The following is a 55,767-nucleotide window of genomic DNA, read 5'->3' on the forward strand; positions in this document are numbered from 1 at the left end:
ACTTGACCAACGACCCACCTGTCAGTGATGTGTCCGAACAGGTGTCAGCCATGTCTCCGGACTAAACACGTGACCGGGGCATCCAGTACGCTGCGGCCTCTCGGTTCAGCCACCCCCGCCTCTGGAATACTGGATTGCCCCTTCGCGGGCAATGACACCGCGATTTTTGTCGCGCGCTTACCGTTCTCGCGAAGTGGCTAGACCCCCGCCACCGAGGCCCACATGTCCGAAAGCTTCTTCCGCACCGCCTGCGCGCGCGTCAGCGGCGGGGGCGTCTCGTCTTCTTCCGGCAGACGCAGGCCGACGAGGTTGACGCGGCCCCCGGAGATGCTGCGCGCGACCAGCACGATCTCGTCCAGCGCGAGTTCGGCGCCCTCCTTCGGCGCGCGGTCGAGATGGACGTCGAAATAGTCGGCGAGCGTCAGCTTGCCCTCATCCTCGCTCACCTTGACGCCGTAGATCCCGGCGAGCTCGGCCAGCGTGTGCTCGCCGGAGACCATGAAATCGCCGAGCAGATGCGGATCCGGCGCGGTGCTCGGCTGCATGTCGACGAAGAAGCGGTCGAGCGACTCGGCCTTTTCCGGCGGCGCCAGCAGGTAGATGTAGTCGCCGGGCGCGATCGGGTCGGCCTCCAGCGGTGTCAGGATGTTCTCGTTGCGGATCACCAGCGTCGGCTTGGACCAGGACGGGATCAGGCCGCGGCGGAAATACAGGCTCTTGGGCCGCACGGGATAACCGACCAGCTGCTGCTCGAGCTGGCCCGGCAGGTCCAGCTCGACACGGCGCGGGCCGCGCTCCGCGCGCGGCAGCGCGACGTGCAGCTTGCGCGCCGCCGGCGCCAGCGTCCAGCCCTGCAGCAGCAGCGAGATGATGACGACGACGAAGGCGACGTCGAAATAGAGATAGGCCTTGGACAGGCCGACCAGCATCGGGATCGAGGCCAGGAAGATCGCGACCGCACCGCGCAGGCCGGTCCAGGCGATGAAGGTCTTCTCGCGCCAGTTGAAGCGGAACGGCGCCAGGCAGGCGAACACCGCGATCGGCCGCGCGACCAGCATCAGCACGAGCGCGACGGCGACCGCCGGCACGATGCTGGCCCCCAGCCGGCTCGGCGACACCAGCAGGCCGAGCAGCACGAACATCACGATCTGTGCCAGCCAGGTCGCGGCATCGAGGAAGGCCACCACCGAATTATGCGCGCGCGTCGGCCGGTTGCCGATGATGATGCCGGCGAGATAGACCGCGAGGAAGCCGGAGGCATGCATCATCTGCGAGCCGCCGAAGATCACCAGGGCGCCCGTGGTCACGAACGGCGCGTGCAACCCCTGCGGCAGCGCCACCTTGTTGAGCGCGATGACGACGAGGCGTCCCCCAAGGAAGCCGACGACGGCGCCCAGCACCGCCTCCTGGATGAACTCCATCGCCACATGGCCCGCCGAGCTCGATCCCAGCGAGATGTACTCGACCAGCATGAGCGTGAGGAAGATCGCAAAGGGATCGTTGGTGCCGGATTCGGCCTCCAGCGTCGCGCCGACGCGCGGGCGCAGGCGCAGGCCCTGGGTGTGCACCAGCAGGAACACCGCGGCGGCGTCGGTCGAGGCCACCACGGCGCCGACCAGCAGCGATTCCGTCCAGTTGAGATCGAGCGCGAATTTGGCGAACGGCGCCGTGATCAGCGCGGTCAGCAGCACGCCGGCGGTGGCGAGGACCACGGACGGCGCCAGCACGGTGCGGATGCTGGCAAAACGCGTCTTCAGGCCGCCGTCGAACAGGATCAGCGCGAGCGCCACCGAGCCGACCAGATAGGTGGTGCGGACGTCGTCGAACTGGATCTGGCCCGGACCGGAATCGCCCGCGAGCATGCCGACCGCGAGGAAGACGAGCAGCAGGGGTGCGCCGAAGCGCAGCGCAAGCAGGCTCGACAGGATGCCGGCCATGACGAGGACGGCGCCGAGCAATATGGCGAGGCTGACGGAGTCGAGAGAGGCCATCCACCTTCCAGGTCAAAACGGCAGGAATGGCATCTGTATCGTCGCCGCCTGTGCACGCCAACCCATTTTCGCGTCTCGCGGCAATCTGCCCGTATTTTACGGCCTTAACGTACATCACATGCCGGTGTATCGATGGCCTGCCTGCGCCCTTTATGGGATTCTGCGGCTCCCTCGAATCAATTCCTTCCCTGCTTGCCGACGAGACCGATGGACATGGACCTCAAGGACTTCATGGAGTTCGTGCAGACCACCGCGCGCAGCGTCGGGGCTGAAATCTCCTCACCCTGGTTCTACCTGCAATTCGGCCTCATTCTCGCCGCGGCCGGCGTCGCCTATGCGGCGGAGACCGGCGTGCGCAACCGGATCGACATGACCGCGCTGACGATGCGCTGGCCGCTGCCGCTCCGGCACTTTGCCCGGGTGATGGTCTCCAGCGCCTCGACGGCCGTGTTCACGCTGCTCGTGATCATCTCGCGCCTCGTGATGTACCACGCGACCTGGCCGAGCCGCTCCTATCTCCTGATGGTCGCCGCCAAGCTCGGCCTGGCCTGGCTCGTGATCCGGCTCGTCACCTCGGTGCTGCGCAATGCCTTCATCGTCCGCCTGGTGTCGATCACGGCGTGGTTCATCGCCGCGCTGTCCATCCTCGGGCAGCTCGATACCACCGTCGACCTCTTGGATTCCTTCGCGATCGTGCTCGGCGGCCTCAGGCTGACCCCGCTCTTGGTGCTCAAGGCCGGCGCGCTGCTCCTCATCGCGCTCTGGGCCACCAACATCGCGAGCAATTTCGCCGAGAGCCGGATCAACGCGACCAGCGATCTGACGCCGTCGGTGCAGGTGCTGCTGGTCAAGATCATCCGCATCGGGCTGCTGGCCGTCGCCATCGTCATCGCGCTCGGTGCTGTCGGCATCGACCTTTCGGCGCTCGCGGTGTTCTCCGGCGCGGTCGGCGTCGGTATCGGTATCGGCCTGCAGAAGATCGTCGCCAACTTCATCTCCGGCATCATCCTGCTCGCCGACAAGTCGGTGAAGCCCGGCGACCTCGTCACCATCGGCGACAATACCGGCCGCATCAGCGCGATGAAGACGCGCTATATTTCCGTCGCCGCCGGCGACGGCCGCGAGTTCCTGGTGCCGAACGAGGATCTGGTGACGCAGAAGGTCGTCAACTGGACCTATACCGACAAGAACACGCTGGTGAAGATCGCCCTCGGCACCAATTACGACGCCGACCCGAAGCTGGTCTGCAAGCTCGCCGCCGAGACCGCGGAAGCCCATCCGCGCGCGCAAAAGGGCAAGCCGCCGACCTGTATCCTGACCGAGTTCGCCGAAGCCGGCATGAAGTTCTCGCTGACCTTCTGGATCGCCGATCCCGACGGCATGGACAAGGTCAAGAGCGACGTGATGCTGGCGCTGTGGGACGCCTTCAAGCGCGAGGGCATCCGGGTTCCCTATCCGGTCCGCGAAATCCGCATCCGCGGCGGCGCGCTGCCGGTGGAAACCACCGTAGAAGTCCCGAATTAGGCCCGCTTTCGGGCCCAAGGACCACGGTCGGCTTGCATGAAAGCCCGCAATCATTAAATTAGGGCCTGAAATCAAGCCTTTTCGCCGATATCGAGATCAGCCCGGAAGACCGCACAAGCATGAGCTACGTCGAAGCCACCGATACCTCGCTGCGCAAGACCGGACAGATCAAGCTGCATGGACCGACCGCCTTTGCCGGCATGCGCAAGGCGGGCGCGCTGGTGGCCAAGTGCCTCGACGAGCTCACCGACATCGTGGGCCCCGGCGTGCCGACCGAGCGCATCGACCAGTTCGTCCGCGACTTCGCCTTCAGCCACGGCGCCTTTCCGGCGACGCTGATGTATCGCGGCTATCGCTACTCGACCTGCACCTCGCTCAACCACGTGGTCTGCCACGGCATGCCCGGCGACCGTCCGCTGAAGGAAGGCGACATCGTCAACATCGACGTCACCTTCATCGTCGACGGCTGGTACGGCGATTCCAGCCGCATGTATGCGGTCGGCCCGATCGCCCGCAAGGCCGAGCGGCTGATCGAGGTGACCTATGAAGCGATGATGCGCGGCATCGCCGCGGTGAAGCCCGGCGCCACCACCGGCGACATCGGCCACGCCATCCAGAGCTTCGTCGAGCCGCAGGGCATGAGCGTGGTCCGCGATTTCTGCGGCCATGGCCTCGGGCGCATGTTCCACGACGAGCCGAACATCATCCATATCGGCCGGCCCGGCGAAGGCGTGCAGCTCAAGCCCGGCATGTTCTTCACCATCGAGCCGATGATCAATCTCGGCAAGCCGCATGTGAAGATCCTCTCCGACGGCTGGACCGCCGTGACGCGCGACCGCTCGCTGTCGGCGCAGTTCGAGCACTCCGTGGGCGTGACGGCGACGGGCGTCGAGATCTTCACGCTGTCGGAACGGCACGGCGAGAAGCAGATCGGGTGAGCCCGGCACAACGGCTACCGCCGGCGGCGGAATGACGATGGCGCCCTCTTGTAAGTCGCCGCAAAAGCGTCGTTGAAGCGACGAACGCTGCCGAAACCGGCAGCAAACGCGATCTCCGCCAAATTCATCTCGGTCTGGTCGATCAGGCGCTTGGCTTCCTGCACGCGGCGGGTCGCAGCGATCTCGCTCGGGCTCGCGCCGGCGTGCCGTATGAACAGGCGGAGCAGATGACGCGGCCCGACGCCGAGGGCTTCAGCCAGTTCCGTCGTTGATGACCGATCCAGGAAACCGTCGTTGATCATGCGCATGCCACGCGCAACGGTGGTGGCGGTCCCCATCCAGGCCGGCGACCCCGGCGCGGTTTCCGGCCGGCAGCGCAGGCACGGGCGAAAGCCGGCGCGCTCCGCAGCCGCCGCGGTTGCGTAGAAGGTGACGTTCTCCGAGCGTGCGGGGCGAACCGGACAGACCGGCCGGCAATAGATCCGCGTCGAGCGCACCCCCGAGAAGAACAGGCCGTCGAACGCGCGCGCACGCGAAAGGCGCGCCCGGTCGCAGGTGTCCCAGTCGAGATGCGGTGGCAGCGTTTGCCGCTGCGCCTGGCCTGTCGTCATCGCAGCAGAATAGACGCGGCATAGCGCACAGAGTAGCTGAAATCGGACTCGACCCGGCGATGAGGTCCGAATTCGGCCAGCCTGCCCCGCCGCCCCGGCTCATGGTGCCGAGCGCCGCAGGAGCAGATCGCATGAGCAAGCAAGCCGAACCGACGACGTCACGACCAACCACGCTCGCGATCGAGATCGGACTCTTGCTGCTGCTCTCGCTGATCTGGGGCAGCTCGTTCACGTTGATCAAGATCGCGATCCCGACAATTCCGCCCTTCACGATGGTCGCCGCGCGGGTGACGATCGCGGCCCTGCTCCTGATCCTGGTCGCCGCTGCGCAGGGACATGCCCTGCCCCGCCGCGGATCGGTATGGGCCGCCTTCTTCGTACAGGGGCTGCTGCAGAGCGCGATCCCCTTCACCCTGATCAGCTGGGGCGAGATGCATATCGCGAGCAGTCTCGCCGGCGTGCTCAATGCGACCCCGCCGATGTTCGTGTTGGCGATCGCCGTCATGACCGGACGCGGGCGGCAGGCAATCAGCGGCCGGAAGGTCGTCGGCGTTGCTCTCGGCCTTGCGGGCGTGGCCCTGACCATGGGCATCGATGCGCTGTCCGGAGTCGGCACAACTGCGCCCCTGGCGCAGATGGCCGTGCTCGGCGCCAGCCTCTGCTACGCGCTCGCGCCGATCTGGGGGCAGCGCTTCGCTGGGCTCCCTGCCATCGTCACGGCGGCCGGAGCGATGAGCTGCGCCGCGGTGCTGATGCTCCCGACCGCCGCCGTTCTCGAACAGCCGTGGGAGCTGGCACCGCCGCCCGCGCGGGCGATCGCCGCCGTGATCGCCCTGGCGATGGTTTGTACGGCCTTTGCGATGGTGATCTATTTCCGGCTGATCCACACGCTCGGTCCGCTCGGCACGACCAGCGGCAGCTATCTGCGCGCGGGCTTCGCCGTAGCGCTCGGCACCGCCATTCTCGGTGAGCATTTGACTTGGTCCAGCCTTGCCGGAATGGCACTCATTCTCGCGGGCGTGGTTGCAGTCACCGTACCCGCACTGGCATCGAACGTCTGGAAGCCCACCGGCGCGCCGGCCCGCAATTGACGGTTGCAAAAACAGAGGCCCCCGGCGATGCTGGCGGCCGATGCCTGCCAAGCCGGACCACGACAAGAGCAAGCCGGAGGACGCGCCGCATTATCACGGCCATCGCGAACGGCTGCGCGAGCGCTTTTACAATGCGGGCGCGGATGCGCTGAGCGATTACGAGCTGCTGGAGATGGCGCTGTTTCCGGCGCTGCCGCGGCGCGACACCAAGCCGCTGGCGAAAGCGCTCATCAAGACCTTCGGCTCGTTCGCCGAGGTCGTGCATGCGCCGGTGGCGCGCCTGCGCGAGGTCGACGGCGTCGGCGAGGCTGCGATCAACCAGCTCAAGTTGATTGCAGCAGCCGCGAGCCGCGTGACCAAGGGCGAGGTCAACAGCCGCAACGCGCTGTCGTCCTGGAACGAGGTGATCGACTATTGCCGTTCCAGCATGGCGTTTGCCGACAAGGAGCAGTTTCGGCTGCTGTTCCTCGACAAGCGCAACCAGCTGATCGCCGACGAGGTGCAGCAGACCGGCACGGTGGACCACACCCCGGTCTATCCGCGCGAAGTAATCAAGCGCGCGCTGGAGCTATCGGCGACCGCCTTGATCCTCGTGCACAACCACCCCTCGGGCGATCCGACGCCGTCGCAAGCCGATATCCAGATGACAAAAGCCATCATCGACATCGCCGCCCCGCTCGGCATTTCGGTGCACGATCACATCATCGTCGGCAAGAACGGGCATGCGAGTTTGAAGAGGCTGAAGCTGATTTGACGCCTGGGCAAGCCGCCCCTGTTGCAGACTCCACTTGATGTCTGTGTTTGGGGTAGGAGCGGAATCATTTGCCCGGCAGGCCATTTCTCGCTTTGACCCAACGCGGGCATAGGGGGAAGACTTCATTCTACATGATCTATCAGATCAAGCTTTATGCAACCGCGCGAAAGCCTGCTTAATCAGAAATCAAAATTTCGATCCTTAAGCCGTAGTCCAAGCTCGTCTGACATGAACCTGAATGCTCGGTCCTCCAGATAGGGGATCGGAAACGTACAGCGCCCCTTCAAGAGTACGCTCAGGATGGCGGCGTATAGCGCCGCTTTGTCCCAAACAGCGGGGTCAAGGCATGGTTGGCCTGGCGTGAACGCCGTGTGATTAATGTCGCCAAACTTGAAATCGACGCGCAGCCCCGGCAGGTGTCCCAACAATATTGCGTGCGAATAAAACCTGCCCACGAAATAGATTTCTGGGATCGTTTGGATTTGCTTTGTCAACCGCAAATGCGCATCGCTGAGGCCGACGAAAATGTCGGCAAAGTGCGCAGGCGCCGCCTCATCGATCGCCTGCCATCCCTGAGCGAACTTGCCGGTTCGCATCTGCACTCGCTTTTCATTGGCTGTTAGCGTGACGGCCGACAGCGGCAGTTTCCATAACGTGCAGAATTCATCGAGCAACAACTGCATCTGCTCGACATTGTTGGCACGGTCAGCGCGCCGACTGACGAAATCGGCGGCTGCGTGAAAGAAGGCAACTGGCGAGAGTCCGGGCTCGCTGCTGTCGCCCCGGCCGCCTTGCAACGATGTCCACAGCAGAAAAGCCATCATTCGGCCGATCTGTTCGCGGGCCTTGCTACGCTGTTGGATCAGTTCAACAAAGTCGTTGATCAGCCACATGTACTTGCGTGCGCTAGCCCCCCTGCGTACTAGCTGATCGAAAAGCACAATGCCCTCGTCGCCGAAAAGGTCGTGCGCGATATCGAGTTGCACCGTGCCGGCACTAGCCTCCAGCAGATGAATGTTGCTCATCCAGCCATAGATGCCGCGATCCGGCGCGCCCGCACGCTCCAGCCGTGAAGCAAGTGTAGTATAGCCTTCGATAAGGCGAGCTGCTCGAGGGGTCCACGATTGGATCGCGGGATGATCAACCGCAACAGGCATCGGAACGGACAGGCTAGTACTGACCTGCCACTTGCGAAGGTGCCCGACTAAGGGCAGTGCATTCTGATAGTAATTGAATTCAGCCGCTAGTATGTCCAGGCCGAATCCCGTCGACAGCAAGTCGTGTACATGCCGAGCCTCGTGAAAGAACGTGGACACGTATGCGACGAAGATCAATGCGGCACGACCACTCGGGTCATTTCGTTGGAATCGATCGAGGTCGGCATGCGCGATTGCATAGATGTCGTCGACCGTTTCCTTTTCGGGGGCCAACGCAATGTCCGGACCTCTGAGCCCCAGAAGTCGGCACACGGCTGCGCCCACTTCCGGCGGGGTCGGGCCAAGCGCGCTCTGATCTAGATCGAGATAGATGATCAGGGTGTCAGTCAGTGCCCGACCAAAGGCCTCCGAACCGGCGAGATGGCTCACCGCAGCGCCCTTTCGGCGATCATCTGCTGCAGCCGCGCCATGCTCTGAGGATCATCCACCACGAGGTTGTAGACTGCGCCATCCGGAAATCGCAACCGCACCGTCTTGCGCGCAAGCGCCTTGCGTTCCTGGAGCCTTTTGTGCACGAGTTCTCCGATGATCGCTCCGGTCAGCGCGATGGCAGCTTCGCCCGTGACCTTCAGCAGGAACCAGCCGATTGTTAAACCTGATACTGGATCGAACGTTAGGTCAGCCGAGGTGTCCCCTGAGACTTTTGGTTGTTTGAGATCGATGCTGGCGTCCTTGCCAAGATCCGCGACTACTCCTTCGACAAGCGCAGACGCACCGGTCGGAAGTTCTATCCCAATAGAAACCTGTTCAGTCATATGCGTGCGGCTCCTCGTTCCAACTAGCAAACAGTGTGTCAGCCTTATCGTCGGCCCCCAATGCGTGCAGCCGGGCGACAATCAACAACCTCTCCTCTAGCGATAGGCGCTGCGTCGTCAATTCTTTCTCCAGCTTTTCGGCGAGATCTGCATTTAAGCGCGCGAGGACAACGAGTGCACCACCCGCGTCCCTGCAGTGCAGGTAGCAGTGCGCCGCATTAACGAACAACCCCTCCCGTCCCTCTTCGTCGACGATCAGGTGCACGCTGGTTAAGCACTTGTCGAAATAGTACGCTGCATCGCGAAGATTTTCCCGCGACAGATTGACGTTCGCCATACCCGTATAGGCACCGAATCTTTCGCTGGTGCCGGTTGACAGCGGGGACACCAAGATTTCTTCATACAGGGTCTCTGCAAGGTCGCGTTCACCGACGCGAAAACACGTATTGGCCGCAGTCAGCATGTTCGCAAGCACCCTAGCTTGGTCTTTGCTCCTCGATGCCGCCCAGAGTGCCAGTCTAGCGGCCACCAGAGCATGCTCGGTGTTGACCGCGATGTGCTCCGTGTAAATGCCCATCTGCCATGCGACCCAGGGCGTGACAGGGATGTTTAGTGCGTCCAAAAAGGCGTTATCCAGCGGCGCATGTTGTTCGGCTAGCGTGACCAGCGTCGTGAGTGCAGCACGGTCGGTCTCGAGGTCGTTGGAAGCCGGCCCGGGCGAGCCTGAAATACTGTACGCCCGCGATGTCCATTCTTCCGCCATTCCGAAGCTCTTTGCTGCAAAATCAAACTCGATTTGCGAACCCCCACGATTGACGGGTAATCATGGCACACATTATGGCGTCCTTGAACAGCCTAGGTGTTTGCGTCGAACATCCCCGTATCTGCCTAGTCCGTTCATGGCATATCTGCGATATCATACACGGGTTCGGCGATGTCCGTTATGCTCGCCCAAGCAGACTCGAAAATGCAGTGAGCCGGTGTGCTCCAAAAGGATCGACCGTGACGTAACGCGTGTTGGCGGGATGATCACGAGCCGTCACCGATTACAGCCCCTATTTCCGTCGCCGTTCGCAGACGCGGTTCGTGTAAATTTCTCAATGCGATAGGTGGCTTCCAGCGTGTCCTGAACAACCACCCCTCGGGCGATCCCTCGCCCTCGCAGGCCGACATCCAGATGACCAAAGCGATCATCGACATCGCCAAGCCGCTTGGGATTGCCGTGCACGACCACATCATCGTCGGCAAAAGCGGGCATGCCAGCCTGCGCGGGATGCGGTTGATTTAGGGCGAGGCGACGCCTAATCTAACGAAGATTGTAGTAATTGCGTCACACGATTTAGGATAGCGTCATAGCCGACACCGCCGCGCCGGCGCGCGGGCTCGTTTTCATGTCCCATTATTTCGGAGACCGCCCATGGCCGCTCGGATTGTTGTCCTTGCCGCGATCGCCTTCATCAGTTTCAGCGAGCGCGCCTTCGCCTGGGCTTATCAGGGCCATGAGGTAACCGGCGCCATCGCCGATCAGTTGCTCAAGGCCAACGCCAAGGAGCAGGTCGCCGCCATTCTCGGCGTCGAGCTTCGCGTCGCTGGGCCCTGGGCCGATTGCGTGCGGAGCGTGGCACGCCTGCCCGACGGCAGCTTCAAATACGCGCCGACGAAGCCCGAATACCGCATCCCCTGCGCGGCCTTCGAGACCCCGGCAGAGATTGCGCGGATGGAGGACTATGTGTCCCGCAACTGGCTGGATTGCGACTACGCGAAAGGTCACGGTTGCAACGAGACCTATCATTTCGCCGATGTCGCCATCCAGCACGACGATTACAAGCGCGGCTATGTCGGCACCAGCAACCACGACATCGTCGGTGCCATCAACGCCGCGATCGCGGTGCTCCGCGGCCAGCCGGCGCCGCTGCCGTTCTCCATCCGAGACAAGAAAGAAGCCTTGCTTCTGCTCGCGCATTTCGTCGGCGACCTGCACCAGCCGCTGCATGTCGGCGCCGTCTACCTCGACCGATCCGGCCAGCTCGTCGATCCTGACCAGGCAGGACTTGATTCCGCGACGGAGACGCTGGGCGGCAATTTGCTCGGCCCTGCCGAGAACAATCTGCACGCCCAGTGGGACGCGATTCCGGCGGATCTCGCCGAAACCGCAAGTCCCGACCTGATCAAGAAGGCGAAGGCGCTGAGCACGACGGCGGGCCCCATCGACGCCATGGCCGCGACGTGGGCAAGCGATACAGTCATGGCCTCGCATGCCGCCTTTGCCGGCCTCACCTTCTCCGGCGCGGATCGCGGCCGCTGGGACGTGCATGTCGCGGACCCGCCGGCCTATGCGGCCCGAGAGGACAATCTGAAACGCGACCAGCTTGCCAAGGGTGGCGCGCGTCTTGCGCAAATCCTCAACACCATCTGGCCGACGCCCACCGACAAGACCACCGCGTGCACCCTGACCAACATCTGCTATTGCGTCACGACGACCCACCGCGACGCCATCACCGCCAATGTCGCCAGAGTCCGGCAGCTGCTCGCCGACCAGCGCGCGACCGGAAAGATGACGGGCTATCTGAGTATCCCGCTCTCGACCCTGGGCGGCAGCTATTTCGGCGTGAACCGGGAGGTGGCGCAACGAACCAAGGAGCGGATCGAGCAACGATTTGGCGCGACCTCGACCTGGGTTCTCAATCCGGGCGCGGAGGGCAATCTGCCCGAGACGGCCACGGGCGCGGACTACATGTACATGTGGACGCAGATCCTCGAAGGCCGCGGAGGGTATGGCGAGGACTTCGACTTCTTCTACTTCACGGGCCCCGCCGACTTCGCGCAGTTCTTCGGCCTCACCGGGATCAACGATGCGGACAGGATCGAAGCCTATTTCGATCAGCGGCTCGGAACAGACCCCGACCTGATGAAAGCCGTCACCGCCGGCAAGCTCAGCAAGCGAGGCTTCCGCAACCACTACGCGCTGCGCGCCGCGGTGACGTTCAGCTACGGCTCGCACGACGAATGGAACATCGTCGAGTTGCTCAATCAACGCCGGCGCGGGTCCGATCAGTTCGGCATCGGCAACCAGATCGGAGTGCTGTTTGACGGGCGCGCGGTCACGCCGGGTGATTTCGAGGCCGGCGCGGCCGCTGGCACCGTCGGACGCTGCAACTGACGCGGCTCGCCCGGGAGCAAGACATCGGAGCGATTCGGAACGGCGGCGTTGCCTTTGAGATCGATCGCGGCGTCGTTGCCGGCACCGGCCACGGCGCCGCGGACCGTGGCGCGGGGCCGCCTACTGACGCAGCATGATCAGGGGATCGGCGGTGTCGGGGACGCGCCGCCATTGCGCATTGTCGTCGGCCTCGAACTGCCAGGTCCCGCCTGATTTCGACATCAGGATGATCTGGCCGCGCTCAAGCCGCCATTGCGTCGGGTTGAACTGCGCGATGGCCGCGTCGCATTTCGGCTTGAGGAAGACCTGGAAATTATCCGGCGTCGCCTCGGTGTTGGTCAGCGTCAAGCCGCACACCGGCTGGCCGTTGCCGCGCACCATCGCCCAGTCGCCGATCATCTGGTCCATCGACTTGGCCATCGAGCGAGCTGCAGCGAGATCCTGCAGGATGTAGACGCCTTCGCCCTGGCGCAGGCCTTCGAAGATGCCGGCCTCGACCTCGGTGAAGTCGATCACGGCTTCACCGCTCGCGTCCTGCAGGCGGACGATGTCGAGGCCCCTGACACTCCAGGCAACGATGTCCTTCGTGAAGGGCAGCGCGGTCTTGCAGGCCGGCTCGAGCTCCAGCTTGAAGCCCTGGCCTGCGGCGTCGCCCTTCATCGTGACGACGCAGGTCTTGCTGCGCTCGGTGGTCGAGAGCTCCCACTGGCCGGGCATCGATTTCTTCAGGGTCGTCGTATCCTGCGCATGCGCGATACCGATCGCGGCCAGGTGAGCCGCGACGGCGCCGATCGCGGCCAGGCGGGCCGCGACGGCGAATGCAACGACCCGAAGAGCTGTCATCAGCGCCCCTTGAACGGCGTTTCGGCGACCGGCGTCAACGGTGCCTTGCCGGCGAACCAGGATTTGAGATTGTCGACCACGAGCTGGTCCATCGCGTTGCGCGTCACCACGGAGGCCGAACCGATATGCGGCAGCAGCACGACGTTCTGCATGGTCTTGAGCTCGTCCGGCACGGTCGGCTCGGCCGCGAACACATCGAGGCCGGCAGCGAGGATGGTGCCGGACTTCAGCGCCTGCACCAGCGCCGGCTCGTCCACCACCGAACCGCGCGCCACGTTGATCAGCACGCCGCGCGGGCCGAGCGCCTTCAGCACCTCGGCATTGATCATCTTGTTGGTGGAGGCGCCGCCGGGCACGATCACCATCAGGGTGTCCACCGCCTTCGCCATCTCGATCAGATCCGGGTAGTGCTTGTAGGAGACGTCCTTGGACGGGTTGCGCGAGTGATAGACCACCGGCACCAGCGAGGCATCGAGCCGGCGCGCGATGGCCTGGCCGATCCGGCCCATGCCGACGATGCCGACCTTGCGGTCGCGCAACGAGCCGACGCTGAGCGGATAGTTCTGCGTCTGCCACAGCCCGGAGCGCACGTAGCGGTCGGCCTTGATGAACTCGCGCAGGGTCGAGATCAAAAGGCCCATCGCGACGTCGGCGACCTCCTCGGTCAGCACGTCGGGCGTGTTGGTGACGATGATGTTGTGCTCGGCCGCGTATTTGGCGTCGATATGGTCGTAGCCGACGCCGAAGCTCGCCACCATCTCGATCTTGGGCAGCTGCGACAGCGAATCCTTGTCGGCGCGGACCGTGTGATAGGTCACGGCGACGCCGCGGATCTTGTCGCGGATCGCAGGCGTCAGGCGCTCGAGGTCGCCGCGCGTCTCGGCCTTGTGCACGACAAAATGATCGGAAAACCCGTTCTCGAGGATCGGCCGCACCGGCCCATAGATCAGAAGGTCGATCTTTTCGGACGAAATCGAACCGGCAGCCATCAGTTTTCCTTTCCAAGAGCGCTCTCATGCCAGCGCCGCAAAACGAGGTGGGAAACTAGCGCCAGCACCCCATAGATGACAATCCCGGCCAGCGACAACAAAAGCAGCGCTGCGAACATGCGGGGTATGTTCAATCGATAGCCGGATTCGGCGATCCTGTAGGCGAGCCCGGAGCCGGCGCCCGCCGTTCCCGCCGCAATCTCGGCGACGACCGCGCCGATCAGCGACAGGCCGCCGGCGATACGCAGGCCGCCCAGAATGTAGGGCAGCGCCGCGGGCAGCTTGAGGAAGCGCAGCGTCTGCGGCTTTGAGGCGCCATAGAGCTGGAACAGGCCGGCGAGGTTGCGATCGACCGAATTGAGCCCGAGCGTGGTGTTGGACAGCACCGGGAAAAAGGCGACGATGAAGGCACAGACCACGACCGCTGTCTGCTGTTCCAGATAGATCAGGAGCAGCGGCGCGATCGCGATCACCGGGGTGACCTGGAGCACGATCGCATAGGGGAACAGCGAATATTCCACCCATTTCGACTGGTTGAACAGCAGCGCCAGCGCGATGCCGCCGACGCTCGCCGCGACAAACCCTTCGAGCGTGGTCAAGAGCGTGGTGGCGAGCGATTGCGACAGCACCGCCCAGTCCTTGATCAGGGTCAGCACGATCACGGACGGCGCCGGCAGCACGTAAGGGGGGATGCCCTTGATGCGGACCACCAGCTCCCAGGCGATGAGACCGGCCGCGAACACGATGACGGGAAGCACCAGGCGCATCGCGCGTTGCACGCCTTGCGGCTTCGTGGTTGCGGTCGCCTGCGCACTCATAGCGTCGATTGCCCTGAATAGGACGGCGCCAGCGCCGCCGACACTTTCCGGCAATAGTCGGAATAGGCGGCGGAGGTGCGAAACGCCTCGCCGCGCGGCTCGACCGTCTCGATGCGGATGTCGGCCTGGATGCGGCCCGGCCGCGCCGTCATCACCACCACGCGCTGCGACAGATAGACGGATTCGAACACCGAATGGGTGACGAAGATGACGGTCTTGCCGAGCTTGCGCCACAACGCGAGCAGATCGTTGTTGAGACGGAAGCGCGTGATCTCGTCGAGCGCGGCGAACGGCTCATCCATCAAGAGGATACCCGGATCGGTGACGAGCGCCCGCGCCAGCGACACCCGCATCTTCATGCCGCCGGAGAGCTCGCGTGGAAAGGCATCGGCAAAATCGGCAAGCCCGACGCTCGCCAGCGCCGCATCGGCCCGCGCGCGCGCATCCGCCTTGGGTACGCCGGCAAGCTTCAGCGGCAGCCGCACGTTCTCGCGCACGCTGGTCCAGGGCATCAAGGTCGGCTCCTGAAACACGAAACCGATGCCGTGACCTGGCAGAACTTGCCCTGGCAACGCCTCGCCCTCGTGGCGCGCCACCCGCACGATCCCGGAGGACGGCGCGCTGAGCTCCGCGATCAGCCGCAGCACCGTCGACTTGCCGCAGCCGGAGGGGCCCAGCAGCGAGATGAACTCGCCCTTGCGCACCGCGAGGTCGAACGGCCCGAGCGCCATGACGCCGTTGTCGTAGGTTTTCGTCACGGCACGCAGGCTGACGGCGAGATGCGTCAGGCCGGTCTCGACGGCGGACGAGGTTTTGCCTGGCGACATCGACCTTGCGCTACGGCTTGTTCGGGCGCAGCTCGACGCCGACGCCCTTGTTGACGAAGCGCAGCGTGTAGGACTTGCGGAAGTCGAGATCGGGCTTCACGACGCCGGCCTTGACCATCTTGTTGAAGAAGGAGGTGTAACGCTCGTCGCTCATGGCGCCGATCCCGTTCTTCAGGCTGTCGCCGGAATCGACGATGCCGTGCTCCTTCATCTTGGCGACGGAATAGGCGAGCAGATCGTCGGTCATCTCCGGGTTGAGCTTCTTGATCATGGCGTTGCCGGCGGAATTGTCGCGGTAGATGTAATTGTACCAGCCGATCATGGAGGCATCGACGAAGCGCTGCACCATGTCGGGCCTCTTCTCGACGACGTCGCGGCGGGTCTCGATCAGGGTCGAATAGGTGTTGAAGCCGTAATCGGCGAGCAACAGCACGTTCGGCTTGAAGCCGGCGGCTTTCTCCACCGCGAAGGGCTCGGAAGTGACGTAGCCCTGCATGGCGCTCTTGGGATTGGCGATGAACGGCTGCGGGTTGAAATTATAGGGGCGGACGTTCTTTTCGCTGAAACCATATTCGGACTTCAGCCACTGGAAGTAGCTGCCCATGCCCTCCTTCGAGACGAACAGCGTCAGCGGCTTGAGGTCCTCGATCTTGCCGACCTTGGCATCCGGCTGCGTCAGCATCACCTGCGGATCCTTCTGGAAGATCGCGGCGATGGTCACGACGGGAACGTTGTTGGCGACCGCATCGAACGACATCAGCGTGTTCGCGGCCATGAAGAAATCGATCTTGCCCGCGATCAGCAGCATCCGGTTGTTCTCGTTGGGCCCGCCTGGAACGATGGTGACGTCGAGCCCGTATTTCTTGTAGGTGCCGTCGGCGACCGCCTGGAAGAAGCCGCCATGCTCGGCCTCGGCGACCCAGTTGGTGCCAAACGTGACCTTGTCGAGCGTCTCGGCATGGGCCGGGGCGACCGATACCAAGGCGGCCAACAGGCTCGCAGTTAGCGCTCTGCGCAGATGAGAGGGGGTCATAATGGCACTCCGTCGATCGCTTCCGGCCCAATCGCGTCTAGCTCGGGGCAAACCAACGCGATAAAACCTGATGACATCAGGGGACACGAGCCGGTATGGCCCGCGTCCCCTGATAGCGCAAACTTACGTGACAAATTCGGGCAAAGAAACCTTGATGACGCCCTCCCGCGACTGGACCAGGATCCGCTGGGCCGAGACGTCCCCAGCGGAATCGTCGCGCTGGATCGCAGTGCTGCCGCTGGCGGCGACCGAGCAGCACGGCCCGCATTTGCCTGTGACCACCGACGTACTGATCGCGGACGCGTATCTTGCGCGCGTGCGCGAGCTTTTGCCTGACGACGTACCGGCCAGTTTTCTTCACGTTGAACCCGTCGGGATTTCCACCGAGCATATCGACTATCCGGGCACACAGACGCTGCCGACGGAGACTGCGCTGCGGCGATGGACCGGTATCGGCGAGGACATCGCGCGACGCGGCGTGAGGAAGCTCGTCATCGTCACCAGCCATGGCGGCAACAGCGCGGCAATGATGCTGGTGGCGCAGGATCTTCGCGCGCACCAGAAGCTGTTCGTGGTGACGACGTCGTGGTCGCGGCTGTCGAGCGCCGACAGCTTGTTCCCCGCGGAAGAGGTACGCCACGGCATTCACGGTGGCGCCGTCGAGACCTCGATCATGCTGGCGCACCATCCCGATCAGGTGCGCAAGGACGCGATCGCGAATTTTCCCGCGAGCAGCATCGCCATGGAGAAGCAATATCGCTGGCTGTCGACGCAGCGCCCGGCACCGTTCGCCTGGCAGGCGCAGGATCTTCATGTCAGCGGCGCGATCGGCAATGCCACATTGGCCGTGGCCGAAAAGGGCAAGCAGTTGATCGATCGCGGCGCGACGGCTTTTTGCGAGTTGCTCGGCGAGGTCGATAACTTCGACGTGAACAGGCTCGCCAAGGGCCCGCTCGGATAGCCTGCATCCCGTTACAATCATTAGCGAAAACCCTTCAGCCCGGGAGCCGAATCGTCGCATTCGAACCGGACGCGAAGAGCCTCCGTCCAATTGGGCACGCGGGCCACAACGGACCGCCTCAACCCCGGATGGAGTTTCACATGTCGATCAAGACCAAGATTGCCGCCGTCGCTCTCGCTGCCCTCGCCGTGACCGGCAGCATCGCGTCCACCACCACCTCGGCCGAAGCCAAGCAGCCCGGCTGGGTCTGGGGTGTGGGCGCCGGCATCGCCACCGCCGCCGTCGTCGGCTCCGCGATCGCCGCCAGCAACGACCCCTATTACTACGGCTATCACCGCTGCGGCTGGGTCGCCCAGTACAACGCTTTCGGCCAGTACGTCGGCCGCGTTCGTACCTGCTACTGATCCGAGTACCTGAGGCCGATCTCCTACGTGGATCCTGCGTCCGACACGGGCGCCTCATCCACCCCGTGTCGTGCCCCGACCCGCCCGGTTGTCCCCCCGGGCGGGTCATTCGTTTTTGGGCTCGGCTGGAATTGTTGCAAGCCCGTCACACCGAAGTGCGAACCGTTCTGTGCGGCAAACCGCGCCAGTTGCTATTGCGAATTAATCGCAATAATATCTGCAACAGGATCTGGAGCCTGGGAAGAAATCGCGTCGGATCGAGATCGACTCGACCACGCGGAACGAGTCAGGGACCAGATGACAAGATCGTCGCGAATCGGCAGGGATGTCGGCTGCGGCGAGTGGGATACATTTGCGTTTGGGGGCGGGCGTCGTGACGTTGAGGGGTTATCGTTTCAGATACTTGCGGACGGCCGCGGCAATCGCCTCGGGCGTGCTGGCATTTCCCGCGACGGGTCGCGCGGCCGATTTGCCCCTCAAGGCAACCGCGCTGAAAGCGGTCTATGACTGGACCGGCCTCTATATCGGCATGCATGTCGGCGTCACCCGCGGCAACTCCGCGGCGACATTGACCGATCCCACGCTGGCGACCGACAACAACGTCTTCACCGGCGCGACTGGCGGCGTCCAGGCCGGCTACAACTGGCGCCTCAATTCGGGCCTGCTGCTCGGCGTCGAAGGCGACATCTCCTTTCCGAACTACATGCCCTCGAACCACGTCGTATCGTCCGCGGCGACGGCGCTCTCGGGCGCCGAGGAGCGCTGGGACTATGTCGCGAGCCTGCGCGCGCGGCTCGGCTACACCAGCGGCAATTGGCTGTTCTATGCCACCGGCGGCGCGGCGTTCACCGGCGAGCGTTTCCTCTCGACGCCGACGGGCGGCGTTGAAGAGAAGGTGCTGCACACGCGGTTCGGCTGGACCGCCGGCGGCGGCGCCGAATACGCCTTCGCGCCGCATTGGACCGCGCGGCTCGAATATCTCTACAGCAAGTTCGAGAACGCCAACGTCACCTTCCCCTCCGGCGCACAATATGCGTCGTCGATGGATTTTCACAGCCTGCGGCTCGGCCTCAACCGCAAGATCGACTGGCCGGGCGTGCCGACCTACAATCCGAAGTCGGACATCATCGACACCGAGTCGAACCGCTGGGAGATTCACGGCCAGTCGACCGCGCTGGGCCAGGGCTACCCCGCGTTCCGCGCGCCCTACACCGGACCGAACAGCCTGCTCCCGTCGCCGGATTTCCAGCAGACCTGGAGCAATTCGCTCTATCTCAACGCGCGGCTCTGGGACGGCGGCGAGGTCTATTTCAATCCCGAGCTGCTGCAGGGCTTCGGCTTCAACAACACCACCGGCGCCGCGGGCTTCCCCAACGGCGAAGCGCAGAAGTCCGGCTTCCCCTATCCGCATTTCAACGCCTCGCGGCTGTTCGTGCGCCAAACCTTCGGCTTCGGCGGCGAGCAGGAAGAGCTGGCCTCCGGCCAGCTCCAGCTCGCCAGCAAGGTCGATGTCTCGCGTCTGACCTTGCAGGTCGGCAAATTCTCGGTGGTCGACGTGTTCGACGGCAATTCCTATGCGCACGATCCGCGCAAGGATTTCATGAACTGGTCGATCTGGGCGTCCGGCGCCTTCGACTATGCCGCCGACAAGCTCGGCCTCGGCTATGGCGCCACCGCCGAATTGAACCAGAAACAATGGGCCCTGCGCGCCGGCTACTTCCTGATCGGTGCGGAATCGAACTCCAGCAATTTCGACATGAACGTCGGTCGACGCGGCGAATATGTGATGGAGCTTGAGACGCGCTATTCTCTGTTCGGCCGGCCCGGCAAGCTGCGCACGCTCGGCTTCTTCAACAGCGCCTATTCCGGCAGCTACCGTGAGACGCTGGACAATCCCGCGTTCGGCGTCGACATCAGCCAGACCCGCCGCGGCCGCATCAAATACGGCTACGCGTTCAACCTCGAACAGGCCATCACCGACGACATCGGCGTGTTCGGCCGCTGGAGCTGGAACGACGGCCGCAACGAGATCATGGCTTTCACCGACATCGACCGCAGCCTGTCCGGCGGCGTCTCGGTGAAGGGAACGACATGGGGCCGGCCCGACGACGTCGTCGCCATCGCCGGCGCCATCAACGGCCTCTCGCAGGACCATCGCGACTTCATCGCCGCCGGCGGCCTCGGTCCGCTGATCGGCGACGGCCAGCTCAACTACCGACGCGAACGCGTGTTGGAAACCTACTACGCCTACGCGCTGAACAAGGCGCTGACCTTTACCGCCGACTATCAGCTCATCGTCAACCCCGCCTACAACGCGGATCGTGGCCCGGTGTCGGTATTCTCAGGGCGACTGCACGGCGAGTTCTGAGGGGCAGCTCAGGCGCGGCCCGCGCGCGCCTCGTCGTTCGAGACGCCCGCTCTCGCGGGCTCCTCAGGATGAGGCTAAGCAACTACTTGCGCGCGTCTCGAAGGATGGGCCGCGGACATGCGCCTCAATGCGATTTCCTTTCCCGGTGAGGAGAGGAGCTAAAACCTCTACGCCGCGCGGATCGCATCCAGGAACTTGCCGACCTCGATCTTGAGGCGGGTGCTCTCGCCGGACAGTGACTTGGCCGACGCCAGCACGTTGGAGGACGCCGATCCGGTCTGGCTCGCGCCGCGCTGCACGTCGACGATGCTGGCGGAGACCTGCTGGGTACCGCGCGCGGCCTGCTGCACGTTGCGGGAAATCTCCCGCGTCGCGGCGCCCTGCTCTTCGACCGCCGAGGCGATCGCGGATGCGATCTCGGACATCCGGGTGATGGTGTCGCCGATCGCCTTGATGGCGCCGACGGACTCCTCGGTCGCGGTCTGGATACCCGTGATCTGCTGGCTGATCTCGCCGGTGGCCTTGGCGGTCTGCTCGGCCAGCGCCTTGACCTCGGAGGCGACGACGGCGAAGCCGCGCCCGGCCTCGCCAGCCCGCGCCGCCTCGATGGTGGCGTTGAGGGCGAGAAGATTGGTCTGGCCCGCGATCTGGCTGATGAGCTCGACGACGTCGCCGATTCGTCCCGCGGCCCTTGCGAGCTCGCCGACATGGTCGTTGGTCCGCCCTGCCTGCTGCACCGCCTCGCCGGCGATGCGTGCGGAGTCCTGCACCTGGCGGCTGATCTCGTCGACCGACGAGGCCATCTCCTCGGCTGCCGCGGCGACGGTCTGCACGTTGGTGGAGGCCTGTTCGGAGGCGGCCGCGACCGTCGCGGTGACCTTTTCAGATTGATCGGCCGCGCTCGTCAGCGTTCCCGCAGATGCTTCCAGCTCAGACGAGGCCGACGACACCGTGTTGATCACATCGCCGATCATGGCTTCGAAGTCGCGCGCGACCTGATCCATGCGCTGGCTGCGCCGGAGCTTCGCATCGGCCTCGACCGCGGCCGCCTCGTCGGCGGCCTTCTTGGCGAGCAGTGAATCCTTGAAGTGCTGCAGCGAACCCGCCACCTGGCCGATCTCGTCATCGCGTCCCGTCGCGGGGATCTCGACCTCGTGCTGTCCGGCGGCGAGCGTTCCGATCACGTCCGCGATCCGGCCGAGCGGCGTCACCACGCGCCTGCGCAGCATCATGGTCACGCCACCGAGCGTTCCGAGCAAGGCAAGCACGGCCACGCCCGCCAGCGCCAGCATCGCCAGGGCGCCGTTGCGCGCAGCCGTGGCGCGCTCGGCCGCTTCGGCCAGCGCGGCGTCGCGCACGCCGTAGAACATCTGGATGGCAGGGACGATGACGGTCGCCAGTTCGTCGGCTGTGCCGCTGTACTTGCCGTCAGCCCTCGCCGCGGGCATCTCCTTCTCCACGACCGGCGCGGCCTTTCCAAAATAGGACTCCGTCGCCGCCTTCAGCGCGGTGGCGATCCGGGGCGGATTGCCGAGCTGCTGCATGGCGGCTTCGATGCGCTCGCGGTCGGCTTCCACACGTCCCTGCATGCGGTCCATCAGCGAGAATTCGGCGGCCACGAGCGGACGGCGCGCGGACAGCGCCGGCGACAGCGTAGCGGCGCGGCTGCCCGCGGAGACGCGCAGATCCTGCGCCGTCCGCGCCAGGCTCAGAAACGCCGCAAGCGAGGAATCGGCGTTGACGACCTGTCCTTCGAGCCGGTTCATGATGGGCTCGATGTTGCTGATGACCTCCGCAACGGCGGGCAGGAAGCCCTTGACCACAGCACTGTCGCGCGCCGCCAGGGGCACGCTCATCGCGCGATCCGCCGCCGTGGTGACGTCCTTGAGCCGGCGGGCGGCACGATCCAGGGTTTCGATCATCGCTGCGCCGTCATCGAGCACCATGATGGCGCGCCGTGCGGCCTCGAAGCCGGCATCGGCTGCTTTTGCAGCCTTTCCGGCGGCTTCGTTCTGGGCCTGCGTCGCAACGCCTTCCTGGAAGATGGGGGAGATGTAGGGCGCGCGAAGTCCGGCGACGTGCTGGCTGACCGTCAGCATCGCACCGAAGGCATCGACGGTCTTGATCGCGTCGGAGCGGTTCGTGAAGATGCGCGCCTGGGGTATCAGCACCTCGGCGCCGAGGATGACTGCGAAAACCGTCACCGTCAGCATCGACAGCGCGAAAAGTTTCCCGATACGCATCTTGGGTCCCCCGAGCAGATTTCTGCAATGGCGAAAACCTAGCGAGCGGCCACTAAGGGGTCGTTAAGCAAAGATCCGTAGTTCCGCGGAGCGTCAGGTCGTCGCGGAGCGCCCTTGAGGCGCATGGGACACGGGTTCCCGGCAGCACGAATGCGCAGAATTGCCGGCACTTCCTCGCAGAATACCTATATCAATGGCTTGTGCCGCCGTCCGGCCACACTTGCTTACCTCCGGAACATCATGCTCTCGCTGGAACTCGTCATCGTCGTCGTCCTGATCGTCATCAACGGCCTGCTCTCCATGTCCGAGCTGGCCGTGGTTTCGTCCCGCCCGGCGCGGCTGTCGCTGCTTGCTGCCAAGGGCGCGCGCGGCGCCGAGCGGGCGCTGACGCTGGCGGCCGATCCCGGCAAGTTCCTCTCGACGGTGCAGATCGGCATCACCCTGGTCGGCGTGCTCTCCGGCGCGTTCTCCGGCGCGACGCTCGGACAGCGGTTGGCGCAATGGCTGGTCGAGCTCGGCCTGTCCTCCGGCGTCGCCGACATCGTCGGCGTCGGCATCGTCGTCACGCTCATCACCTACGCCACCCTGATCGTCGGCGAGCTGGTGCCGAAACAGGTGGCGCTGCGCGACCCCGAAAGCATCGCGGTGAGAGTTGCGCCGGCCATGCACGTGCTCGCGAAGGTCTCGCTGCCGCTGGTCTTCCTGCTCGACCTCTCCGGCAAGCTGATCCTCACCTTGCTCGGCCGCGGCGGCAAGGCCGAGGAGAAGGTCTCGGAGGACGAGATCCATCACCTCGTCAGCGAAGCCGAGAGCGCAGGCGTGCTCGAGCCCGGCGAGAAGGAGATGATCGCCGGCGTGATGCGGCTCGGCGACCGGCCGGTCGGCGCCGTCATGACGCCGCGCACGGAGGTCGACGAGATCGACCTCAACGACGATCCCGCCGCCATTCAAGAGATCATCGCCAAGAGCCCGCATTCGCGCTTTCCCGTCTCCGACGGCGACCGCGACAAGCCGATCGGCGTGCTCCAGGCCAAGGACCTGCTGGTCGCCTACATGAACGAACGCACGCCGGACCTGCGCGCGCTGGTGCGCGAGGCGCCGGGCATCCCGGCATCGGCAGACGCGCGCGACGTGGTGACCATCCTGAAAGCCGCGCCGGTTCACGTCGGCTTCGTCTACGACGAATATGGCGGATTCGAAGGCATGGTGACGGCCGCCGATATTCTCGAATCGATCGTCGGCGCCTTCCATTCCGAGCAGGGACCGCCGGAGCCCGCCTTTGTCAGGCGCGCCGACTCGTCGCTCCTGATTGCCGGCTGGATGCCGGTGGACGAGTTCGGCGAGCTGCTCGGCATCGAATTGCCGCCGCACCGCTACAACACCGTGGCGGGTCTGGTGCTGCAACAGTTCAGCGTGCTGCCTAACGTCGGCGACGCCTTCGACTTCGGCGGCTGGCACATCGAGGTGGTCGACCTCGACGGACGAAGAATCGACAAGATCCTGGCGAGCCGGTTGACCGAGGTCGAGACGGGGTGAGTTGAGCGAGCGTGCGAGCGCCGGCTCACGCTCACCCGAACCGCACGCCAATCCGCCGCTCCTTGCGCCAGACCACGGTGCACGACAGATGCTTGGCGTCGGCGGTTACGAAAAGCGTGAAATGTTCGGGAATGCCGACGGGGCTGGTGACGTCGAGCGCCGCGCCGGTGTCGGAGAGGTTGCGCACGGTGCAGTCGATCGCGCCGCCGCCGAACTCGATCGTTCCGGCCTTCAGCACGCGATGTCTGGCTTTGTCGCGTCGTTCTTCCATGGGCACATTCTACACCCAGAGTTGAACCAAATATTAACGCCCCTTCGCGCGCGGCGTCTCGCGCGCGGACCGGTATTGTCGTAGGGCGAAGCCGTGCTGCTACTGCGCCGGCTCGAACGTCTCCGCCCGCGCCATCCGCCAGGCGTCGCGGAAACGCGGGTCTTCGGTGCCTTCGAGCAGCTCGCCCGGACGCAGCGACGGATAGAGCTGCGCGAAGGATTGCACCTGGGTCGTGGACGTCCGCTGGCTGAAATGAATCGGGCGCAGCTGCTGCGGATGCTCGAGCCCGGCCGCGGCGATCAGCTCGGTCAGCGAGTGCAGCGTCGCGTGGTGATAATTGTGCACGCGGTCGATCTTGAGCGGCACGTAGAGCGCACGCGCACGGGTCGGATCCTGCGTCGCCACCCCGGTCGGACAGCGGTCGGTATGGCAGCTCAGCGACTGGATGCAGCCGAGCGAGAACATGAAGCCGCGCGCCGAATTGCAATAGTCCGCGCCGATCGCCATCGCGCGCGCCATGTCGAAGGCGGTGGCGATCTTGCCGGAGGCGCCGATCCTGATGCGGTCGCGCGCGTTGATGCCGATCAGCGCGTTGTGGACGAAATTGACGCCCTCGCGCATCGGCATGCCCAGATGATCCATGAACTCCAGCGGTGCCGCGCCGGTGCCGCCTTCGTTGCCGTCGACCACGATGAAATCCGGATAGATGCCGGTTTCCAGCATCGCCTTGCAGATCGCCAGGAATTCCCAGGGGTGGCCGATGCAGAGCTTGAAGCCGGTTGGCTTGCCGCCGGACAGGCGGCGCATCTCGGCGATGAATTGCATCATGCCTGTTGGCGTCGAGAACGCGCGATGCGAGGCCGGTGAGATGCAATCCTCGCCCATCGCGACGCCGCGGATCTTGGAGATCTCCTCGGAGACCTTCGCCGCCGGCAGCACACCGCCATGGCCGGGCTTGGCACCCTGGCTGACCTTGAGCTCGACCATCTTGATCTGGTCGTCGGTCGCGACGCGCGCGAAGGCCTCGGGATCGAAGGTGCCGTCGAGATGACGGCAACCGAAATAGCCGGAGCCGATCTCCCAGATGATGTCGCCGCCCATCTCGCGGTGATAGGGGCTGACGCCGCCCTCTCCGGTGTCATGCGCGAAGCCGCCCTTCTTGGCGCCGGCATTGAGCGCACGCACCGCGTTGGGGCTGAGCGCGCCAAAGCTCATCGCGGAGATGTTGAACACCGAGGCTGAATAGGGCTGCTTGCAATCGGGGCCGCCGATGCTGATGCGGAATTTCTCCTCCGCATGCGCCTTCGGCGAGACCGAGTGGTGCATCCACTCATAGCCCTCGCGGTAGACGTCCTCCTGGGTGCCGAACGGGCGCTTGTCGAGCTCCATCTTGGCGCGCTGATAGACCACGGCGCGGGTATCGCGGGAGAACGGCATGCCGTCCTTCTCGCTCTCGAAGAAATACTGCCGCATCTCCGGGCGTATCTCTTCGAGCAGGAAGCGGATATGCGCCGCGATCGGATAGTTGCGCAGCACCGCGTGGCTCTTCTGCAGCAGATCGCGAATTCCGAGCAGCGTCAGCGCGCCGAAGATCAGGATCGGGACCAGCAGGATGTCGAAGATCTTGCGATCGACGATACCGATGCCGATCAGCAGCGCGGTGACGACCGCGCAGATCGTCAGCACGATGAAGCGCGGCGAGAATGGCAGCAGCAGGGTTTCCATGATCCCCTCTTCCGCCAGCGGCAGGCGTTTGGGGGACGGGGATTGGGAGGATACCTGCGTCTTGATGTCGTCGGCCACGATCCGATCCTCTCGCCAGCATGAGGCGGTACGATACGCCCTCGCCTGTCATACGGATATGACGCGGCCCTTGTTTCAGGCTAGCGAATTCGGCCGAGACAAATCAATCAGCCGAGAGGATAGGCTTTTGCAGTGCAGCAGAGGGGATGGGGGCGGAGAGGATCGCCGTGCGGCGGGCCCTGAATGGGCTGCGGTGGCCCACGCTGGAATCCACAAGCTCAGCTGTCGTCCCGGGCAAGCGCAAGCGCAGACCCGGGATCCATAACCACAGGAAGGGATGGCTAAAAGAAAGCTGTCACTCCGAGTCTTCGCACAGCCGCTCCCTGTGTCTGTGGCGACGAGCGCAGGCGCTCGCGCTGGGGTCCCGGATCGGCGCTTCGCTTGTCCGGGACGACGAGTGAGCGTGAGGAGAAGCCGTCCCGCGCGAGCGGGACAACAGGCCTCAGCGCTCGACGAACGCCTTCTCGATCACGAAATGGCCGGGCTTGTTGCCGCTGCCCTCGATGAAGTCGCGGCCCTCGAACATCACCTTCAGCTCTTCAAGCATCGCGGGGCTGCCGCACATCATGACCCGGTCGGTCTCGATGTTCAGCGGGCCCTGCCCGATATCGTTGAAGATCTGCTCGGAGTTGATGAGGTCGGTGATGCGGCCGCGGTTCTTGAACGGCTCGCGGGTCACGGTCGGGTAGTAGATCAGCTTGTCGGCGAGCAGCTCGCCGAACAGCTCGTCCTCGCGAAGGTTCGCGACGAGCTTCTCGCCATAGGCAAGCTCGGAGACCTGGCGGCAGCCATGGACCAGGACGATGGACTCGAACTGCTCGTAGACATCGGGGTCCTTGATCAGGCTGGCGAAGGGCGCGAGGCCCGTGCCGGTCGACAGCAGCATCAGCCGCTTGCCGGGAATGAGGTTGTCGGTGATCAGCGTGCCGGTCGCCTTGCGGCCGACCAGGATGGTGTCGCCTTCCTTGATCTTCTGGAGGCGCGAGGTCAGCGGGCCGTCCTGAACCTTGATCGAGAAGAACTCGAGTTCTTCCTCGTGGTTGGCGCTTGCCATGCTGTAGGCGCGCAGCAGCGGACGGCCGTCGACCTCGAGGCCGATCATCGCGAACTGCCCGTTCTGGAAGCGGAAGCCGGTGTCGCGCGTGGCGCGGAAGCTGAACAGCGTATCGGTCCAGTGCTGAACGGAAAGAACCTTCTCTCGGTAAAACGCGCTCATGATTTTCGATATTCCGAATAATTGCGGTTTTAGGGCAAAAGCGCTGCCCGGCCCCTGAAAGCGAGGCGGACACCATTGCCATGGCGGAGGATTTCGCGTGTGTGATCTACGCCATTGAGACCAATAATCAACCTCGATTCGGATGCAATTGATGCCGATCAAACCGGCATTTGCAGCAGAAATGGCCGCATCATTAATGAATCTGCTGCCTGGCGTGCAGCGACGGCAATTTCTTTTCCCCGCAGGGCTCGACGACAGCACTTAATTTCCGTCGTGCTCGCGAGAATTTCATTAAGAATAGCTCTGATTTCCACTCCGGCCCGGCGCCGATTTCCGCATTTTTGCGGCTTTTGGCGCCTGGAACGACCGAAACGAGCGACCGAGGCGATGACAAGCAGCGAGCGAATCTTCGTTCAGGCGATCCGGCGCTACTGCGCGGACCACGGCATCGCCGTCGATGTCCGCGCCGGCGGCTGGCTGATCGCGATGCATCTCGGCAAGGTGCGGCAGTTCGCCTTCGGCTACGACATCGGCCTCAACAGCGCGATCGCGCATCGCATCGCCAACGACAAATCCGCCACCGCCGAGGTGCTGGCGCTTACGGGCGTGCCCTGCATTCCTCATCATCTCTTCCTCAATCCGAAGCTGGGCAGGAATGTCGTTGGCGGCGGCTGGCGTGAGGCGATGCTGGACCTGCTGCGCGACAATCCGCAAGGCGTGGTGGTGAAGCCGAACGAGGGAACGTCGGGGCGCTCGGTGTTCAAGGTCACGACGGCGACGGAGCTCGACGACGCGGTTGGCGAAGTCTTCGCCATGAGCACCGGGCTCGTGATCTCGCCCTATGTCGCGATCGAGGAAGAGGTCCGCGTGATCCTGCTCGATGACGTGCCGCTCGTCGTCTATGGCAAGCAGCGCGGCGCCGACTGGCGGCACAATCTCGATGCCGGCGCGAAGCCGGTGCTGCTGGAGAGCGGCGAGATGCGCGCGGCCTGCGCCAAGCTTGCGAGCGACGCTGCGCGCGCCATCGGTATCATCTTTGCATCGATCGACGTGGTTCGTGTCGACGGCTCCTGGCGCGTGCTCGAGATCAATTCCGGTGTGATGATGGAAGCGCTGGCCAAGCTGCATCCCGACCTGGTGCAGGCGACGTATGACGCAGCGCTGGATCGGGTGTTTGCGGGACAGGCGCACTAGCCTCGCCGGAGGCTCCCACCCTCCCCTGGAGGGGGAGGGTCGGCTCGCAGCGCGTCAGCGATGCGAGACGGGGTGGGGTGACAGTCTCTCCACTTCGAATGCTGCCCGTGTTGAGAGATCACCCCATCCCGCTCGCGCTGTGCGCGATCGACCCTCCCCCTCCAGGGGAGGGTAAGAAGGACTGCCCTAATTATTCGCGCTGGCGGAGTCGTCCATCGCCTTGAACGCTTCCTCCAGCTGCAGCGAGATCGGCACGTTCAGGCGTTCGCCGGTCGGAAGCCGCGCGGTGAACCATTTGTTGTAGAGCGGGACGAGGTCGCGGTTGGAGCCGAGCTTGCGGAAGGTGCGCTCGACCACGGCGGAGAGCTGCGGCTCGCCCTTGCGGAACATGATGCCGTAGGGATCGTAGGACAGATAATCCCCGGTGACGCGGTACTTGTCCTGCGCCTTGTGGCGCGCGATCAGGCCGAACAGCAGGATGTCGTCGGTCGCGAACGCATCGGCCTTGCCGTCGGCGAGCATCTGGTAGGATTGCTCGTGATCGGCCCCGACCGCGATGGTCAGCCCCAACGAGAATTTCTTGTCCGCCGCCTGGATCGCCTGCTCGTTGGTGGTGCCCTTCGTCACCACGATGGTCTTGCTCTTGAGATCGGCGAGCTGCTGGACGCCGGATGCCTTGGGCACCATAAGCTTGGTGCCGGCGACGAACATCAGCGGCGAGAAGGCGACGCGCTTGCCGCGCTCGGCATTGGCCGTGGTGGAGCCGCATTCCAGGTCGATCTTGTTCTGGAGCACGGCGTCGATGCGGTCGTCCGAGGTGACCTTGACGTAGTCGATCTTGAGGTTGGGATCGTCGACCTCGACCCCGATCTCCTCGACGATGGCTTCGCAGAGCTCGAGGCTGTAGCCGATCGGCCGGCCCGACTGGTCGACGAAGGAGAACGGCGGCGAGCTCTCGCGATAGCCGAGCCGCACCGCGTGCGCCGTCTTGATCGCCGACAGCGTCGGGCTGAGCCCCTCGCTGCCGCTCTGCGCGCACGCTGATGTCGCGAACGAGAAGGTCGCGAACAAGGTGATCGCGAACAAGGCGGTCGCGGGCAACGAGCCCGCAAGCCGGCCCGGGGTCAGCGACCTCGCCAATGTCTCGCCCATGGTTCGCTCCTATCCATGGCCGGCCATCGCGGGCACTTCGCCCGGCACCATGTCATCGGGCACGACGTCGCCGGGCCCGAGCGCGTGCTCGGGTCCGAGCTCGCCTTCCCATTTGGCGACGACCGAGGTCGCAAGCGTATTGCCGATCACGTTGGTGGCGCTGCGGCCCATGTCGAGGAAGGTGTCGATGCCCATGATCATCAGGAGGCCCGCCTCGGGAATGTTGAACTGCGCCAGCGTGGACGCGATCACGACGAGGGAGGCGCGCGGCACGCCGGCGACGCCCTTGGAGGTGATCATCAGTGTCGCCAGCATCGCGAGCTGGGTGCCGAGCGGCATGTCGATGTGATAGCTCTGCGCGATGAAGACTGCCGCGAACGTGCAGTACATCATCGTGCCGTCGAGGTTGAAGGAATAGCCGAGCGGCAGCACGAAGCTCGATATCCGCGACGAGGCACCGAAGCGGTTGAGGGCCTCCAGCGTCTTCGGATAGGCCGCCTCCGAGCTCGCGGTCGAGAACGCGATCATCAGCGGCTCGCGGACCAGCTTCAGGAGATGGCTGTAGCGCGGCCCGATGACGATGAAGCCGACCACGATCAGGATCGACCACAGGATCATCAGCGACAGGTAGAAGCCGCCCATGAAGACGACGAGCTTCCAGAGCACGGCGAGGCCGTTCTTGGCGACGGTCGCGGTGATGGCGGCCCACACCGCGAGCGGCGCGAACAGCATCACGTAGCTCGTGACCTTGAGCATGATGTGGCCGACGTCGTCGATCATCGCCAGGATCGGCTTGGAACGCTCGGGCATGGAGCCCATCGCCACCGAGAAGAACACCGCGAAGATCACGATCTGCAGGATCTCGTTCTGCGCCATCGCGTCCGCAATCGAGGTCGGGATCAGATGGGTGAGGAATTTTTCGATCGAGAAGGCCGACACCGGCAGGCCGGTCGATTGCCCCGCCGCGGGCAGCGTGCCCGGGAAGTTCGCGCCGGGCTGCAGCAGATTGACCATAACGAGGCCAAGCAGGAGCGAAACGAAGGAGGCGCTGATGAACCAGCCCATGGTCTTGGCGAAGATGCGGCCGAGCTTGGAGCCCGAGCCCATATGGGCGATGCCGCCGACCAGGGTCGCGAACACCAGGGGCGCGATGATCATCTTGATCAGGCGCAGGAACATCATGGCGATCAGGTTGATGGCAGAGGCCCACTCGGCGCGGGTGTCGGGCAGGAAGTTGTAGATCGCCGCCCCCATGATGATGCCGAGCACCATCGCCGCCAGAATGTATTGCGTAAACCTGTTGGACATCGTTGACCCCCACGTACACCGGCGCTTCATGATGTCGCAGATATCACAACGACGCAACACGCTTTGCGTGTGATCGCGTTTGCGCGATGTTCCCGTTGTGAAATGGAACGGCGCGCTCTAGCCTTCATGCAGCGCACAACACATGCGGTCTGCACGTTTCGTTTGCGGCGGCTGCATCAATAATCGTCAAGACATAAGAGGGGAAACGCCATGAGCGCCAACGTCAATCGCCAGATTCTGCTGGTCGAAAAGCCCAGCGGCAAGCTGGGCCCGGAGCACTTCAAGATGGTGGACGGCGCCATGCCGGAACCGAAGGACGGCGAGGCTCTGCTGCGCGTGCGATACATCTCGCTCGACGCCGCCAACCGCGCATGGATGCATGGCGCGACCTATCGTTCTGCGGTGGAAGCCAACAGCGTGATGGCCGGCGGCGCCATCGCCGAGGTCCTCAGCTCGAAGGCCGAGGGACTTGCGGCGGGCGACATCGTGTTCGGCGACACCGGCTGGCAGGAATTTGCCGCGGTGCCGGCAAAGCATCTCACCAAGATGCCGAAGCTCGAGCCGATGACGCATCTGCTCAGCGTGTTCGGCATCGCCGGCCTCACCGCCTATTTCGGCTTGCTGGAGGTCGGCAAACCCAAAGAGGGCGAGACCGTCGTGGTTTCCGCGGCCGCAGGCTCGGTCGGCTCGATCGTCGGACAGATCGCCAAGATCAAGGGATGCCGAGTGATCGGCATCGCCGGCGGCGCGGACAAGTGCAACTGGCTGACCTCGGAGCTCGGCTTCGATGCCGCCGTGGACTACAAGGACGGCGCGGTGTTCAAGGCGTTGCGCGCCGCCGCGCCCAAGGGCATCGACGTCTATTTCGACAATGTCGGCGGCGACATTCTCGAAGCCTGCCTGCCGCAGATGAACAATTACGGCCGCATCGCCTGCTGCGGCGCGATCTCGCAATATGACGGCACACCATCCGCGCACGGCCCGCGCGGCGTACCGGGACTGATCGTGGTGAAGCGGCTCGTCATGCAGGGCTTCATCGTGATGGATTACATGAAGGAGAGCCCGCGCGCGCTCGCCGACCTCCAGGCCTGGGTCAAATCCGGCAAGCTGAAGGTGCAGGAAGACATCATCGACGGTCTCGCGAACACGCCAAAGGCGCTGATCGGATTGCTTGCGGGCGAAAACCGCGGCAAGCGGATGATCAGGCTCTGACGATTCCGTCCCATCGTGTCGGCGCCGGCATAATCTACTTGCGGTAGCGACCGAAGCGGCCAATGATATCGCTCGCGAGGCATCACTCGCGGGCGATTGCGGTTGCGTGACTTTGATTAAGCATCGAACGATATCGACAGGGCAGGAATTTATTCAGATGTTCAACACGTTGAAGCAAGTCTCAACGCGCAAGGCGCTGCTGGCGGCAGCATTCTTCGCAACTGCAACAGGCGCGTTCGCGCAAGCGCCGACCGATGCGCAGAAGAGCGCCATCAGGTCCGCGTGCCGCTCGGACTTCATGGCGCACTGCTCGAGCGTGACGCCTGGCGGCGCGGAAGCGTTCCAATGTCTGCAGAAGAACATGTCGAGCCTCTCTTCGGGATGCCAGACCGCCGTTCGCGCGATCGCGCCTCCGGCGGCCAAGACCGAACCTGCTGCCGCGCCGAAAGCCGAAGCGGCCCCGAAGGAAGCAGCTCCCAAGGCGGAGCCGGCAGCTGCCGCGCCCAAGGCTGAGCCCGCTCCCGCTGCGAAGCCGGCCGCCGCACCGGCGCCGAAGGCTGCTGCGCCCAAGCAGCCGAGCAGCGCGCAACTTGCCGCCATCAAGAGCGCGTGCCGGGGCGATTATCCCAAGGTCTGCGCCAGCGTGCCGCCGGGCGGCGCGCCTGCGCTGGAATGCCTGGAGAAGAACAAAGCCAAGGTCTCGCCGGCCTGCGGAAGCGCCGTCAGCGCAGCAACCGGTGGCGGCGCGGCAGCCGCCACAGCCCCGTCTGCAGGCGCCGCAGCCGCCCCTGCCGCAGCGCCCACCGTGCTCGTGCTGCGTCCGATGCGGCCGCGCGAAGAGCTGTTCGTGGCACGATCGGCCTGCGGCGCGGACATTCGCACGATCTGTGCCGGCGTCGACGTTGGCGCCGGCCGCATCATGCAGTGTCTTGCGAACAACGCGGCGTCGCTGTCGCCGGCGTGCCGGGACGTGCTGGCGGCGTTCACGGTGCGATAGCTGCGCCGCGCAACGCGCGCATCGATATTGGCGGCGTGCGAACATGAATTTTCGCACGCCTGCAGCGACAAACTCTTTGCTGATCCGATTTCGATCACGACAAGACCGGGAGAACAACATGCGATCATTGCTGCTCGTTGCTTCTGCGCTCCTCGCTTTCGGCGCAACCATGACCCTCGAGGCCACCGATGCCAATGCGGTGGTGTGCGCCCGCGGCGTCTATCGCGCCGGCTGCGCCGGACCGAACGCGGCCGTCGTGGTCCGCAAGCCGGTTCCGGTCGTCCGCTGCACCAGGGTGCTGGTGAACGGCGTCTACGTGAAGCGCTGCGTCTGACACGCGAATAGCCAAGCCGGCGCGGTTTGGCTATGATTCGGGCCTGACGGCTTCGGCCGCGCGCAAGACGTGCGTCCGAAGATGAGCTGCGGCGCGTCCCTGCCTGGCCGATAATTCTGCTGGCGCGGGATGCCGGAGCACATTAGTCTACCCCTAGATAGTAAGTATACTGTCAATTAGGGAGGCAGGCGTTGCGGATCGCCGTGATTGGCGGAGGGCCCGGTGGGCTCTATTTCGCCTATCTGTGGAAGAAGCGTCACCCCGAGGATCAGGTCGACCTGTTCGAGCAGAACCCGGCCGACGCGACCTGGGGCTTTGGCGTCGTGTTCTCCGACCAGGCGCTGGAATTCCTGCGCGCCGACGACCCCGAGACGGTCGACGCGATTGCGCCGCACATGGAGAGCTGGGAGAACATCACGCTGAACCTCGGCGGCGACAGCGTCGCCATCGACGGCGTCGGCTTCTCCTCCATCGGCCGGCTCGAGCTGCTGAGGTTCCTGCAGCAGCGCGCGCTCGGCGTCGGCGTCACACCGCGCTTCGACACGCAGATCCACGCGATCGACCAGCTCAATGGCCACGATCTGATCGTCGCCGCGGACGGCTTGAATTCGCTGGTGCGCCGCGCCTATGAGGGCGATTTCGGGACGTCGCTGTCCTACTCCTCCAACAAGTTCGTCTGGTACGGCACCTCGAAACGCTTCGACGCGTTGTCGCAGACCTTCGTGAAGACCGACCGCGGGGCTTTCAACGCCCATCACTACCGCTACTCGCCGACCATGAGCACCTTCCTGGTCGAATGCGATCACGCGACCTGGCAGGCCTATGGCTTCGCCTACAAGGACGTCGAGCAGTCCAAGGGCGTCTGCGAGGAGGTGTTCGCGGACACGCTCGGCGGCCACTGCCTCGTCTCCAACAAATCGGTCTGGCGCAACTTCCCCTGGGTCTGGAACGAGCACTGGTCGTTCAAGAACATGGTGCTGATCGGCGACGCCCTGCATTCGGCGCACTTCTCGATCGGCTCGGGCACGCGGCTTGCCATCGAGGACGCCATTGCGCTGGTCAAAGCGCTGGAATCGGATGCGCACCTGACCACCGCATTGCACCGCTATCAGGCCGCGCGAAAGCCGGTGGTGCAGAAGCTCGTCAACGCGGCCCGCACCAGCGCCTTCTGGTACGAGCATTTCGCCCAGCACATGCAGCAGGGCCTGATGGACTTCGCCTACAGCTACATCACCCGCTCCGGCCGTATCGACGATGCACGCCTGCGCCACATGTCGCCGGCCTTCATGGCGCGTTACGAGGCCGCCAAGAACGGTGGGGATGAGGCATGAGCAACGAGATACGCGACCAGGTGCCCGCCGACAGCAACGGGGCGCGCGAGATCGGTTTTGCCGTTCCTGACATCTACAACGCCAGCCGGGTGTTGTTCGACAATCTCGCCAAAGGCCGCGGCGACAAGCCCGCGCTGATCGGCCCGGCGGGCACGCGGACCTATGCCGACCTCTGCGACGAGGCCCGCCGCTGGGGCAACGGATTTGCTTCGCTCGGCCTGACGCGCGGCGACCGCGTGCTGCTGTTCCTCGACGACACGCCGGCCTACCCGGCTGCTTTCTTCGGCGCGGTGCGCGCCGGCTTCGTGCCGCTCCTGATCAACACGCTGACGCCGCCCGACCTCCTGCAGTTCTATCTCGCAGATTCCGGCGCCACCGTTGCGGTGGTGGACGCCGAGTTCTGCGCGCGCTTCAATGCGGAGGCATGCAAGGATACGAAGCTGCATACGCTGATCATCGCCAACGGACCGGCGGGCGATCACGCCGCACCGAGGGCGCTCGCGGCAGCAAGCTGGCTTGCGCTGTTTCCCGTCGAGCTGGCGGAAGCGGACACCCATCGCAACGAGATGGCGTTCTGGATGTATTCCTCGGGGTCGACCGGCCGGCCCAAGGGCATCGTGCATCTCCAGCACGACATGGCCTATAGCGACCTCGCTTTCGCGAAAGACATCCTGAAGCTGACGCCTGACGACATCTGCTTCTCCGTGCCGAAGATCTTCTTCGCCTATGGCTTCGGCAATTCCGTCACCTTCCCGTTCTCGGCGGGGGCGGCGACGCTGCTGCTGCCGGGCCAACCGAAGCCCGCCGCGATCTTTGCGGCGATCGCGCAGTACAGGCCGACGCTGTTCTTCGGCCTGCCGACGCTCTACACGGCGCTGACCAAGGCCGCGGGCGCAGAGACGACGGATTTCTCGTCATTGCGCATGGCGCTCTCCGCGGCCGAGGTGCTTTCGGCCGAAGTCTTCAACGGCTGGAAGACGCTCACGGGCCTCGAGATCGTCGAAGGTCTCGGCTCGACCGAGGTGCTGCACATCTATCTCTCCAACAGGACCGAGCGGAAGAAGCTCGGCGCCGCCGGCCTGCGCGTGCCCGGCTACGAGGTCGCGCTGCGCGACAAGGACGGCCGCGACGTCGCCGACAACGAGGAAGGCATCTTGTGGGTGCGCGGCGATTCCAACACGCCGCTGTACTGGAACAGGCCGGACAAATCCGCCGAGACCATTCGCGAGGGTGGCTGGATCTACACCGGCGACCGTTTCGTGCGCGATGCCGACGGCTTCCACTTCTTCCGCGGCCGCGCCGATGATCTCATCAAGATCTCGGGCCAATGGGTCTATCCGCTCGAAGTCGAGCTGTGCCTCGCCGACCACCCCGATATCCGCGAATGCGCGGTGTTCGCCGCCGAGCTGCCGGACCGCCGCATGACGCTGAAGGCCGTGGTGGTGATGAACAACCGCGCGGTCAACCAGGGCGACGCGACGCGGCGCTTGCAGGATTACGTCAAGGGCAAGCTGCTGCCGTACAAATATCCGCGCGAGGTGATCTTCACCGACGAGCTGCCGAAGACGGGCACAGGAAAGATTGATAGGCAGGCGCTGCTGCGGATGTGACGCAAACAGCGGTAAGGGACGCACACTGCCGCCACCATCTCGGTGTCATCCCCGCGAACGCGGGGATCCATAACCACAGGGAGTGGTTGTGGCGTTAACTGGTAACTCCGAGTCCCCGCCAAACTCCTGCTGCGGCGTATGGGTCCCGGATCTGCGCTTACGCTTGTCCGGGACGACAGCGGAGAGTGGCGCACATAACACACTTCCCCCTCACCCCGCCTTCCCCAGATGCTCCAACGCATCCTCGGCCCGCAGCGGGACGCGCGAGGCCTCGTTGTTGAGGTCGACGAGCTCTGACATCAGCCCCATCAACACCTTGCGGTCCGCCGGCTTCAGCGGCTCCAGCATGCGCGCCTGCGCGCGCTCGACGGCGGGGATGATCTCGCGCAGGATCGCAGCGCCCGATCTGGTCAGATAGAGCAGCTTGATCCGCTTGTCCTCGGGCGCCGGCTTGCGCTCGATATAGTCCTTGGCCTGGAGTCGCTCGATGACGCTGCCGAGCGTCGAGCGGTCGAAGGCGATCACCGCCGACAGCCGCGTCGCGTCGATGCCGGGATGGGTGTGGATCGCGATCAGGGCCGCATATTGCACCGGTGTCAGGTCGAACGCCTTGCACTCCTCCATGAAGATCGAGACTGCGATCTGCTGCATGCGCCGGAACAGATAGCCCGGCGCGGCATAGACGGCGTCGATCGTGATCGGAGCGGGCGGCTTACTCGGCATCGGGCTGCTTCTCCGGTGCGGCATCGGCGAACGCCTGCAGCGCCTTGGCCGCGGCTTCGGCCTCGAGCAGGCGCGGATAGGCCGAGACGTCGACGCCGAAGCGGCGCGCATTGGCGAGCTGCGGCACGAGGCAGAGGTCCGCCAGCGTCGGCGCGCCGCCGAAGCAGAACGGGCCGGGCTCGTCCCGGATCAACGTCTCGCAGGCCGACAACCCTTCGCGGTTGACCCAGGCGGCCCAGTCCTGGACCTTCTCCTCGGGCAGGCCAAGCTCGCGCAGCCGCGCCAGCACCTTCAAATTCTGTACCGGATGGGTGTCGCAGGCGATCGCCAACGCGAACGCCCTCACCTTGGCGCGGCGTAGCGAATCCTTCGGCAACAGCGGCGGATTGGGGTGCGTCTCATCGAGCCATTCGATGATGGCGACCGATTGGGTCAGCACCGCCCCCGCATCGTCCTCCAGCGCCGGCACGAGGCCTTGCGGATTGATGGCGAGATAAGCGGGCGCGCATTGCTCGCCCTTGCGCAGATGATGCGGCAGATACGCGGCCTTGAGGCCCTTCAGGTTCAGCGCAATCCGCACGCGATAGGCCGCGCTGGAGCGGAAATAGCCGTGCAGCTTCATGGGGAGCCTCCCTCCATTTTTGTCGTTCCGGGGCTCGCGAAGCGAGAACCATGGTGCGCACTTGCGCACCTGGGAACCTCGAGATTCCGGATGCGATGCTATCGCATCGCTCCGGAATGACGACAACCGCCGACCGCCAACATTGACGCTACCTAGATCGTCAGTATACTGTCAATCAACAAAATGATCGGGAGCGCCGCCATGGAAGCCGTGACCAAGACGCCGGAACGCGAGGCCTTCTACAGGAAGATCGACGGCGAGAACCTCACCGCGCTGTGGACGGTGATGAGCGATCTGATCACGCCGGAGCCGCGAAGCGCCTGCCGGCCGCACCTCTGGAAGTTCGAAATCATCCGCGACTACATGACGGAGGCAGGCAAGCTCATCACCGCCAAGGAAGCCGAGCGGCGCGTGCTGGTGCTGGAGAATCCGGGCCTGCGCGGCCAGTCCAAGATCACGACCTCGCTCTATGCCGGCGTGCAGATGGTGGTGCCCGGCGACGTCGCCCCCGCGCACCGGCACAGCCAGTCGGCGCTGCGCTTCGTGCTTGAAGGCAAGGGCGCCCACACGGCCGTGGACGGCGAGCGCACCGCGATGGAGCCGGGCGACTTCATCATCACGCCGTCGATGACCTGGCACGATCATTCCAACGAGACCGATCAGCCGATGTTCTGGCTCGACGGCCTCGATATTCCCCTGGTGCAGTTCTTCGACTGCTCCTTCGCGGAAGGCTCCAAGGACGACCAGCAGAAGATCACGAAGCCCGCCGGCGACAGCTTCGCGCGCTACGGCCACAATCTGCTGCCGGTGGACGTGAAGCGCTCCTCCAAGACCTCGCCGATCTTCAGCTATCCCTATGCCTACACCCGCGAGGCGCTGGAAAAGGCCAGGACGAGCCAGGAGTGGGACGCCTGCCACGGGCTGAAGCTGAAGTTCAGCAATCCCGAAACCGGCGATTTCGCGATGCCGACCATCGGCACGTTCATCCAGCTGCTGCCCAAGGGATTCAAGACCGCGCGCTATCGCTCGACCGATGCGACCGTGTTCTGCCCGATCGAGGGCAAGGGCCGCAGCCGCATCGGCGACGCCGTCTTCGAATGGGGCCCGCGCGATCTGTTCGTGGTGCCGAGCTGGCACTGGGTGACGCACGAGACGGACGAGGACGCCGTGCTGTTCAGCTTCTCGGACCGCCCGGTGCAGCAGAAGCTGGATCTGTTCAGGGAAGATCGCGGGAACGCGTGAAGGGCCACCGGTCTATCCTTCGTCATGGCCGGGCTTGACCCGGCCATCCACGCCCTGCCGCGCGGACCGAAGAACGTGGATGCCCGGGACAAGCCCGGGCATGACGACCTGAATTTGCTGCGTTCATCTCCATGCACGTCGTCATTGCGAGCGTAGCGAAGCAATCCAGACTCTTTCCACGGAGGCAGTCTGGATTGCTTCGTCGCAAAGGCTCCTCGCAATGACGGGCTTTGCTGCCTCCGGTGCAGCAGTCTCGTAGGGTGGGCAAAGGCGCAACGCGCCGTGCCCACGTCTTCCAACAATGAAGGTCTGGTGGGCACGCTCGCGCTTTGCCCACCCTACGGCAGCGGTGAACTTGGCTAGCGCCAGTGGAGCAGCCGCGTCTCCAGCCAGCCGATCACCTTGCCGACCACGAGCCCGAACACCGACAGGATCACCACGCCCGCGAGCAACTGATCCGTTTGCATGAGATTGCCCGCCTGCAGCACGAAGGCGCCGATGCCGTATTGCGCGCCGATCATCTCGGCGCTGACGACGAGCAGCAGCGCCACCGAGGCCGTGATGCGGAAGCCGGCGAGGATCGCGGGCAGCGCGCCGGGCCAGATCACCTTGCGCACGATGGTCGCGAACGGAACGTTGAAGCTTTGCGCCATGCGGATCAGGTTGCGCGGCACCGCGTCGACGCCGCTATAGACCGAGATCGCGGTCGAGAAGAACACCCCGAGTGCAATGGTCGCGATCTTCGGCTCTTCGCCGATGCCGAGCCAGAGGATCAAGAGCGGCAGCAGCGCGATCTTCGGGATCGGGAACAGCGCCGAGATGAAGGTGATGCCGACGCTGCGCGCCAGCCGCGACAGGCCGATGGCGAAGCCGACGACGACGCCGGCCGCCGTGCCGAGCAGCCAGCCGACGCCGATGCGCAGCAGCGAGGCCGAGAGATGCTGCCAGAGCGCGCCGGAGACCGCGAGCTGATAGATCGCGCGGACGATGGCAGCGGGCGTCGGCAGAAACAGCGCGTTGACGAGACCGGCGCTGCCCGCGGCCTGCCAGATCGCGATCACCAAAGCGAGCGCAATCCAGCCGCCGTATCGGCTCGACGCCGGCACGAAGCCGGCGCCCCGAAAGCGGACGGGCCGCGTCGCCTCGTTCTTCGCCACCGCCTCCGTTGCCGCGCGATCAAGCATGCTGGACCTCGCGCTCGGCATCGATCGCCTCGTTGCGGATCAGTGACCAGATCTGGTTCTGCAGCGCCAGCAGCTTTTCGCGCGCCGAAGCTTCGCCGCGCGCGGCGCGCGTCATCGGCACGGTCATGACCTCGCGGATGCGCCCCGGCCGCCGCGACAGCACCACGATGCGGTCGGCAAGGCGCGCGGCCTCTTCGAGATTATGGGTGACATAGACCGCGCCCATGCCGCCATCGGCGAGCAGGCGGACGAAATCCTCCATCAGGAGCTCGCGGGTCTGCGAATCCAGCGCCGAGAGCGGTTCGTCCATCAAGAGGATCGCAGGCTTCACCGCAAGCGCGCGCGAAATGCCGACGCGCTGGCGCATGCCGCCGGAGAGCTGCTTGGGATAGGTGGCGCGGAAGTCTGTCAGGCCCGTGCGGCGCAGGGCGTCGTCGACCAGCGCGCGACGCTGCGCGGCCGAGAGCCGGGTATGCAGCAGCGGAAATTCGACGTTTTCTTCCACCGTCGCCCAGGGCAGCAGCGCAAAATCCTGGAACACGAAGGTGAGCGGATTGAGGCTGTCCGCCGGCGGCGCGCCGCGCAGCTCGGGCGCGCCCGAGGTCGGCTGCAGCAATCCGCCGAGAATCGAGAGCAGCGTGCTCTTGCCGCAGCCGGAGGGACCAACGATCGCTACCACCTCGCCGGCGCCGACGGTGAAGGAGACGTCGTCGAGCACGGCGAGATCGCCGAAGCGGTGGGTGATGTGGCTGGCGATCAGGTCCATGAACTGCGTTCTGCTCTCAATCCGCCTTCACATAGTCCTTGGCGATGATCGCTTCCGCGTCGAAGCCCTTGTCGGCGAAGCCCTGCTCCTGCAGCCATTTGATCTGGTTGTCGACGTTCTTCACGTCGAGCTTGCCGTCGGGATCGATATAGGCGCAGTTGCCGACCACCTGCTCGACCGGCAGGTTGGTGTATTTCGCGATGATCTCGAGCAGCGGTTTGGTCTTGTCGTTGATCGGCGCAACGCCATCCTTCATCGCGGCGAGGATGACGTCATGATATTCGCGGTCCGCCTTGGCAAGCGCGGCGAGCAGCTTGGTCACCAGCGCCTTGTTGGTCAGCGTCTTGGGCGAGGCGAACACCGCGCCCAATTGCCAGGGCGTCTCGTCGCCGACCCACCCCAGGAACTTCGCGCCGCCTTCGTCCATCAGCTTTCGCGCGGTGGAGATGGGAAGCAGCGCCGCATCGACGGTCTCGCCCTTCAGCGCGGCCGCCGCATTCGACAGCGATTGCAGCGGCACGATCTTCACGTCCGCGAGCTTGAAGCCGTATTTGTCGGCGAGCAGGCCGAGCGAGTAGTGAAAGGAGGATCCGACCTGCGTCATCGCCACGCGCTTGCCGGCGAGGTCCTTCGGGGTCTTGAGCCCGGCGGCATAGGCGTTGTTGCTGGCGAAATAGCCGATCAGGGGATAGCCGGCCTTCTCCCGGCTCATGCCGCCGATCACCTTCAACGTGCCCTTGCCGGCGAGATTGTAGAGGCCGGCGGTGAAGGCGGTGATGCCGAAATCGACATCGCCCGAGGTGGTGGCGACCGCGATCGGCTGCGCCGCGTCGAAGAACTTCAGCTCGACCTCAAGGCCGGCCTCGCGGAAATAGCCCTTGTCCTGCGCGATGAAGACCGGCGCGGAGGAGGACAGGCGCAGCACGCCAACCCTGGCCTTCAGCGCGTCCTCGGCCCGCGCGGTGCCCATCGCCGTGATCGCCACCAGCCCCGCAAGCGCGAGCCGCATTATCCCGATCATCCCGTTTCCTCCGCCGTCGTTGTCTTGCAGTGCGTTTACAGGCCTTCGGGTACCATCTGGTCCCGGCCGATGAAGGCGCCCTGTTGTTTCAACGTTTCCTGCAATTTTTCAACCGGGATTTCGCGTGGAATGCGGTTACCCGACAACGCCAGAGCCGCGGCGGAACCGGCGGCCTCGCCCATCACGAAACAGGCACCGGAAACCCGCGCCGCCGACTGGCCCTCATGGGTCATCGAGGCACAGCGGCCGGCGACCAGGAGATTGTCGACGCCTTGGGGCACCAGCATCCGGTAAGGCAGCTCGTTGTAGCCGCGCGATTCCGGGATCGGCGGGAAGGTGAAGACGACGTCGCCGGGAACATGGGCCTCGATCGGCCAGCCATTGACGCCGATGGAATCCTCGAACGAGGCGCAGCCAAGCACATCCTCCCCGCTGAGCTGATAGCCACCGGTGATGCGGCGGGTCTCGCGAATGCCGAGCTGCGGCGGCAAATCGACGATATACGACTTTTCAAAGCCCGGGACCGTGTTGCGCAAAAACTCGTAGGCCGCGAGCGCCTGCTTGCGGCCCTCGATCTCGCCGCGGGTGAGGTCATCGGGCTCGACGCCGTTGATGGCGTGGCCGTCCTCGCGCGCGACTTGCGTAAAATTCACCCGCCATTCGATGCCGGACTTTTGCGGCCGCACGATCGCGCTCTTGCGCGGGAAGGTGTAGGTGCCGGCGGCCGCGGCTTTCTCCATCAATTGCGGAATGGTGCGCCAGGCATCGCCGGCCTTGTCGGGATCGATGCCGTTGAGGCGCAGCATCATCGAGGGATAGAGCGGATGGCCGTGTTCGTCACCGATCTCGAACGGCGCGCCGGCCCACACTGCAAGGTCGCCGTCGCCGGAGCAGTCGATGAAGATCTCGGATCGCACCGCCTGCCGGCCGGCCTTGGTCTCGACCAGCAGCGAGTCGATGCGACGCTCGTCGCCCATCACCACGCCGGCGCCGAGGGCATGGAAGAGGATGTGCACCTTGTGGCTGGCGAGCAGCTGATCGGCCGCGATCTTGTAGGCGGCGGTGTCGTAAGCCTGGGCGAACACCTTGCCGAGGATCAGATGCGGCGCGTTGAGGCCGTTCAAATGGTCGATCCGCGCCAGCAGCTCGGACGCCAGGCCCTGCACCAGCCGCCGGTGCTCGCCGTGGACGTTGCCATGCAGGCCGCAGAAATTGGTGACGCCGGCCGCGGTGCCCATGCCGCCGAGGAAGCCATAGCGCTCGATCAGCAGCGTCTTCCGCCCGGCCCGCGCGCTCGAGGCCGCCGCCACGATGCCGGCCGGGCCGCCGCCGAGCACGACGACCTCGTACTCGCCATAGAGCGGCACTGTCCGTGCCGGTTCGTCGATCGTCATGGCCCGCATGGCGCGTCCCTTCCCAAAATCTCTTGCTTGGGCTCGACTATGAATTAACGCGAGACGGGCTACAATCCACCAAAATACGCGATCAGCTTTCGCGAATCGAGAAAGGTCGACATGGACATCCTCGTGAACCTGCAGGCCTTCCTCGCCACGGCCGATGCGTCCGGCTTCTCTGCCGCGGCACGCAAGCTCAATGTCTCGACCTCGGTGGTAGCAAAACGCGTCACGCAGCTGGAGGCGCGGATCGGCACGCCGCTGTTTCATCGCTCGACCCGGCAATTGCGGCTCACCGAAGCCGGTCAGCGCTACGTGCACCGCGCCCGCGGCGTCGTCACCGACGCCACCGACCTGCTCTCGCGCATGGGCGAGAAGGGCCACGACCTCGTCGATCACCTGCGCATCAAGGCGCCGACCTCGCTGACGGTGGCTCGGCTTGCCGACGCTTTCAGCGCGTTCCAGACTGAGAACCCGAAGCTCAAGCTCGACATCGTGCTGATCGACCGTCCGGTCGATCCCGTCACCGAAGGTTTTGACATCGCCATCGGCGCCTTCCCGCATTCCTTCGGCGGCGTGGTCGACGAGCCGCTCTGCGCGCTGAAGCGGCTGCTCTGCGCCTCGCCGGCCTATTTGAAGAAGCACGGCACGCCCAAGCATCCGCGCGATCTCGTCGAGCATCGCTGCCTGAGCTTCCTGCCGACGGGACCTGAATGGATTTTTGATGGCCCGCGCGGCCGCATCAGCATCCAGGTCAGCCCGCTGCTCTCCTCCAACGAAGGCCATGTGCTGGCGCGCAGCGCGATCGCCGGCAACGGCATCGCGCTGCTCTCGCATTATCTCGTCGCGGACGCCCTGCGCGACGGCAAGCTGAAGCCGGTGCTGCGCGATTTTCCGATTCCGGAACTGTGGGTGAAGGCCGCGATCCCCGAGCGGCGACGCAACGCAGCCGCGGTGCAGGCGCTGCTGACCCTGCTGAAAACGTCACTGGCGCCGTCGCTGTAGACAGCGCCCAATATGCGCTGCCGTAGCCCGGATGGAGCGAAGCGCAATCCGGGTTTCGTGCCGTGCGGGGACAGTCGGACGATGAGGTTGGCCGGCCCCGGATTACGCTTCGCTCCATCCGGGCGACAGGGCCTGCCACAAGACGGTTGCTCGGGAATCGCGAACCTGACAGAAGGGCCACCATGGATTCGACCTTTGTGAAATACGCATTCACCGCCCTGACCGCTCTCGCGATCTCAACCACCGCCGCCTCGGCCGTGGAGCAGAACTGCCGCTTCATCCAGGCCAAGCCCGAGCGCGAAGCCTGCTACAAGCGCCAGGAGGACGAGTTGGCAGCGAAGCGCAAGCCCGTTGCACCCGCCGGCGAAGGTCAGACGCTCGAAACGTTGCGGCAGATGCGGCAGGACGACGACGCCGTCTATCGCAGCATTAACAACATCTGCCGCGGCTGCTAAAGTTCAGCTTTTTCCGCCGTTCCATCGCCCCGCCCGCTTCTCCGCGAACGATGCCAACCCCTCCGCGGCCTCCGCGCTCTGGCGCTTGAGCGAGTGCAGTTGCACGAGGCGGGTGTAGGCGGCATCTTCCACCGCCATGCCGCCGAACGAGCTTTCCAGCGCGAGGCGCTTGGTCTCGGCCATCGCCTCCGGTCCGTTGGCGAGCAGCTGTTCGACCACCTTGGCTCCCGCGGCTTCGAGGTCGCCGAGCGGCACCACGTCGTGGACGAGGCCGATGCGGCGGGCATCCTCGGCGCCAAACCGTTCGCCCGTCAGCGCGTAACGGCGGACCTGACGGACGCCGATGGCGTCGCAGAGCTGCGGGATGATGATGGCCGCCGTCAGGCCCCAGCGCACTTCGGTGATCGAGAACAGGGCATTGTCCGCGGCAATCACGACATCGCAGGCTGCGATCACGCCGGTGCCGCCGCCGAAGCAGCCGCCCTGCACCAAGGCGACGGTCGGAATCGGCAGGGTGTTGAGCCGCTGCACGGCCTCGAAGGTCGCGCGCGAGGCCGCCTCGTTGGCCTCGGCCGATTGCGGCCGCACGCCGTTGATCCATTTGAGGTCGGCGCCGGCCTGGAAGTGCTTGCCGTTGCCCCTGAGCACGACGACGCGCAGGTTCGGCTTCTTGCCGAGATCGTCCATGGCGGCGAGCACACCCGCGATCAACGCGCCGTCATAGGCATTGTTGACCTCCGGCCGGTTCAACGTGACGGTCGCAACCCCACGCTCGTCTAGTGTCCACAGGACGGGGCTGGCAGTCATCGGCGATCCCTCCGGTTCATTTGCTTGGCGTGCACTATGGCCGAGAGGACGCATTCCGATCCATATCTTTCCAGCGTGGGGCGGTCGCGCCCATCGCATGGCGGCTTGTGCCATGGTGGCGCCGGGCGGCAGTTTGGGACCAGGAACGGAATCATCATGCGCATCTGCATTTTCGGCGCGGGCGCCGTCGGCAGCCATATCGCGGTACGGCTGGCGCGGGCCGGCCACGACGTATCGTGCGTGATGCGAGGTGCGCATCTGGAGGCGGCGCGCGCAGGCGGCCTCAAGCTGCGGGTCGGCGATTCCGAGGTCAGCGCCAAGGTGAACGCGTCGGGCGATCCGGCCCAGCTCGGCCCGCAGGACGTGGTGATCTCGACGCTGAAGGCGACCGCGCTGACCGGGCTGGTGTCCAGCATCAAGCCGCTGCTGCAGGACGACACCGCCATCGTGTTCGCGCAGAACGGCATTCCCTGGTGGTACGGCATCGGCCTGCCGCCGCGGCACCCGACCCCGCCGGACATATCTTTCCTGGATCCCGGCGGCCGCCTGCGCGCCTGCATTCCGAAGGAACGGATCATCGGCGGCGTCGTCTTCTCCTCCAACGAGGTGACCGCGCCCGGCGTCGTGCACAACCTCACCCCGGACCGCAACCGCCTCCTGATCGGCGAATGCGACGACCGCAATTGCGAGCGCATCACAAGACTGCGGAATGTCTTCAACGACGCACGGCTGGAATCGCCCCCCGTGGCCGAGATCCGCGAGGCGATCTGGTCAAAGCTGCTGACCAACATGTCGCTCTCGGTGCTGTGCCTGCTCACCGGCCAGACCGCGCGCGGCGTACGCGACGACCCGGCCTTTGCCGACGTGATCCCGCGCATGCTGAACGAGGCCAACGACATCGCCCAGCACTTCATCCCCGAGGTCAAGCGCGTCACGCGCAGCGGGCCCGCTCCCAACCACAAGCCGTCGCTGCTGCAGGACTACGAGCTCGGCCGCGCCATGGAGATCGACGTGCTGGTGAAGGCGCCCGCCGCCTTCGCGCGCACTGCCGGCCTGTCGACGCCGACGCTGGACTTGATCGCCGCGCTCGCGATCCAGAAGGCGCGGGACAAGGGGCTGTACGCGGCGTGAGCCTCAGGCGAGCTGGTCGATCCAGGCGACGAGCGCATCCAGCACCTCGGTGAGCGCCTCGTCATTGGTCCGGCCCGACTTCTTCAGCACCGCGAAGGAGTGATCGCCGCCTTCGACTTCATGCAGCGTCGCCTTCGCCCCGAGCGATGCGATGACGGGCTTGAGATGGCCGAGATCGGCAAGCCCGTCCCGCGTTCCCTGCAGGAACAGCATGGGGATCGCGATGCCGGCGAGGTGCTCGGCACGCTCGGACGACGGCTTCTTGGCGGCATGCAGGGGAAAGCCGAGAAAGGCGAGCCCCTTGACGCCAGGCAGCGGTGCCTTCGCTTGCGCCTGCGAGGTCATGCGTCCGCCAAAGGATTTGCCGCCCGCGATCAGCATGACCCCGGGACAGATCCGCGCCGCTTCCGCAACGGCCGCGCGGATGGCGGCGTGCGCAACGGCCGGCTGGTCGGGACGTCCCTTCTTGTCTTCCATGTAGGGGAAATTGAAGCGAAGCGTGGCAATGCCGCGCGCCGCAAGACCGTCCGCAACCTTCTGCATGAACGCATGCCGCATGTCGGCGCCGGCACCATGCGCCAGAACGTAGCAAGCGCGCGCCTTGTCGGGCTGCGTCAGGATCGCCGAGACCGTGCCGATGCGCTCGATGTCGAGCTTGAGCTCTTTGGTTTTCACAGCCAAGATCAGCCATCCCAAACAGACGCGTTTCCGGCCGCCTTGGTAGCGTCACCGGCGCAGCCTGAAAACACAATAATTGCCGCCGCGAGCCGGCCTACCAAGCCGGAACGACGCATTATCAGAGGTAATCATGACCTACCGCTCCTCCTGGATGACCGAAGAGCTCGACGTCTTCCGCGACCAGTTCCGGAAATATCTCGCCAAGGATCTGGCGCCGCACGCCGAGAAATGGCGCGAGCAGAAGATGGTCGACCGTTTCGCCTGGCGCGGCCTCGGCGAAATGGGCGCGCTGCTGGCGAGCGTGCCGGAGGAATATGGCGGGCTGGGCGCCACCTTTGCCTATGACGCCGCCGTGCTCGACGATCTCGAAAGCACCGTGCCGGAGCTGACCACCGGCGTCTCCGTGCACAGCGCCATCGTCGCGCATTACATCCTCAATTACGGCTCGGAGGAGCAGAAGAAGCGCTGGCTGCCGAAGATGGCCTCCGGCGAGATGGTCGGCGCCATCGCCATGACCGAGCCCGGCACCGGCTCGGATCTGCAGGCCGTCAAGACCACGGCGAAGAAGCAGGGCAATTCCTACGTCATCAACGGCCAGAAGACCTTCATCACCAACGGCCAGGCCGCCGATCTCGTCGTCGTGGTCGCGCGCACCGGCGAAGCCGGCGCCAAGGGCATTTCGCTGATCGTGGTCGAGACCGCAGGCGCGGACGGCTACAAGCGCGGGCGCAACCTCGACAAGATCGGCCTGCACGCCTCCGACACGTCGGAGCTGTTCTTCGACAACGTCACGGTGCCGCCGGAAAACCTGCTCGGCAAGGAAGAGGGCCAGGGCTTCGTCCAGCTGATGCAGCAATTGCCGCAGGAGCGCCTCGCGCTCGCGGTCGGCGCCGTTGCCGCGATGGAGCGCGCGATCAAGCTCACGGTCGATTACACCAAGGAGCGGAAGGCGTTCGGCAAGCCGCTGATGGACTTCCAGAACACCGCCTTCACGCTCGCCGAGCGCAAGACCGAGGCGATGATCGCGCGCGTCTTCGTCGACTGGTGCATCGAGCGGCTCGTCGCCAAGGACCTCGACACGGTCACGGCGTCGATGGCGAAATACTGGTGCTCGGAGAAGCAGGTCGAAACCGCCGACGAATGTCTCCAGCTGTTCGGCGGCTACGGCTACATGCAGGAATACCCGATCTCGCGCATCTTCATCGATTCCCGCATCCAGAAGATCTATGGCGGCACCAACGAGATCATGAAGCTGTTGATCGCGCGGTCGCTATGATCCTGTTGCCCTGCCCGGCTACTTCATCCGCTTGTCGGCGGCGATGAAGTCGATGAAGGTCCTGACCTTCGCGGAAAGATATTTGCGGCTCGGATAGACCGCAAAGAGCTTCCCGGCAAAGACGATGTGCTCGGGCATGACGTGCTCGAGCCGTCCGGCTGCGATGTCTTCGGTGACGAGCCATTTCGGCAGGAAGGCGAGGCCCATGCCTTCGAGAGCGGCCATGTGCAGCAGCGTTTCGTTGCCGCTGCGCAGCACCGGATTGAGCTTGACGGTCTCGGGGCCGTGCTCGCCCTGAAAGGAGAAGCTCTCGCCGGGGTAAAGCGCGTAGTGCAGCAGCGGCTGGCCGGCGAGATCGGCGAAGGTCGCCAGACGTCCCGCGCGCTTGAGGAAGGCGGGAGCGGCCACCATGTAGAACGGAACGCTGGTGATCGGCCGCGCGATCAGCGCCTCGTCCGGCGTGCCCGTGGCACGCAGGGCGAGATCAAAACTCTCCTCGACCAGATTGACGAGGCGGCCACTGAGATCGACATCGAGGCGCACCTCGGGATAGCGCGCCTGATAGTCCGCCAGCACGCCCGCAAAAATCGCGTTCGCCATCCACACCGGTGCGGTCAGGCGCAGCGTTCCGTGCGGAACGACGGTCGCGTTGCTGACGGCGGCTTCGACCTCGTCGAGCGAATCCAGCATCTGCCGCGCCTGCTCGAAATAGAGCGCTCCGCTCTCGCTCAGGCTGACGCGCCGGCTGGTCCGGTTCAGCAACCGCGTGCCAAGCCGCTTCTCGAGCTGCATCACATGCTTGCTCGCCATGGCCGGGGAGATGCGCAGGCGCTGCGCCGCGGTCGCGAAGCTCTTCAGCTCGGCGACCAGGCAAAACACCCTCATGCTGACCAGGGAATCCATGAGATCATCAACATCCAGGAAACGAACTAATCCCGGAACGCATAATGATCAAAAATAAGGAAACTATCAAATGGTGGCAACCCTCACATCCCTGGAGAGCCACCATGACCACCGCCACCTTCGAGACCGCCCATCCCGGCCGCCCCCTTCGTATCGGCCTTTGGGCCGCCCAACTCGTCCTCGCCCTCGTCTTCATCTCGGCAGGGTTCGTGAAGCTGACCACCCCGATCCCCCAGCTGGCCGCGATGATGCCCTGGGCCGGCCAATATTCGGAGACCTTCGTCCGCTCCATCGCGCTGGTCGACCTCGCCGGCGGCATCGGCATCCTGCTGCCGGCCCTGACGCGGATCCTGCCACGGCTGACCGTGCTCGCTGCGCTCGGCTGCGCGGTGCTGCAGGTCATCGCGCTCGGCTTCCACCTCTCGCGCGGCGAAGCTGACGTTGCACCGCTTAACGTCGTGTTGCTCGCGCTCAGCCTGTTCGTGCTGTGGGGACGCAACGGCAAGGCGCCGATCGCGCCGCGTCAGTTCTGACCGACGGGAGCGCCGTCGCCATGATCTCCGCCAACGGATGGTCCCGCAGGGGACTGCTCGCCGGCAGCGCGATCCTCACGGCCGGCGGCGCCGCCGCGGCCAAGGCGGATCGCCTTACGGACGGCGTCGTCATCCTGATCGACAGCAACGAGCCCCATGTCATGGGCCACGCGATCAGCTATTCGGCCAATCTCGCCAAGCATTTTGCCGACAAGGGCGCGAAATTGCCGATCGAGGTCGTCGCCAACGGCAAGGGCATCGACATCTTCCGCGCGGACAAGACGCCGCTGGTCGAGCCGCTCGCGACACTGCGGCAGTCGCTGCCGAACCTCAGCTACAGCATGTGCGCTTCGTCCAAGGCGATCGCGGAAGCCAAGGAGCAGGTCTCAATTCCGCTGATATCGGGCGCGAGCCTCGTTCCGTTCGGCATCGGACGCGTCGTTGATCTGCAACTGAAGGGCTGGGCCTATATTCATGCGTGAGAAGCCGCGCGCGTTGTCGCGGCGATCGCTCCTGATCGCCGCGCCGGCCTATCTCACTGCCCTGCGCAACGCCGGCGCACAGGACGGCTGGCCGCCCGTGTTCGAAGCCGGCCGCAGCCAGTTCACCCTGGTGCGGCCACACGCGCCGATGCCGCAGCTGAGGCTTCAGGACCCGCAAGGCCGCGATGCCGTCGTGGCGGCGAAGCCGGGCCGCATCACGCTGGTGAACTTCTGGGCGACCTGGTGCGCGGCCTGCAAGCTCGATCTGCCCATGCTCGCCAGCCTTGCCGGCTCGCGGCCCGACCGGCTCGACATCGTCGCGATCTGCACCGACACGAAAGACCTGCGCAAGGTCCGCACATTTCTCGGCGGCCTCTCGGTGCAACACCTCGCCTGCTTTATCGACGCTTATGGCGCGGCGGCCAAGGCCTCGAGCGAGATGTTCTCGATCGTCGGCATGCCCATCACCTATCTCGTCGGAACGAGCGGCCGCGTCGAGGGCTACATCACCGGGGCGCCCGACTGGCTGTCGCCGGCCGGCGCGCGATTGCTGCAATTCTATCGCGAGCAGGGCTCGTGACCGTCATTTCGGATGCCACCAGCGGCCGCCGATGACGACGCCTTCCGACACGATCTTGCTGTTACCGATCAGGTGCTCGCCGACGACGTCCTCATAGTCGAACTGCCCCTGCTTCACCGTAACAAGCGTGGCGTCGCCGACGCAGCCGGGCTTGAGGCTGCCGAGTTCGGGACGCCGCAGCGCCATCGCGGCATTTACCGTCGACGCAGCGATCACATCCGATAGCTCCATACCCATGCAAAGGAACTTCGACATGGTGGTGACCTGGTCGAAGGCGGGGCCGTCGATGCAGAGCTGGTGGATGTCCGAGGAAATGGTGTCGGGATAAAAACCGTTGGCGAGCATCGCACGCGCGGTCTTGAACGCGAACGAGCCCTTGCCGTGGCCGATGTCGAACAGCACGCCGCGCTCGCGCGCGTCCAGCACCGCCTTCTTTACCGTGCCTTGCGCCGTCGCGGGCGTATTGGGGAAGGGCCGGAAGGCGTGGGTGAGCACGTCGCCGGGACGCAAGCGCGCCAGCACCTCCTCATAGCTCGGCGGCGGATGGTCGATATGCGCCATCAGGGGCATGCCGACCTCGTCGGCAACCTGAAGCGCGATGTCGAGCGGCACCGCCCCTGACGTGCCCGAGGAATGCAGGCCGACGCGCACCTTGATGCCGACGATGAGGTCGCGATTGGCATCGGCCACCTTGGCCGCCTCGATCGGATTCATCAGCCGCAACTCCTCGCTCTCGCCGACCATGATCCGGTGCGAGAAACCGAAGATGCCGGCATGCGAGACGTGCAGGTAAGCGAGGATGCGGACCTGGCTCGGCTCGATCACGTGCTTGCGGAAGCCGGCGAAATTGCCGGGGCCGGCGCTGCCGGTATCGACCGCCGTGGTGACGCCGGAGAGACGGCAAAATTCCTCGGCGTCGATGCCGAGCGAGGTGCCGCCCCAATAGACATGGGTGTGGAGATCGATCAGTCCCGGCGTGACGATCAACTGCGAGACGTCGCGCACCTCGGTGCCCGGATCCGCCTTGAGGGCGTTGCCGACCGCTGCCACCTTGCCGCCGGCAAAGGCGACGTCGGTCACGGCGTCGAGCTTCTGCGACGGGTCGATCACACGGCCTCCGCGCAGGATCAAATCGAAAGGCATCGTCGTCTCCGGATGTGGCGGCCGAATGCAGACAGGGTCAGCCGGCAAGACAGGGAGGTATCCCCCTGCGCATCGATAAACACGGCATGATTCATGTCAATGTCCGAGCCGGGCTCAATTCTATGATCCGATCGACCGGCAAGCCGACAGCGATCTGGCTTCCCAACAATCTCCCCGCCTAAAAGGATCACGGACATGAGCTACGCCACAATCAATCCGTATACCGGCGAAACTCTGAAGACCTTTCCCAGCGCGACCGATCAAGAGGTGAGCGCCGCCATCGATCGCGCGGACACAGCCTTTCGCGCCTGGCGCGAAGTCCCCATTTCGGCTCGCACCGTGGTCCTTCAAAAGGCGGCAGACATCCTGCGGCGGGACTGCGATACCTATGCAAAGCTCCTGACGCTGGAAATGGGCAAGCTGTTTGCCGAGGCCAAGGCAGAGGTCGAGCTCTGCGCGCGCATCTTCGAATATTACGTCAAGAACGCCGAGCAGCTGCTGCGGCCGGAGAAGCTGCCTGTGGCAGACCCGGCGGAGGGCGAGGCGATGATCGTTCACGATCCGCTCGGCGTGATCCTCGCCATCGAACCCTGGAACTTTCCCTATTACCAGATCGCGCGCATCATCGCGCCCCAGCTATCCGCCGGAAACACCATCCTGCTGAAGCACGCCTCGAACGTGCCGCAAAGCGCGGCAGCCTTCGAACGCATCATGCGTGAGGCCGGCCTGCCCGAAGGATGCTTCACCAAGCTTTACGCCACCCGTTCGCAGGTCGAGATGATCATCAACGATCCCAGGGTCCATGGTGTCGCGCTCACCGGCTCCGAGGACGCCGGCGCGATCGTCGCCGCCCAGGCCGGCAAGGCGCTGAAGAAATCCACGATGGAGCTCGGCGGTGCCGACGCGTTCGTCGTCCTCGCCGATGCCGATCTGGAAAAGACCGTCAAATGGGCCGTGTTCGGCCGGCACTGGAACGGCGGCCAGGTCTGCGTTTCCTCCAAGCGCATGATCATCGTGGATGCCGTGTACGACGAATTCCTGGCGCGCTATCGCAAGGGTGTCGCCGCGCTGAAGGCCGGCGACCCCTTCGATTCCGAGACGACGCTGGCGCCGCTCTCGTCGCAACACGCCGCCGACGAGATCAGGGACAGGATCCAGCAGGCCGTCAAGCAGGGCGCGAAGGCCGAGGAAGTCGGTCCGTCCGTGCCGAACCAGGGCGCGTTCGTGCAGCCCACCATCCTCACCGAGGTGAACGAGGACAACCCGGCCCGCTATTGGGAATTCTTTGGCCCGGTCTCCATGCTGTTCCGCGCCAGGGACGAGGCCGACGCCGTGCGCATCGCAAACGACTCTCCCTTCGGCCTCGGCGGCTCAGTGTTCACGTCGGACACGAAGCACGGCGCGGAAGTCGCGCGAAAGATCTCGACCGGCATGGTGTTCGTCAATCACCCGACCAAGGTGGAAGCGGACCTGCCCTTCGGCGGCATCAAGCGATCAGGCTATGGCCGCGAGCTGCTCGGGCTCGGGCTCAAGGAGTTCGTCAACCACAAGCTGATCGACGTCGTCGATATCGACGCCCGCTTCTGATCGACGACACAAATGCGGGGAGCGCGCCGAGACGGCCCGCCCCCCGCATCCTTGATTGCGATCAGCGCCCGTTCGGCTTGCGATCCGCTCGCGGCGCCTCGTCCTTCAGCCGCTCCAGCGCGTCGGGCATCATGCGACCGAACATCGAGCTCAGCATCGCGGTCGGGATCAGGCCGGCGTTGCTGCTCTCCTGGCCCTGCCCGCCGGACATCAGGAATTGCGGCACCAGCGGCTGGTTGATCTTGGTCAGAGCTTCCGCAAACTTCGCGAAGTTCTGCTCGGCCAGCCTGAACTCGGGGCCGCCATAAGCGTCGACGGCGAGTTTCGTCGCCTGGGCGTTGGCGGTGCCGACGGCCAGCATGCGATCGGCTTCGCCCTGGCCCTCCAGCCGTGACTGCTGACCGACCGCGGCCGCGGTCACCTTCCGGGTCTCGGCATCCTTTTGCGCGCGGGCGAGTGCGGCTGCGCCCTCGTTCTCGTTCACCTTGATCTGGATGAGCGATTGCGTCAGCGCCGACTGTGCCGCCGCCGTCGCCTTGGCCTCGTTGAGCGTGCGCTCCTGCACCGCGGCCTTCTCCTGCTCCCGGTAGGTCTCGATCTGCTCGCGCGCGATCTGGCGCGAACGAAGCTGGATCAGGATGTTCTCAATGGTGTGATCGCCGTTCGCGGCGCGCGGCGTGCCGATCAGTACCTCCTGAAGGTCGAGCGAGTAGCTCTCGAACTTCGCCTTCATCTGCGCCGCCGATTCCTCCTGGATTTGTGCCCTGTTCTGGAGCAGTTCGATCAGGGTCATCTTTTGCGCGATGTTCTTGAAGAACGCGCTGACCATCGGGTCGAGCGTTTGCTCGACCAGCTTCTTCACGTCGCCGAAGCGCTGGATGATCATCGGCGCCTTCTTGTAGTCGATGTGCATCACCACCGAGAGCGGCAGCGTCGGCTCGAACGCGTCCCGTGTGATCAGCGAGATCTCCGACAGGTTCTCGTCCAGCTTCATCGCGCCGACCTCGCCGCGCACCCATTTCAGGATGAAATTCACCGTCGGGATGATCTCGATCTTGCCGGCATAGGTATTGAACGCGTATTTGCCGGGCAGCAGCGGGTCCTTCCAGACGCCGCGGCCACCGTTGATGACCAGTTCGCCATGGCGATACTGCTCGCCCGACACGTCGTCGCTGTGCGGACCGGTGTAGAAGATGACGACACCGACATTACCGACCGGGATCACCGTCTTCGGCACCGCCTCGACGGTCGCGAACAGGCGATTGATGTACCAGGTGCCCTCGACGATGACCTGGAGCTGCCGGCCACGATAGCCGCCGGCCCGCAGGAATTGCTCGGGCTCCTGGAAGTTGTTGTGGAAGGTCTCCCAGTCGCGCAGATCGACGCCGACCTCGGGCGCAATGATCTCGCCCGGCGGCAGCGACGGGCCGTCATGCACGGTGACGACGCCGACGAGGTCGTGGTCCGCCGCGAGCACGACCGGCGCAAAGCCCCAGCGCTCGGCGATGGTGAGCTGCATGGCGTCGAGCACGCCGCGCTCCTGCTCGCTGAGGGCATGGCCGTAGACGCGGTCATCGGTGATGATCGCGAACTGCGTCGTGTTGATCGCATAAGTGCCCTCACGCAGGACTTTTCGCTGCGGACCCTTCTGCCCGCCGCCGAGCAGGAAGCGCCGCGCGTCCTGGAAATCCGACCTGTCGTCGCTGTCGTTGGCGCCGAGCACCTGCGAGGCGCCAAGCGGCGC

51 protein-coding genes and 1 pseudogene (1 of these 52 only partly in view) are annotated in these 55,767 nt (G+C 64.8%); 25 read left to right on the top strand and 27 right to left on the bottom strand.

All coding sequences use genetic code 11. From position 1 onward, the window contains the following. Nucleotides 1-197: 197 nt before the first annotated feature. Nucleotides 198-1,991: a potassium/proton antiporter gene (locus CO669_RS32975; RefSeq protein ID WP_097666544.1), complete on the bottom strand. Its 1,794-nt coding sequence runs from the start codon at nt 1,989-1,991 to the stop codon at nt 198-200. Nucleotides 1,992-2,198: 207 nt separating this feature from the next. Between CO669_RS32975 and CO669_RS32980 the strand changes: the two genes are divergently transcribed. Both CO669_RS32980 and map read left to right on the top strand, forming a co-directional pair. Continuing rightward, entirely contained in the window at nt 2,199-3,515 is a 1,317-nt protein-coding gene (locus tag CO669_RS32980; protein ID WP_097666546.1) for a mechanosensitive ion channel family protein, read from the top strand. A gap of 119 nt (nt 3,516-3,634) precedes the next feature. Continuing rightward, a complete protein-coding gene (gene map / locus CO669_RS32985) occupies nt 3,635-4,453 on the top strand; it encodes a type I methionyl aminopeptidase (RefSeq protein WP_097666548.1) in 819 nt (272 codons plus the stop codon). Between the two features lie 14 nt (nt 4,454-4,467). On the opposite strand, the gene CO669_RS32990 is transcribed toward map, so the two are convergent. Next, a complete protein-coding gene (locus CO669_RS32990) occupies nt 4,468-5,064 on the bottom strand; it encodes a bifunctional transcriptional activator/DNA repair enzyme AdaA (RefSeq protein WP_097666550.1) in 597 nt (198 codons plus the stop codon). Between the two features lie 131 nt (nt 5,065-5,195). Between CO669_RS32990 and CO669_RS32995 the strand changes: the two genes are divergently transcribed. Together CO669_RS32995 and radC are read left to right on the top strand one after the other, a co-directional pair. Next, a complete protein-coding gene (locus CO669_RS32995) occupies nt 5,196-6,155 on the top strand; it encodes a DMT family transporter (RefSeq protein WP_097666552.1) in 960 nt (319 codons plus the stop codon). A gap of 40 nt (nt 6,156-6,195) precedes the next feature. Beyond that, on the top strand, nt 6,196-6,909 hold the full coding sequence (gene radC / locus CO669_RS33000; protein ID WP_097666554.1) for a RadC family protein: 714 nt from the start codon (nt 6,196-6,198) through the stop codon (nt 6,907-6,909). Between the two features lie 179 nt (nt 6,910-7,088). Here radC and CO669_RS33005 read toward each other — a convergent pair whose 3' ends face one another. The 3 genes from CO669_RS33005 to CO669_RS33015 are packed head-to-tail and all read right to left on the bottom strand — an operon-like array spanning nt 7,089 to nt 9,644. After that, nucleotides 7,089-8,495 (bottom strand): hypothetical protein, encoded by a 1,407-nt coding sequence (locus CO669_RS33005; protein ID WP_097666556.1) that lies wholly within the window; start codon nt 8,493-8,495, stop codon nt 7,089-7,091. After that, entirely contained in the window at nt 8,492-8,881 is a 390-nt protein-coding gene (locus tag CO669_RS33010) for a hypothetical protein (protein ID WP_097666558.1), read from the bottom strand. Before CO669_RS33010 ends, CO669_RS33005 begins: the two co-directional genes overlap by 4 nt. Further along, nucleotides 8,874-9,644 carry a hypothetical protein gene (locus tag CO669_RS33015; protein WP_097666560.1) on the bottom strand — a complete coding sequence of 257 codons (771 nt, stop codon included), beginning with the start codon at nt 9,642-9,644 and terminating at the stop codon, nt 8,874-8,876. The genes CO669_RS33010 and CO669_RS33015 overlap by 8 nt, the downstream gene beginning before the upstream one ends. A 360-nt stretch (nt 9,645-10,004) precedes the next feature. Here CO669_RS33015 and CO669_RS33020 point away from each other — a divergent pair. Together CO669_RS33020 and CO669_RS33025 are read left to right on the top strand one after the other, a co-directional pair. After that, nucleotides 10,005-10,169, top strand: a pseudogene (locus CO669_RS33020) (JAB domain-containing protein); the annotation flags it as partial. Between the two features lie 129 nt (nt 10,170-10,298). Then, on the top strand, nt 10,299-12,041 hold the full coding sequence (locus CO669_RS33025; protein ID WP_097666564.1) for a S1/P1 nuclease: 1,743 nt from the start codon (nt 10,299-10,301) through the stop codon (nt 12,039-12,041). Nucleotides 12,042-12,161: 120 nt separating this feature from the next. On the opposite strand, the gene CO669_RS33030 is transcribed toward CO669_RS33025, so the two are convergent. Genes CO669_RS33030 through CO669_RS33050 form a run of 5 tightly spaced genes read right to left on the bottom strand, consistent with a single transcriptional unit; the run spans nt 12,162 to nt 16,551 of the window. After that, the gene (locus tag CO669_RS33030; RefSeq protein WP_097666566.1) at nt 12,162-12,884 is read right to left on the bottom strand and encodes an AprI/Inh family metalloprotease inhibitor; all 723 of its coding nucleotides are present in this window, start codon (nt 12,882-12,884) and stop codon (nt 12,162-12,164) included. Then, a complete protein-coding gene (locus CO669_RS33035; RefSeq protein WP_097666568.1) occupies nt 12,884-13,873 on the bottom strand; it encodes a 2-hydroxyacid dehydrogenase in 990 nt (329 codons plus the stop codon). Before CO669_RS33035 ends, CO669_RS33030 begins: the two co-directional genes overlap by 1 nt. Then, the gene (locus tag CO669_RS33040) at nt 13,873-14,691 is read right to left on the bottom strand and encodes an ABC transporter permease (protein ID WP_097666570.1); all 819 of its coding nucleotides are present in this window, start codon (nt 14,689-14,691) and stop codon (nt 13,873-13,875) included. The genes CO669_RS33035 and CO669_RS33040 overlap by 1 nt, the downstream gene beginning before the upstream one ends. Further along, nucleotides 14,688-15,518 carry an ABC transporter ATP-binding protein gene (locus tag CO669_RS33045; RefSeq protein ID WP_097666572.1) on the bottom strand — a complete coding sequence of 277 codons (831 nt, stop codon included), beginning with the start codon at nt 15,516-15,518 and terminating at the stop codon, nt 14,688-14,690. Before CO669_RS33045 ends, CO669_RS33040 begins: the two co-directional genes overlap by 4 nt. A gap of 10 nt (nt 15,519-15,528) precedes the next feature. Further along, nucleotides 15,529-16,551, bottom strand: coding sequence for an ABC transporter substrate-binding protein (locus CO669_RS33050; RefSeq protein ID WP_097666574.1), 1,023 nt, complete (start codon nt 16,549-16,551; stop codon nt 15,529-15,531). 154 nt (nt 16,552-16,705) lie between these two features. Here CO669_RS33050 and CO669_RS33055 point away from each other — a divergent pair, with 154 nt between their 5' ends. The 3 genes from CO669_RS33055 to CO669_RS33065 all read left to right on the top strand — a co-directional run bounded on the left by CO669_RS33055 (nt 16,706) and on the right by CO669_RS33065 (nt 20,284). Next, entirely contained in the window at nt 16,706-17,512 is an 807-nt protein-coding gene (locus tag CO669_RS33055) for a creatininase family protein (RefSeq protein WP_097666576.1), read from the top strand. Nucleotides 17,513-17,652: 140 nt separating this feature from the next. Continuing rightward, a complete protein-coding gene (locus CO669_RS33060) occupies nt 17,653-17,916 on the top strand; it encodes a hypothetical protein (protein ID WP_198964387.1) in 264 nt (87 codons plus the stop codon). A gap of 403 nt (nt 17,917-18,319) precedes the next feature. Then, nucleotides 18,320-20,284 carry a carbohydrate porin gene (locus tag CO669_RS33065; protein ID WP_198964394.1) on the top strand — a complete coding sequence of 655 codons (1,965 nt, stop codon included), beginning with the start codon at nt 18,320-18,322 and terminating at the stop codon, nt 20,282-20,284. A gap of 167 nt (nt 20,285-20,451) precedes the next feature. Here CO669_RS33065 and CO669_RS33070 read toward each other — a convergent pair whose 3' ends face one another. Then, nucleotides 20,452-22,527, bottom strand: a complete 2,076-nt coding sequence (locus tag CO669_RS33070; RefSeq protein WP_097666582.1) for a methyl-accepting chemotaxis protein — start codon at nt 22,525-22,527, stop codon at nt 20,452-20,454. A 240-nt stretch (nt 22,528-22,767) separates the two neighbouring features. On the opposite strand from CO669_RS33070, the gene CO669_RS33075 reads away from it, so the two are divergent. Continuing rightward, nucleotides 22,768-24,063: a hemolysin family protein gene (locus CO669_RS33075; protein ID WP_097666658.1), complete on the top strand. Its 1,296-nt coding sequence runs from the start codon at nt 22,768-22,770 to the stop codon at nt 24,061-24,063. Between the two features lie 31 nt (nt 24,064-24,094). Here CO669_RS33075 and CO669_RS33080 read toward each other — a convergent pair whose 3' ends face one another. The 3 genes from CO669_RS33080 to CO669_RS33090 all read right to left on the bottom strand — a co-directional run bounded on the left by CO669_RS33080 (nt 24,095) and on the right by CO669_RS33090 (nt 27,353). Then, nucleotides 24,095-24,334 (bottom strand): PilZ domain-containing protein, encoded by a 240-nt coding sequence (locus CO669_RS33080; RefSeq protein WP_097666584.1) that lies wholly within the window; start codon nt 24,332-24,334, stop codon nt 24,095-24,097. Nucleotides 24,335-24,433: 99 nt separating this feature from the next. After that, the gene (locus tag CO669_RS33085; RefSeq protein ID WP_198964388.1) at nt 24,434-26,137 is read right to left on the bottom strand and encodes an FMN-binding glutamate synthase family protein; all 1,704 of its coding nucleotides are present in this window, start codon (nt 26,135-26,137) and stop codon (nt 24,434-24,436) included. A gap of 442 nt (nt 26,138-26,579) precedes the next feature. Next, nucleotides 26,580-27,353, bottom strand: coding sequence for a ferredoxin--NADP reductase (locus tag CO669_RS33090; RefSeq protein ID WP_097666586.1), 774 nt, complete (start codon nt 27,351-27,353; stop codon nt 26,580-26,582). A 387-nt stretch (nt 27,354-27,740) separates the two neighbouring features. Here CO669_RS33090 and CO669_RS33095 point away from each other — a divergent pair, with 387 nt between their 5' ends. Beyond that, nucleotides 27,741-28,547 (top strand): ATP-grasp domain-containing protein, encoded by an 807-nt coding sequence (locus tag CO669_RS33095; protein WP_097666588.1) that lies wholly within the window; start codon nt 27,741-27,743, stop codon nt 28,545-28,547. Between the two features lie 186 nt (nt 28,548-28,733). On the opposite strand, the gene CO669_RS33100 is transcribed toward CO669_RS33095, so the two are convergent. Further along, on the bottom strand, nt 28,734-29,699 hold the full coding sequence (locus tag CO669_RS33100; RefSeq protein WP_245444621.1) for an amino acid ABC transporter substrate-binding protein: 966 nt from the start codon (nt 29,697-29,699) through the stop codon (nt 28,734-28,736). 9 nt (nt 29,700-29,708) lie between these two features. After that, nucleotides 29,709-31,007: a dicarboxylate/amino acid:cation symporter gene (locus CO669_RS33105; protein ID WP_097666590.1), complete on the bottom strand. Its 1,299-nt coding sequence runs from the start codon at nt 31,005-31,007 to the stop codon at nt 29,709-29,711. Nucleotides 31,008-31,217: 210 nt separating this feature from the next. On the opposite strand from CO669_RS33105, the gene CO669_RS33110 reads away from it, so the two are divergent. The 5 genes from CO669_RS33110 (at nt 31,218) to CO669_RS33130 (ending at nt 36,491) form a co-directional block, all read left to right on the top strand. Continuing rightward, a complete protein-coding gene (locus tag CO669_RS33110; protein ID WP_097666592.1) occupies nt 31,218-32,219 on the top strand; it encodes an NADP-dependent oxidoreductase in 1,002 nt (333 codons plus the stop codon). A gap of 157 nt (nt 32,220-32,376) precedes the next feature. Then, nucleotides 32,377-33,216, top strand: a complete 840-nt coding sequence (locus tag CO669_RS33115) for a cysteine rich repeat-containing protein (RefSeq protein WP_097666595.1) — start codon at nt 32,377-32,379, stop codon at nt 33,214-33,216. A 118-nt stretch (nt 33,217-33,334) separates the two neighbouring features. Further along, nucleotides 33,335-33,550 (top strand): hypothetical protein, encoded by a 216-nt coding sequence (locus CO669_RS33120; protein ID WP_097666597.1) that lies wholly within the window; start codon nt 33,335-33,337, stop codon nt 33,548-33,550. Nucleotides 33,551-33,741: 191 nt separating this feature from the next. Further along, nucleotides 33,742-34,881 (top strand): FAD-dependent monooxygenase, encoded by a 1,140-nt coding sequence (locus CO669_RS33125; protein ID WP_198964389.1) that lies wholly within the window; start codon nt 33,742-33,744, stop codon nt 34,879-34,881. Continuing rightward, the gene (locus CO669_RS33130; protein WP_097666599.1) at nt 34,878-36,491 is read left to right on the top strand and encodes a benzoate-CoA ligase family protein; all 1,614 of its coding nucleotides are present in this window, start codon (nt 34,878-34,880) and stop codon (nt 36,489-36,491) included. The genes CO669_RS33125 and CO669_RS33130 overlap by 4 nt, the downstream gene beginning before the upstream one ends. A gap of 210 nt (nt 36,492-36,701) precedes the next feature. On the opposite strand, the gene CO669_RS33135 is transcribed toward CO669_RS33130, so the two are convergent. Together CO669_RS33135 and maiA are read right to left on the bottom strand one after the other, a co-directional pair. Further along, entirely contained in the window at nt 36,702-37,214 is a 513-nt protein-coding gene (locus CO669_RS33135; protein WP_198964390.1) for a MarR family winged helix-turn-helix transcriptional regulator, read from the bottom strand. Beyond that, on the bottom strand, nt 37,204-37,836 hold the full coding sequence (gene maiA, locus CO669_RS33140) for a maleylacetoacetate isomerase (RefSeq protein WP_097666603.1): 633 nt from the start codon (nt 37,834-37,836) through the stop codon (nt 37,204-37,206). Before maiA ends, CO669_RS33135 begins: the two co-directional genes overlap by 11 nt. 201 nt (nt 37,837-38,037) lie before the next feature. Here maiA and gtdA point away from each other — a divergent pair, with 201 nt between their 5' ends. Beyond that, on the top strand, nt 38,038-39,078 hold the full coding sequence (gene gtdA, locus CO669_RS33145; protein WP_097666666.1) for a gentisate 1,2-dioxygenase: 1,041 nt from the start codon (nt 38,038-38,040) through the stop codon (nt 39,076-39,078). Between the two features lie 359 nt (nt 39,079-39,437). On the opposite strand, the gene CO669_RS33155 is transcribed toward gtdA, so the two are convergent. The 4 genes from CO669_RS33155 to CO669_RS33170 are packed head-to-tail and all read right to left on the bottom strand — an operon-like array spanning nt 39,438 to nt 43,452. Continuing rightward, nucleotides 39,438-40,262, bottom strand: coding sequence for an ABC transporter permease (locus CO669_RS33155; protein ID WP_198964391.1), 825 nt, complete (start codon nt 40,260-40,262; stop codon nt 39,438-39,440). Then, on the bottom strand, nt 40,255-41,028 hold the full coding sequence (locus CO669_RS33160; protein ID WP_097666609.1) for an ABC transporter ATP-binding protein: 774 nt from the start codon (nt 41,026-41,028) through the stop codon (nt 40,255-40,257). Before CO669_RS33160 ends, CO669_RS33155 begins: the two co-directional genes overlap by 8 nt. Nucleotides 41,029-41,044: 16 nt before the next feature. After that, nucleotides 41,045-42,049, bottom strand: a complete 1,005-nt coding sequence (locus tag CO669_RS33165; RefSeq protein ID WP_097666611.1) for an ABC transporter substrate-binding protein — start codon at nt 42,047-42,049, stop codon at nt 41,045-41,047. Nucleotides 42,050-42,084: 35 nt separating this feature from the next. Beyond that, nucleotides 42,085-43,452 (bottom strand): FAD-dependent oxidoreductase, encoded by a 1,368-nt coding sequence (locus CO669_RS33170; protein WP_097666613.1) that lies wholly within the window; start codon nt 43,450-43,452, stop codon nt 42,085-42,087. A 111-nt stretch (nt 43,453-43,563) separates the two neighbouring features. On the opposite strand from CO669_RS33170, the gene CO669_RS33175 reads away from it, so the two are divergent. Next, nucleotides 43,564-44,448 carry a LysR family transcriptional regulator gene (locus CO669_RS33175; protein ID WP_097666615.1) on the top strand — a complete coding sequence of 295 codons (885 nt, stop codon included), beginning with the start codon at nt 43,564-43,566 and terminating at the stop codon, nt 44,446-44,448. 182 nt (nt 44,449-44,630) lie between these two features. Next, nucleotides 44,631-44,903, top strand: a complete 273-nt coding sequence (locus CO669_RS33180; RefSeq protein ID WP_198964392.1) for a hypothetical protein — start codon at nt 44,631-44,633, stop codon at nt 44,901-44,903. Between the two features lie 3 nt (nt 44,904-44,906). Here the strand turns inward: CO669_RS33180 and CO669_RS33185 are convergent, their stop codons facing one another. After that, complete coding sequence (locus tag CO669_RS33185; protein WP_097666617.1) at nt 44,907-45,710, bottom strand: enoyl-CoA hydratase-related protein; 804 nt, start codon at nt 45,708-45,710, stop codon at nt 44,907-44,909. Between the two features lie 156 nt (nt 45,711-45,866). Here CO669_RS33185 and CO669_RS33190 point away from each other — a divergent pair, with 156 nt between their 5' ends. Then, nucleotides 45,867-46,841: a ketopantoate reductase family protein gene (locus CO669_RS33190; protein WP_097666619.1), complete on the top strand. Its 975-nt coding sequence runs from the start codon at nt 45,867-45,869 to the stop codon at nt 46,839-46,841. Nucleotides 46,842-46,844: 3 nt separating this feature from the next. Here CO669_RS33190 and CO669_RS33195 read toward each other — a convergent pair whose 3' ends face one another. Continuing rightward, nucleotides 46,845-47,522, bottom strand: coding sequence for an alpha/beta hydrolase family protein (locus CO669_RS33195; protein ID WP_097666621.1), 678 nt, complete (start codon nt 47,520-47,522; stop codon nt 46,845-46,847). A gap of 127 nt (nt 47,523-47,649) precedes the next feature. Here CO669_RS33195 and CO669_RS33200 point away from each other — a divergent pair, with 127 nt between their 5' ends. Next, on the top strand, nt 47,650-48,795 hold the full coding sequence (locus CO669_RS33200) for an acyl-CoA dehydrogenase family protein (RefSeq protein ID WP_097666623.1): 1,146 nt from the start codon (nt 47,650-47,652) through the stop codon (nt 48,793-48,795). 18 nt (nt 48,796-48,813) lie between these two features. On the opposite strand, the gene CO669_RS33205 is transcribed toward CO669_RS33200, so the two are convergent. Further along, a complete protein-coding gene (locus CO669_RS33205; RefSeq protein ID WP_097666625.1) occupies nt 48,814-49,698 on the bottom strand; it encodes a LysR family transcriptional regulator in 885 nt (294 codons plus the stop codon). Nucleotides 49,699-49,802: 104 nt separating this feature from the next. On the opposite strand from CO669_RS33205, the gene CO669_RS33210 reads away from it, so the two are divergent. The 3 genes from CO669_RS33210 to CO669_RS33220 are packed head-to-tail and all read left to right on the top strand — an operon-like array spanning nt 49,803 to nt 51,293. Then, complete coding sequence (locus CO669_RS33210) at nt 49,803-50,231, top strand: DoxX family protein (protein ID WP_097666627.1); 429 nt, start codon at nt 49,803-49,805, stop codon at nt 50,229-50,231. A gap of 20 nt (nt 50,232-50,251) precedes the next feature. Further along, nucleotides 50,252-50,713 carry a DsrE family protein gene (locus tag CO669_RS33215; RefSeq protein WP_198964393.1) on the top strand — a complete coding sequence of 154 codons (462 nt, stop codon included), beginning with the start codon at nt 50,252-50,254 and terminating at the stop codon, nt 50,711-50,713. Further along, nucleotides 50,706-51,293, top strand: a complete 588-nt coding sequence (locus CO669_RS33220; RefSeq protein ID WP_097666631.1) for a TlpA family protein disulfide reductase — start codon at nt 50,706-50,708, stop codon at nt 51,291-51,293. The genes CO669_RS33215 and CO669_RS33220 overlap by 8 nt, the downstream gene beginning before the upstream one ends. Nucleotides 51,294-51,296: 3 nt before the next feature. On the opposite strand, the gene CO669_RS33225 is transcribed toward CO669_RS33220, so the two are convergent. Beyond that, nucleotides 51,297-52,436: an amidohydrolase/deacetylase family metallohydrolase gene (locus tag CO669_RS33225; protein WP_097666633.1), complete on the bottom strand. Its 1,140-nt coding sequence runs from the start codon at nt 52,434-52,436 to the stop codon at nt 51,297-51,299. 195 nt (nt 52,437-52,631) lie between these two features. On the opposite strand from CO669_RS33225, the gene CO669_RS33230 reads away from it, so the two are divergent. Next, nucleotides 52,632-54,023: an NAD-dependent succinate-semialdehyde dehydrogenase gene (locus CO669_RS33230; protein WP_097666635.1), complete on the top strand. Its 1,392-nt coding sequence runs from the start codon at nt 52,632-52,634 to the stop codon at nt 54,021-54,023. A gap of 61 nt (nt 54,024-54,084) precedes the next feature. On the opposite strand, the gene CO669_RS33235 is transcribed toward CO669_RS33230, so the two are convergent. Continuing rightward, nucleotides 54,085-55,767: the 3' portion of an SPFH domain-containing protein gene (locus tag CO669_RS33235; RefSeq protein WP_097666637.1), read on the bottom strand. It continues 324 nt past the right edge of the window; 1,683 of the gene's 2,007 nt are visible here — the last part of the coding sequence; its start codon lies beyond the right edge, outside the window; it ends in the stop codon at nt 54,085-54,087.

Source organism: Bradyrhizobium sp. Y36, from assembly GCF_002531575.1.
Lineage (GTDB): Bacteria > Pseudomonadota > Alphaproteobacteria > Rhizobiales > Xanthobacteraceae > Bradyrhizobium.

Bases quoted from the DNA above. Each gene is read 5' to 3' on its own strand.
- CO669_RS33080 (WP_097666584.1), bottom strand. From the start codon at position 24,334: ATGGAAGAACGACGCGACAAAGCCAGACATCGCGTGCTGAAGGCCGGA.
- CO669_RS33035 (WP_097666568.1), bottom strand. From the start codon at position 13,873: ATGGCTGCCGGTTCGATTTCGTCCGAAAAGATCGACCTTCTGATCTAT.
- CO669_RS33030 (WP_097666566.1), bottom strand. From the start codon at position 12,884: ATGACAGCTCTTCGGGTCGTTGCATTCGCCGTCGCGGCCCGCCTGGCC.
- CO669_RS33225 (WP_097666633.1), bottom strand. From the start codon at position 52,436: ATGCCTTTCGATTTGATCCTGCGCGGAGGCCGTGTGATCGACCCGTCG.
- CO669_RS33105 (WP_097666590.1), bottom strand. From the start codon at position 31,007: ATGTCCAACAGGTTTACGCAATACATTCTGGCGGCGATGGTGCTCGGC.
- CO669_RS33120 (WP_097666597.1), top strand. From the start codon at position 33,335: ATGCGATCATTGCTGCTCGTTGCTTCTGCGCTCCTCGCTTTCGGCGCA.
- CO669_RS33100 (WP_245444621.1), bottom strand. From the start codon at position 29,699: ATGGGCGAGACATTGGCGAGGTCGCTGACCCCGGGCCGGCTTGCGGGC.
- CO669_RS33220 (WP_097666631.1), top strand. From the start codon at position 50,706: ATGCGTGAGAAGCCGCGCGCGTTGTCGCGGCGATCGCTCCTGATCGCC.
- CO669_RS33090 (WP_097666586.1), bottom strand. From the start codon at position 27,353: ATGAGCGCGTTTTACCGAGAGAAGGTTCTTTCCGTTCAGCACTGGACC.
- CO669_RS33010 (WP_097666558.1), bottom strand. From the start codon at position 8,881: ATGACTGAACAGGTTTCTATTGGGATAGAACTTCCGACCGGTGCGTCT.
- CO669_RS33205 (WP_097666625.1), bottom strand. From the start codon at position 49,698: ATGGATTCCCTGGTCAGCATGAGGGTGTTTTGCCTGGTCGCCGAGCTG.
- CO669_RS33215 (WP_198964393.1), top strand. From the start codon at position 50,252: ATGATCTCCGCCAACGGATGGTCCCGCAGGGGACTGCTCGCCGGCAGC.
- CO669_RS33165 (WP_097666611.1), bottom strand. From the start codon at position 42,049: ATGATCGGGATAATGCGGCTCGCGCTTGCGGGGCTGGTGGCGATCACG.
- CO669_RS33160 (WP_097666609.1), bottom strand. From the start codon at position 41,028: ATGGACCTGATCGCCAGCCACATCACCCACCGCTTCGGCGATCTCGCC.
- CO669_RS33130 (WP_097666599.1), top strand. From the start codon at position 34,878: ATGAGCAACGAGATACGCGACCAGGTGCCCGCCGACAGCAACGGGGCG.
- CO669_RS33230 (WP_097666635.1), top strand. From the start codon at position 52,632: ATGAGCTACGCCACAATCAATCCGTATACCGGCGAAACTCTGAAGACC.
- CO669_RS32995 (WP_097666552.1), top strand. From the start codon at position 5,196: ATGAGCAAGCAAGCCGAACCGACGACGTCACGACCAACCACGCTCGCG.
- CO669_RS32990 (WP_097666550.1), bottom strand. From the start codon at position 5,064: ATGACGACAGGCCAGGCGCAGCGGCAAACGCTGCCACCGCATCTCGAC.
- CO669_RS33040 (WP_097666570.1), bottom strand. From the start codon at position 14,691: ATGAGTGCGCAGGCGACCGCAACCACGAAGCCGCAAGGCGTGCAACGC.
- CO669_RS33190 (WP_097666619.1), top strand. From the start codon at position 45,867: ATGCGCATCTGCATTTTCGGCGCGGGCGCCGTCGGCAGCCATATCGCG.
- maiA (WP_097666603.1), bottom strand. From the start codon at position 37,836: ATGAAGCTGCACGGCTATTTCCGCTCCAGCGCGGCCTATCGCGTGCGG.
- CO669_RS32975 (WP_097666544.1), bottom strand. From the start codon at position 1,991: ATGGCCTCTCTCGACTCCGTCAGCCTCGCCATATTGCTCGGCGCCGTC.
- CO669_RS33055 (WP_097666576.1), top strand. From the start codon at position 16,706: ATGACGCCCTCCCGCGACTGGACCAGGATCCGCTGGGCCGAGACGTCC.
- CO669_RS33210 (WP_097666627.1), top strand. From the start codon at position 49,803: ATGACCACCGCCACCTTCGAGACCGCCCATCCCGGCCGCCCCCTTCGT.
- CO669_RS33045 (WP_097666572.1), bottom strand. From the start codon at position 15,518: ATGTCGCCAGGCAAAACCTCGTCCGCCGTCGAGACCGGCCTGACGCAT.
- CO669_RS33095 (WP_097666588.1), top strand. From the start codon at position 27,741: ATGACAAGCAGCGAGCGAATCTTCGTTCAGGCGATCCGGCGCTACTGC.
- CO669_RS32980 (WP_097666546.1), top strand. From the start codon at position 2,199: ATGGACATGGACCTCAAGGACTTCATGGAGTTCGTGCAGACCACCGCG.
- map (WP_097666548.1), top strand. From the start codon at position 3,635: ATGAGCTACGTCGAAGCCACCGATACCTCGCTGCGCAAGACCGGACAG.
- radC (WP_097666554.1), top strand. From the start codon at position 6,196: ATGCCTGCCAAGCCGGACCACGACAAGAGCAAGCCGGAGGACGCGCCG.
- CO669_RS33155 (WP_198964391.1), bottom strand. From the start codon at position 40,262: ATGCTTGATCGCGCGGCAACGGAGGCGGTGGCGAAGAACGAGGCGACG.
- CO669_RS33110 (WP_097666592.1), top strand. From the start codon at position 31,218: ATGAGCGCCAACGTCAATCGCCAGATTCTGCTGGTCGAAAAGCCCAGC.
- CO669_RS33025 (WP_097666564.1), top strand. From the start codon at position 10,299: ATGGCCGCTCGGATTGTTGTCCTTGCCGCGATCGCCTTCATCAGTTTC.
- CO669_RS33180 (WP_198964392.1), top strand. From the start codon at position 44,631: ATGGATTCGACCTTTGTGAAATACGCATTCACCGCCCTGACCGCTCTC.
- CO669_RS33185 (WP_097666617.1), bottom strand. From the start codon at position 45,710: ATGACTGCCAGCCCCGTCCTGTGGACACTAGACGAGCGTGGGGTTGCG.
- CO669_RS33170 (WP_097666613.1), bottom strand. From the start codon at position 43,452: ATGCGGGCCATGACGATCGACGAACCGGCACGGACAGTGCCGCTCTAT.
- CO669_RS33175 (WP_097666615.1), top strand. From the start codon at position 43,564: ATGGACATCCTCGTGAACCTGCAGGCCTTCCTCGCCACGGCCGATGCG.
- CO669_RS33070 (WP_097666582.1), bottom strand. From the start codon at position 22,527: ATGCGTATCGGGAAACTTTTCGCGCTGTCGATGCTGACGGTGACGGTT.
- CO669_RS33060 (WP_198964387.1), top strand. From the start codon at position 17,653: ATGTCGATCAAGACCAAGATTGCCGCCGTCGCTCTCGCTGCCCTCGCC.
- CO669_RS33200 (WP_097666623.1), top strand. From the start codon at position 47,650: ATGACCTACCGCTCCTCCTGGATGACCGAAGAGCTCGACGTCTTCCGC.
- CO669_RS33050 (WP_097666574.1), bottom strand. From the start codon at position 16,551: ATGACCCCCTCTCATCTGCGCAGAGCGCTAACTGCGAGCCTGTTGGCC.
- gtdA (WP_097666666.1), top strand. From the start codon at position 38,038: ATGGAAGCCGTGACCAAGACGCCGGAACGCGAGGCCTTCTACAGGAAG.
- CO669_RS33115 (WP_097666595.1), top strand. From the start codon at position 32,377: ATGTTCAACACGTTGAAGCAAGTCTCAACGCGCAAGGCGCTGCTGGCG.
- CO669_RS33135 (WP_198964390.1), bottom strand. From the start codon at position 37,214: ATGCCGAGTAAGCCGCCCGCTCCGATCACGATCGACGCCGTCTATGCC.
- CO669_RS33015 (WP_097666560.1), bottom strand. From the start codon at position 9,644: ATGGCGGAAGAATGGACATCGCGGGCGTACAGTATTTCAGGCTCGCCC.
- CO669_RS33075 (WP_097666658.1), top strand. From the start codon at position 22,768: ATGCTCTCGCTGGAACTCGTCATCGTCGTCGTCCTGATCGTCATCAAC.